Origin of the sequence: Streptomyces sp. NPDC001822 (genome assembly GCF_042892135.1) — a bacterium.
Taxonomy (GTDB): Bacteria; Actinomycetota; Actinomycetes; order Streptomycetales; family Streptomycetaceae; genus Streptomyces.
The window spans coordinates 1-55,771 of sequence record NZ_JBIATW010000020.1 but is presented as its reverse complement, the minus strand read 5'-3'; the positions used below and the strand labels follow the sequence as shown (position 1 = coordinate 55,771).

Here is a 55,771-nt window from a genome sequence, read left to right as displayed (position 1 = left end):
CGGGCCTTGACGTCAGCGTCGGCGGCATCGGCCGCAGTCCGCTCATAGCGTTGCCGGCCGCCGCCCGGTCCGAACCACTGCGGCCAGATCCGCGCCAGCGTGCGACGGGAAGGTACCTTCTCCGCGGGGAAGTCCTCGAACTTCTCGCTGATGTACTGGTGCATCAGCCGGTGTCTGCTGGTCATGGTGATCCGGGCCCGGTCCCGGCATTCCTCCCTCACCGCGAAGATCGCCTCGCGGATCTCCTCGGTGACGCTCGGATGCCCCCCGCTGCGGCGGGTCCACCGCCCGTCCGCGCAGGCCATCAGCAGGCTCTCGCCACTGTTCGCCGACAAGCGCTCCAGCGTGCGGAAACTCATGAAACGCAGACCCAGCATCTCGGCCTCGTGCCGGGGCATCACCGCCAGTTCGGCGGCCTTCGCGACCCGCCGCTCTGTCACCGTCGTCGTCTCCGGGTCGTAGGCGGGGCGCGGTTCCCCGGGCCTGGCCCGGGACCAGTGGCCCTCCCGGAACCCAGTGGTCGCCTCGAGTACGTGCTCGGCCCGGACCCGGGCTTGCCTGAGCTGTTCCGGGGTCAAGTCGGCCAGGGAGGCCGACTGGCAGGCCCGGTCGCCGCCGGGTGCCGTGGTGATCCGCTTCGAGAGCCGGGCATCGGGATGGTTGATCAACCACCGGATCGAACGGGACTCCACCCGGCCCTGGGAGTCCGCCAGCCGGAACCGTCCGAACTGCGGCTCGACCGAATCGACGCTCCACTCGACTCCGTTCAGGAGAACCTGGGCGCCCGGCACCAGCGCGAGCAGCCCTCGACCCACCGCCATCAACCGCGCCGATCGGGAGCGGAGCCGGTCCAGATCCTCGACCCGTCTCCCAGCGGCCTCGCGAGATCGAGGGCGAGCCGCCGGTGCCAGAGCAGGTGCGTCGCCTGCGCGCGGGCCACCGCCGGCAAGCTCGTCACCGCCACCAGGTCCCCGAAACACACCGGGCCGTCTCGGACGGCCCCCAGCAGCTGCGGCTGGAGTCCGAGCTGATCCTTGAGCGGCCGGCGCTGGGAAGACAGGTGGTCCAGCACGCTGTAGACGTGCGGCCGCCAGCCGGTCACCACCGAGTAGTGCCAGCCGCAGGCCGCTGCCGCCTCCGTCGTCGCTGCGAACTTCAAGGCGTCCGCCGGCTTGATCAAGTGCCCCGGCCGCACGTCGAACAGCCACAGCCCACCATCAGGCAGCACCGCAAGGAAGTCAGGAACGTGCCGGGAGCGGCCTCCGACGTGCTCGAAATCCAACTGGAACGGCTGCGGCAGCACCTCCGACACCCGCAGGAAATCCAGCACGAGAAGGAGCCGCTGTTCCTCCAACGACTCGAAGCCGTGGTGGCGGCCCGTGGACACCATGAACTGCAGGCCCGGCCGGTGGCCCTGCCTCGCCCGCCAGGTGAACCCGCGCAGCGGGACCGACGACCGTACCGGCACCGAGGCCATGTCCCGGACCGGCCAGGCCACCTCGCCCCCGCCGATGGACCACGTCCCGCTCCACCTCCGCGGCCAGTCACCGCTCAAGTCGAGTCGGCCCCGCCCTGTACCGCCGTCCTCGTACGGAGCGACAAGCTGAAGCAACCCGCACGAATCAGACCGAATCACCGCTGCCGCAGAAGCCCTCACACATCCAGAACATCTCACCAGCCCGCCCTACGAGCCAGATCACCGTAACTGATCACAACTCAGCGCTACCTGATCGCTTTGACCTCCGACCCGCCATCCACGGTGTCCATCCGCCAACAAGCGTGTCCAGTCACAACCTCCACTCGAACAACGTGCGCTTCACGGCGCACCGGACTCTGTCCACAGGGCCGAAATTGGAGGCTCCTCTTGAGGCCGCCGCGATCAGCGAGGCGACCCGTACATGAGGAGCCGTCCATGTTCCAGAACCCCATCGTGCCGCTCGCCCCGATGACGCCGGACGCGGTGCTCAGTGCCTTCCGCTACTTGCGGGCTGTGGAGGCCGGCGACACCGAAGCGGCTGCCGGGTTCGCCGACGCCGATCCGCGGATGCCCGAACTGCTCGCGGATGTCGCGGAGCGGATTGTCATCCCGGTCACCGCGCTGTGCGTCATCGACCCGGACCCGTGTGACGACTCCTTCGCCCTGGCGGCCGTCGGGCGGGTCCTCACGGCCACCCTGCGCACCTGGGCACAGGCCGGGCCGGACACGGTGGAGGGCGTTGCCCACGCGGTCATCGCCTTCGTCCGGGAGGTCCTCACCCAGGGAGAGATCGGTGAGACCGTCGCCGCCGTCCTGCGCCAGATGGAGGCCGTCGGCTTCGGCCAGGCCCTCGATGCTCACCCGGTGCGCCCGACCACCGCGTAGCGCGCACCAGGAAGGCGGTGGTGCGCATCGCGCGCGCACCACCGCCGGACGGTGCGCCGCACCACCATTCCACCGTGCGGCGCGTCCGGGGGCGCGCCGCCGCCCACACCGGGCGCGCGCCGCGCCGCGCGGCGCGGCGCGGCGCGGCGGCGGGCCCTGACCGGCTCTGGCTAGGGGAAACGCTCCGCTATCCAACGTGGTCAAGACATCTCAGGGGGAAACGTGCGCCCGTCCGAACCTGGACAAGGGGTCGCTGCCCTCCCGCCCGGAGGCGGACAAGGGGTCGGGCCGCCGATGCGTACGACCCGGGCGGTGCGCACCGGGTGCGGTGCGGAGCATCGGATGCCGAACATCGTGGTGCGCGCGAGAGTGCCGGGCATCGTCGCGAGGCGCACCGGGTGCGGTGGCGGACATCGTGGTGCGCACCGGAGTGGCGTCCATCGTTATCCGGTGCGCACCACGGTGGAGTCCACTCGGTGGCGTCCATCGGGTGGAGCCCACTGAGTGGAGCCCGCTCGATGTCGTGCATCGCCACTCGATGCTGAACATCGTTGGCTCCACCCGGTGGACGATGCCGGCATCGTCACCACAGCCAGGCGTTGGAGTGCCGCACCCGGGACAGGGCACGGCTCCCCTACACACCCGACCCCGGCGAGGATGCTGCTCATCTAGAGGAACACCAGCGGTACCTCGCCCTCCGCGAGGTACGGCACACAATCCTCCGCCTCATCGGCGAGCATTACCAACGCCCTCAGGGCACCCAGCGCTCCTGGCAGGGCTCCTACCTCGACCTCACAGGCGTCACCTTCGACGTCGACCTGATGTCCTTCAAGGGTGCGGTGTTCGCCGGCAGCACGGTGTCCTTCAGGGGAGCGACGTTCTCCGATGGCATGGTCTCCTTCAACGGAGCGGTGTTCTCCGCCGGCAAAGTGAACTTTGCCAGCGCCACGTTCTCTGGCGGCATGGTGTTCTTCAGTAGAGCTGTGCTCTCGGACGGCGTGAACTTCTACCAAGCAGTTTTCTCCGACGGCACGGTGAACTTTGGCGGGGCGACGTTCTCCGGCGGTGTGCAGTTCGCCGACGCAAGGTTCTCCGACTGCACGGTGCGCTTCGACAACGCAACAGGTCCGGCTCCGCAAGGGCTTCTGGCTGCTGTCGGCACACCAGCCCCCGCAGAGGTCGTCCTTCCCACGTCTTGGTTGCACAGCCCGTAGGGGCGTAACGGCACGGTCGTACAGTCGCCCGATGGAGCGGAGAGGCGGAAACGGCGGCTTGGTCCGGTCTCCGCGTCCACTTGACGGCGGTTGGGGGGTGGCACGCTGCAGCAAGTGAAGGCGCATCGCCCATTGCCGTGCGCCCGACACGTGATCCCATCTCCCTGCTTGCCCCGGACGTGCGACCTGCCGCCACTCGGCTCCGACGGATACGTTCATGATCGGCGATCTTCGGGCGTCTGCTCAGGGCAGGCCGATGGAAGGGGAACTCATGGCACGGGTACTCAAGAGGATGCAGCTTGGGCTCGGAGTCACCGCGGCGCTCGTCGCAAGCGCGTGGCTCATGCCGACATCCGCGAACGCAACCACCACCGCCTGGAACTGCAACACGGGTTCCTTCTGCGTCTACACCGGTGACAACGGGACCGGCTCCGTCTGCGCGTGGAGCGGAGATGACCCGGACTGGAACAATGGCACCAGCGTCTGCAGCTGGTCCCCCGGCACTCGGGTGCAGTCCGCGTTCAACAACGGCACCTCCGGAGCATCCGTGTCCGCCTACACCGCAATCAACTACGGCGGCACCAGGGCGCTCTGTCTCGCCAGGGGAGGGAAGGTCAACTTGGCGGGCGTGGGCACCTACCTGCGCTCTCACACCTGGTCCTGCTGAATCCACCAGCGACAGGACATCGCAGCGCAACAGCTGACAGGGGTCCCGGACGGAGAGCGGCCCGGGACCCCTGCGTTATCTCAACGGGCCGTCGCTTCTGGCCGATCAACTGTCGGGGGCGGAAACGGTTGTCTGCGCCCTGTTGCGGAAGCGGTAGTGCCTAGATCGGCCTGCTATCACCGCTTTCGCCGCCGCCATGCATCGGCCACGTCCGCGGCGACGGTGCCCTGCGACCGCAGCGGGGCAACTACCGCTGTCAGACCCAGGTGGAAGCATCACCGAAGTGAACGCCCTGAGGCGTCCTCAACTCACCTCCGTAGCGAACGAAGAGGAGCATTTCCCTTGCGACTGCATCGCGTGACGCCCGGCATCGTCGCGGGCATCCTTGCCCCGGCCCTCCTGCTCGCCACCCCGTCCTTCGCCGCCACGGCGGCACCGACCGCGGCGACGGTGCCCGCAGTGTCCTCGTCCGCGAACGAGCCGGACGCCGACGACCTGAGGGGGGCCATAGTCCGGATCCTCGCCGACCCGGACAGCGGCCGGCGTGTGACACGAGAAGCCAACGCCCTCCTGGACGCCAATGACCCCGAGGCGATGCGCGCCTGGCTGGAGACCGGCTACCGCATCGCCCAGGCCGAGGACGACCGCGTCGCCCTTTCGCGCCTGCTCGCCGACCCCGACAGCGGTCGGCGCGTCACCGCCGAGGTCAACGCCCTCCTGGACGCCAATGACCCCGAGGCGATGCGCGCCTGGCTGGAGACCGGCTACCGCATCGCCCAGGCCGAGGACGACCGCGTCGCCATCGCCCGCATCCTCGCTGATTCGTCCATCAGCCCGGCCCTGCGTGCGGCAGCCAACGCCGCCCTCGACGACAACACACCCGAAGCGCTGCGCTACTTCCTGGAAGTCGGCAGGTACCAGGTCGCCTGACCGGCACAGCGCCGCACCACAGCGCGTCGCCCGGGTGGCACCCCCTGCCGCACGCCCGGTCGCCGGAACGCCGAGAATCCGGGCGGGTCCGCCTGCACCTCTGTGTGCCGGCCGCCCCGCCCGGCAGGGCCCTGTGTCGGCTTGGCGCCCTCGCAGAGTTCTGTGGGCTCGCCGCCCGGTGCGGCTCCGATCGAACCTGGGGGGCGGAATTGGTCCATAGGACCGGACCGCCCTCAGTCACTTCGTGGGCCGCTCCCGGCGGACGGTATGGCTGCGCCAGTCTCCGAGGGCCTCCATGGCCTCCTTCGGCCAGAACTGCTCGCCGCAATCACAGAACCACACCGTTCCACCCCCACCCGGCCAGATGTACTCGTCAGACCAGCCTTTGTGCTTGGTGCGCGAGGCATGCCATGTCGCTCGAACCGCAGGATCCACTGACGTTCCCCTCCTTGTGTGCGAGGCCCCAGTCTCCTGTGCGTCGTGACCACCCACCACGTACCTCCGTCCAATGACCCAGGGGGCGGAAACGGTCCACAGCGCCTGCCCCACGCCGATCCACGGGGAGAGAGATCCGGGCCGCGTGCCAGTCCAATCAGTCCATTCCGCAGTTTCGCCTCTCGGTTCCGCCCCTCCTGCGGTGGAGTCCGGTCACGTCGGTGGCCCCCGGCCTGCGAGGGACAGGAGACCTCGTTGGTCAAGATCAGGTGGCAGAGAACTACCGGTCGTCGGAGAGTCCGTTCCTGACCGCCGTGGAACGGTTGCTGACGGGCGCGGCGCGGATTCGCGAACGTTTGGCGGACGGATGTTGCGGTGTGGTGGGCTGCAGGATGGAGGAGGGCCGGCAAGCAGCGCAAGCCCCGACGGTTCCTCGCCCCCTGGTAAGGGAGTCAGAGACCTCGTGGTGGTTGGCCGGCGCGGTAAGCCGACTACGGCTCAGCGCCGACGGCGACGGCCCGGGACCTCTCTCACCTCTCCACGGCTATCGCGTGAAAGAGGTGTCGGTGTGCGAGATCGGCTTGCCCAGGGGGTCTGACCTGGGGAAACGATGCGATCTTGAGAAGGGGGGTTCACACCTCCGGTAGTACCTGCGGTGCAACCCTGAATCCCCCTGTGGGGACAACGATGGGAGCAACCGTGGGTGCAACCCCCTGCGGGCCGGTGAGACGCCTCGGGGCCGGACCGGTCCGGGGCTTGCCCGCCCTGCTGGCGGTGCTCGCTCTTGCGGGTGCGAGGTTGCGGAATCGAGCCCTGGCGGCGGCCTGGGTCGTCATCCTTGGCTCATGGAGGACTTCGAGTTCGACTGCTGGAGTTGCTGGGAGACCAACGTGCTCCAGGGCCGCCCCAAGGGCTTCTGGACGACGACGCACTACGAAGTGCCCAGCGAGTGGGACTGCTGGTCATGCGGTGCCAGCAACACCACACCCGACGACTACTGACCAGGCAGATGCCCTGTCCGGTACTCGGGCGCACCCTGGGGATAGGGGCGTGCCGATCGTGATCCACCGCCCCTCCGCGACCGGGGGCCGACGGGTCACCATCCAAGGTCAGATCGTCGGCCTCGCCCACGACGACCACGACGTGGTCGAGTTTCTACGCCGGGCTGGGCTGCCCGACTCCGAGCAGCTGCTCGATGACCCGGTGTGGGTGCAGTGGCGGGGCGGTCGGGCTCACCGGTATGAGGCGGCGTAGTACGCGTGGGGCGTGCTGGTCAGCCGAGGCGGCCGACGTGGATGACGACGATGGTGACGCTCTCGTCGGTGATCTCGTAGAGGACCCGGTAGCGGCCTACGTGGACGCGTCGCAGGTCCGGGGATCCGTATTCGGCGCTGCCGGCGGGGCGTGGCTCATTAGCGAGGAGGTCAATGGCGTCCATGAGCTGGGCCAGGCCGGAGGGGTCGTCTTTGAGGAACCGGGCGGCCGCGTTGATAGCGGCTTCGTCCCAGGTGATGGTGTAGGTCAAGCGCGGTCCAGCCCGAGCCGGGTGCGCACCTCGTCATGCGGGGTGCCGGGAGTCGGGTTATCGGCTTGTCGGGCACGGTACTGGGCCAGGGCCAGGGCGTCCTCGAGGTCGGCGAGCTCCTGGGGGTTTATCAGGATGGCCGCGGGCTGTCCGTGGTCGGTGATCGTGATGCGCTCACGGGCGTGGGAGGCGCGGCGGACCAGCGACCCGAACCGGGCGCGCGCTTCCGTGATCGGCAAAGTGTCACTCATGCACAGAACTGTACACTTCGCGCGGGCTGAAGCCGAGTGGCGGCAAGCAGGCGCCGATTTGTGGGTGTACCCCAGGACCAGAGCACAGGCTTTGGCCGGCAGGGCGGCCCGTGGCTTTGTCCATGAGTACGGGCTCTGGCACATATTCCGTGGTGGCGAACCTTCGATCACTGCGTCGGCTCGGCAAGCGCAGGAAACCAGCAGGTCAGAGGGTCGGTCCGACGGGGCACGAGTGGGGGCGGACACAGCCACGCTCGCGAATCCAGCGCAACACCAACATGGCTTGGCGGAACGGGCCCAGCGCGCGGCTACCGCGTGGTGTGCCAATCCGCCGCCGGTGCGCGGCCGGCAGGCGAGACAGGTACTCCACGCCAGGGCGCGGAACGTCGAGCGTGGCAGCGTAGGTGATCACTGTGAAGCCTCAGGTTCGGCAGATGACCGGACGGGAAAGGCCCTGTCCTACCAGCTGGGGGGGGCGTCTTCCCCACAGCCGGGCCCGCAATGGCTGTCGCATGGCTGATCTAGGCTTCCCGGCCATGACGATTACCTTGATGACGTACGCCGGTCCAGTAGATGATCACGCACCGATGCCCCGTACCGGCGGCGTGCCGTTGGTTCCGGCCGGGTTCGACTGGCCGCGGTGCGCCGCGTGCTCCGGGCCGATGCAGTTCCTTGCGCGACTGCTGGTGAGCGACCTCAGCGCCCAAGGATCCGTGCCAGAGGCGTCGGCCGGGGTGCTGTCCGTCTTCATGTGCCAGAACGATCCAGGGCTGTGCGACGAGTGGGACCCAGGCGCAGGTGGCAACCGGGCGCTGCTGTTTCCCGGCGTCGGACTCACCGTGGCCCCGGTGCCGGCGGAAGGCAAGACCCTACTGCCGGAGACCTGCGGCATTGACTGCACGGTGATCGACGCGGCCGTCTACTCCGAGGCGCGCAGCCTCTGGGCCCAGGCTCATGGAAGTCCCGTGCGGAACGTCCTGGGTCAGCTGGGCGGCGTTCCGTCGTGGCTGCAGCATGACGAGACTCCGACGTGCCCGGCGTGCGCGCAGCCGATGAACTTCGTGGCACAGCTCGAAGAGGGACGAGAGCACCAGACGGCGATGAACTTCGGCGGAGGCGGCTGCGGATACGCCTTCGCATGCTCGCCATGCGGCGAGGGCTCATTCCTGTGGCAGTGCTGATCACGAGGCTATCCATTGAGCGCTTGAGATACCCCGGGTCCCGCCACCGATCAATGAGCGTCTTCAGCGTTGCCTCTCCAGGGTGAGGACGGCTTTGGCGATGACGCTCATGCGGTTGGGGCTGATACGGGATCTCCGGAAGATCTGCCATGACTTCAGTCGTGCCATGCCTCGTTCGACGGGTGCACGGGCTGCGGACAGGGCCCGGTTCACGATCTGCTCGGTGGTTGTGAGTTCGCCGCCTGGTGGGCGGCGCTTGGCGGTGGTCACCCAGTCGCCGGCGCCGATGTAGGCCATGTCGGCGAGGATCGGGACGCCCTGCCGCGCACAGATCCGAAGGATCTTGTGGGTGCGGGCGGCTGTCAGATCGTGGTTCCGGCCCGGCAATGCCGGCGACAGCCAGAGGATCTCCCCGCCGGGGTCTGTGACGACCTGCACGTTCACCCCGTGCCGCTTGTGCTTCGAGGAGTAGTCGGCCCTGCCGTCACCGACGCGGTCGCACTCCGCGAGCGTGCCGTCCAGGGACACGAAGTCCGGATCGTGTGCGCGCAGCGTCTTCAGCGGGCCCGGTGCCTGCTCGGCGAGCAGCCCGGTGACCGCGGTGACATAGGCATGGGCGGTGCCGACCGATATCCCGAAGGCAGAGGCGATGCGGGCCAGGTGTCGTGGCGGCGCAGGTACACGAGTGCGATCAGCGCATGCCAGTGCGGCGGGAGTTTGCACCGACGGTCACCCTCACGGGTGACGATGAGCATCGTGACCCACTCGATCAGAGCGTGAGGCAGGTCAAGTGCGGCAGGATACGGAACCAACAGGGCTCCTGCGTTGTTGAGTTGAGGCGTCGAACACCTCCCTCGACGGCACGGGAGCCCTGTCCGTTGCGTACTCCGATCCCACACCGCCCTGTCACCCGATCAATGGCAACGCTGAGAACGCTCAGTGAGCACACGCCGCGTTTCCGCTGCCGTATCCCCTTCAGCAACGACCAGCCGTCCGAGACGCGCAGTCTCGGGCCACGTCCGTCCGTCAGGTCGAGACCGGAGCGTCCTGAGTGGGCAGCTGATCGGGCTCGTTGGCTGCTTGCCAGCGCAGCAGGTCCCCCGGCTGGCAGTCGAGAACTTCGCAGAGTGCGGCGAGCGTCGAGAAGCGCACTGCCTTGGCCCGCCCGTTCTTGAGAACCGCCAGGTTGGCTGGGGTGATCCCGACGCGTTCGGCGAGCTCACCCACGGTCATCTTCCGTCTGGCCAGCATCACGTCGATGTCGACAGCAATCGGCATCAGATCACCTCGTTCAACTCGGCCTGCATCTGAGCCGCTTCCGCGTCGCGTGCGACGGCCTGGGCAAGGAGGGTGCGCAGCACGAGGACCACGAGTGCGACTCCGAGTACGGCAAGGCCGGCACCGCCGATCAGGAGGACGACGCCTGGTGCGACGGCCTCCCCCGGAGCCAGGACGACACCGAGCGCCCACAACAGGAGCGCGGCTGCCGCGAAGGCGCCGGTCACGATGTCCACCTGCCGAAAGGCGGAGGTGGAGAACACCGTCCCGCGACGAACCTTCGTCACGAGCTGCCACACGCAGGCGAGGACAACCTCGGCGCACAGAATGCCCAGCACGACGATGAGCAAGATCGGAATACGAGGCAGGTCCGCAACATCCTTGTCCAGGTCATGGGCGAGCAGCGGCACCAGTACCGCCTGCACGAATACGGAACCGGTGAGCAACACCACGATCACTGCGCGCAGTGCGAGCACGGTCAGCTTCCCCATGACATCTCCTTCTATCGATATTCGATAGTAACCCATCGCGTAACGATAGACGAGTGGCCTGAGGGGGTGTCCATGGCGGGCGGATCTCGCCGTCGATGAGAACGAGCGCCAGGCGCTCCTCGGGGTCGCGGAGGACTGTGGCGACACCACCGTCAGCCATGGGCCTGGCATCCCTGCACGGTCCAGACCTACGGGCCCTGGACTTGCCGACCGAGGTCAGTAGAGCCAGCGGTCCAGGAGCCCTGGCCAGAGAAACCCCTCGTAGCCACTGAAGGCCGCAGGGTCGATCTCCTTCAACTCCTCGGCCGCCGGTTCAGCTCGGCGGAAGCGTTTTCCACCGCACCAGGCCGCTCCTGCGAGGGGCCCTGGAATCAGGAGAGGCCGAACGCCGCGGCCTGGACCGGGCCTTCATCGCCTCCATGCCCGCTCCCGGGCGGATGATCAGCCGGGCTCGGCCGCTGTTCGCCGACGAGGCCGCCCGGGCACTCGCCGAGGAGAGCAATTTGAGCAGGCTCGCGGAGACCTACGACCCCTTCGACCGCGGACTGAGGGACGCCTGGGAGACGATCATCGTCACCGGACGCCGCTGCAGCGAGGTCCTGAAACTCCGCCTGGACTGCCTTGGCCGTTACAGCGGGCTCCCCATGCTCTGGCACGATCAGACAAAGGTCTGCAACTACGACCAGGCCCTGCGGATCCCCGAACGGATCCACCAGCTCCTGCAGGACCGCCAGCGCAAGACCTTGACCCTGTTCGAGACCCGGAACAACCGGCCGCCCAGCGTCGAGGAGCGGGCCCAGATGGCGTTGTTCCCGACCAATCAGCGCAACCGAAACGGACGCACTCCGCTGTCCTACAAGTGGTTCCACAAGGGCTTCAAACTCTGGATCGATGAGCCTGAGATCGGCCGGTGGGTCCCCCATCAGGCCCGGCACAGTCTGGCCACCAGCCTGCTGCGGACCGCCTTCGGCGGGGGTGCTGCGGCAGGACAGGTCAATCGCGAGGGACTGGGCGTGCTCGCGGGTAAGTGGGGTCGACGAGCGAGTCAAAGCCGCCCGCTCCAACCTGCGCTTCCAGGACCGCCGCGTCGCCGACCTCGAAGCCCGAATCACCGGCCTCGGACCGGCAACGTGATCCTGCCTCGTTGAACATGGCTTCGGCAAAGCGGCTACTACTCCCCCGAGGCCAGCTCACGCTGAAGAACCTCGACGGCTTCGCGAAGTTCCGCCGAGTACCACGAGAGTCGACGCTCGAATTGTTCACGAATAGGTGGACTCGACTGGTACATGGATCGCACAAGCGACTCCCATGCAGCGCGGTTCACGTGACTCACGTTGTGCGACTGCTCCACGATCTCCTGGAAGTAGATGCAGTAGAGCTCCGCAAGGGAGGCAATCCTGCCAGCGTCTGGGTGATCGGGTGGGGTTGGGGTGTTGTCGAAGAAGAAAGGCCGAAGATGGGGGTGCTCGATGAGGATCAACTTGATCTGGACCCCGATGCCGTAGGTGGCGCCACGCGCGGACGACCGTAGTCCCTCTGCGAGGTGCCGCAGTTGCATGATCACTGCGGCGAGACCAACCAGCGCGGCTGTGCTTCCGACCGCTGCAGCGAGTGCTTCTATCTGGTCCGTCCATTGCACAGTGCATCGCCCCCGTGCACCTCGATGGCTCTCCTACAGTCACCTCACGGCCCGTCCACCATCCCGGTGGACGGGCCGTCCCGCAAGACCGCCCGGACGAGCTACAGCAACGGCCCCACTCTCCGTCGCGAACATGTAGTCTATGAATCGTCGCAGTTCAGAGCCGGTTCACGAGCTCCTGCGGTCGGTAAAAGGCGACTACCCGCAACTCGGAGAATCGAGCCGACGGTCATCGAACAGACGTCGGTGTCAACGAAAGTCTCCGCTGGCATATCCGTTAGGGGGGGCTGTAGCTGTGGGTTCGAGAATGCGGCGGCGAAGACTGCTGACCGTGAGTACGGCGGTGGGCGTCTGCGTGGCGCTGCTGGGCGGATGCGGACGACACGATGAGGCGGCCGCGCGCGACAGTTCGGAGGGGCAGTCATCCATGCCCGGCAAGCGCTCGAAGCTGTTGTCGTTCGAGTACGTGGCCGACTCCGGCGAGGACGAGACGATGAATCAGCTCTTGGAGATCCACAATGCCTCGTGGGCGTCGTTGGCACCGGTCCTGACCTTCGAGGCTCTCGATGAGAACGGCCGTGCTCTGCCCGGCGTCGAGGTGAGAACGGTCTTCGGCAGCGATCGGGGCTCTCTCGTGGTCCCGCAAGGGCGGTTCTATGACGTCCTGAGGTTCTCGGGCAAGGGCCGGGAAGACATCGAGGATGTTCGCGTAACCGTCGTGAGCGAGGACATGACCCGCCTCCCCTCCGGGCAGGGGAGCTCCGCAATACCGACTCAGGCAGTGGACGACCACGGACGAGACGTGAGCAGGTTCGAACGCTTCACGGGGGTCAAGCTGACCAACGACGAGAAGTTCCCTGTAACCGTGCAGGTCGTCTACATCGTGTGGGACCAGCCGAAGAGCGGCGAGACCCAGCAGGCTGTGGAGGTGACACCGGTCGGTGGCCTGTCCGTCGTGCCGGCCAGCGGCACCGAGACGGTCAAGGTGACGGGCGCGGCGAAGGCCGCGGTAGCACGCAGCGCCGGCGGGCCAGCCGTCAGCATCAGGGGTTCTACTCGCAGTAGGCGCACCCTTCGTCCGCAGACTCGCCGGATGAGGCCGGGCCCGGCTTTCTTGCCGGGTCATCGGCAGAACTTGAGGGATTGCGCCGCGGCGATCTGACAAACGACGAGTGGGCGCGAATCGCGCCGCATCTGCCGAGTTCTGGGAACCGGGATGGACGTTGGAAAAAGCATCGGAAGGTGATCGACGGCATTCTGTTCCGGATCCGCACGGGTGTTCAGTGGCGGGATCTGCCGGAGCGGTTCGGGAACTGGAAGGCCGTGTACGAGCGCCACCGCCGCAGGTCAGCGGACGGGACTTGGGACGGGATCCTCCAAGCTGTCCAGGCTGATGCCGGCGTCCGTGGGGCGAGCCGACTGGAGCAGGGTGAGCGTGGACTCCACCTCGTGCCGGGCTCACCAATACGCTGCCGCGGCCGCGCAGAGTGCCACGGATCGCGAACGGACGATCAACCGGCTCAAGAACTTCCGGGCCGTGGCCACGAGATACGACAAACGTGCCTACATCTTCCCGCGTCATTGTGAAGACGACGACCCAGCCGCAGGACGCCATGCAGCTGGCCAGACCACGTCTCGGGCAACGGCCCCTGACACACCGAGGCTCGCCCGAGCGTGTTCAATCCAGCGACTCCGCGCATCCCGGAACTCCAGATAGGCCTGATCCCAGTTCTGTTCGACTTCTGTGGCGATGCCCCGCGCCAGGCACTCCAACCGCCACAAGCAGTGATCCAGGGTCTTGGACGCGGTGTTCGCCTCTGTGTCACCAAGCAGCCCGAGCGTTTCCGACAGCGCAGAACGGCGAGACTCCAACTGGCCCAGATCCGAAAGCACTTCGGGTGTCGGTTCCAATGGCATGGGCCCTGACACCAACCCGCGGGCGGCAGCAATCATCTGACAGCGAGCCGCTAGCTCTTTGACGGCGTGAGCGTACTCGGCATAGGCCGTCAAGCGGTGCTCGTCCCATCGTACGGCTTGTTGCCTGCGCCACCTCGTACGCTCGTTCGCGCTGCTCACCAGGAACGACGTGACAGCCCCCAGGGCGACACCCACGAGCGGAAGTATCTGGCCGGTCAGACTCACAATGGACTCCCGATCAACTAGTACAGCAACTACCCAATCCTTTCCACGGCAGCCGGGCAGCACAACACTCATCAGGGCAGCCGACGAGATCCCGCACCCAGGGCACAACCAGCCCCCCGCTCCCCCACCGACCGCGCCCCCTTGCGTAACTCCGCCCATCGAAGCAGCCACCACTGACAATACGTCACCATATGATCACTTCCAGTCACACGACCTGAGACGCCCACCGGAGGCCCGCCGGGCTGCAGGCGCAGCACGGGCGAAGGCCCCGGCTGGTCAGGGCAGGCCAGCCGGGGCCGTGCGCGGGGTCGAAATGCAGAGGGCGGAAAGCCTCACGGCGGAGGGCTCCACGGGTAACAGCAGAACACCACCACAGATGGTCCGCTATGCGGGCGGGACCCGCGTGGGGGGTACTGGGGTGTCAGCGGTGGTGATTACGGCCCCAGGAGTCGGTGTCGACGGTGCGGCCGCGGGCGTCGCGCAGGGTCGCGGTGTCCCGGTTGTTGTCCCAGACGTAGGCGCGGCGGTCCTGGAAGAGGTCGGTGCGGGTATCGCGGCCGATGCCGGTGTGGATGCGGACGGTGGCGCGGCCGGCGAGGCGGACGTTGTCGAAGCGGTAGCGGTGTCCGTCCGCGTCGCGCAGGGTCCAGCCGTCGAGGTTGACGGCGCGGCGGGTCTGGTTGGTGATCTCGACCCATTCCGCGTTCAGGGACCGGTTGCTGCGGTCGTCACGCCCGGGGCTGTCGGCCTGCACGTCGCTGATCACCACGCGAGGGGCGGGGCGGTGGCGGTCGCTGTCGTGCGCGGAAGCCGGCAGGGCGATCGCCGAGACGATCGCGCCGGCCGTAAGGACGGTGGCGGCTGTGCGGCGGGCGGTCGAAGAAGCAGACATAGGTGATGTCCCCTCAATCACAGTGCCCAGAGCCTGGTTCGAGGCTGCAGGGCTGTATGGGTTCCCGGCCCGTCGTGGGCCGAGAACACACACTGTGCGGGCTCGATCGGGGTGGCGGGAGCCTGATCTGAGGCCGGTAACAGGGTGCGGACATTTCAGTAACAGTCGCCTTCATCGACCAATCACCCCTGATAGGCATGGACCCCACATTCGATGCTAGTTGCACCCATGCCCAGCTGATCGACAGCAACCGCTGACTCTCCCCGGCGCACAACCGGGCCACCCATCGGCGCGTCACCCTCCACAGGCACGGGCACCGGGTAACAAGCGCCTGCCATCGCTTCTCGAACACACGATGCCGGTGTCGCACAGGGGAACGGCCTGAAGCGGCGCGGTGTCATCCGCCCGCCCCACTGACCCTGCCACGGCGGGCGATGGTGCTACTCGAGCAGTTCTCTCACCCCGCGGGCCACCGACCGATCGAAGAAGGGCTTCGCGAAGGACTCTGCGCGGTTGTCGATGATCACGTCCGCGAACCGAACCGTCCACTCCCCCGCAGGATGCCCCTCGAGGGCTTCACGGACAGCAGCCCGCAACAGCTGCTGATCCCAATCGGGCATGCCCGGGCCGCGCGTGTGTCCAGCCACCAGCCGTCAACAAGCCCACAACCGAACCCCCGCATCGTATCCACGACCCGCAGTACCAGGAGGACGCCGAGCATGCAGACCGTCGACGGTCGCCCGTTCGCCACCCGCGAGGACATCATGGCCACCAGCGGATACAGCCGAAGAAGCCTCGCCACCCTGTGGCAGGAACGCGACAGCAACGGCCACCCCCGGCCCGGTCGCTGGGCGGGGCCATTGCACTGGGATCTGGAGCTGTGGTCACGGTGGTTCACAGAGAACCGGCAGCAGCCGCGTGCGCCGAAGGAGATCGACCGGAGCGGACACCCGGACGAGTAGCTCCCCCGGCGGAGCAAGCCCGCGTCCTGGGCGTCGAACTGAGCCGGATCACCCAGTACGGGAAGAACACGCCTCCCGGCTGGCCCGAACCCGTCCGGATCGATGCCCTGCCGACACGGATGCGGGAGTACCGCACCCGGGCGCAGCTCTGGGAGTTCGCCGACCGCAGCGCCCGTCTTGGAACCCCCGGCGGTCGGCCGCCCGGTCCCGGCCCCCGCAGCGCGGCGAATAGGGAAGGCCCCGATTCCCGGGTGGAGGCGGCCGTAGAGGCCCTGGCGGCAGAACCCGACCGAAAGCCTGGAGTGGTCGCGGCTGAACTCGCCGAACTCCACGGCGGGTCGGTCGGAAGATCCTGGTAGATAAAGAACAAGCTCAGTCCCCGAGAAACCACAGGTACAGGCCCTGTCCGTCGAGAACTACCTGCCCCAGCTCGACCAACTCGCACGCGAACTCATCAGTCAGCACTCCTGCAGGCAGCCGCGGAATCTCCTCCAAAAGGGTCGACACCTGCCGGTGGTTGAAGACGGTGTCCGCGTACGGCAGCAGGTGTCCCAGCATGGGAAACACCGACTGATCAAGACCGGCCAGCTCAGGACCCCAAACCACACCGCGCTTCGCACGGGCCTCGATCGTGCCGTTCTTGCCTCGAACCTGAAGGTTAATCACGGTCAGACCCTACGGCCTCGTGATCCGCCGGACCCCCTAGGGCAGAGACCTGTCTGGCCGGTCAGATGCCTACACGCATGGGCACCGCGTCCGCACGCCCGTATCCGAGCACCTGAGCGAGGACTTGCCGGAACTGGCCAATGTCTTCGGACGGCGCTTCGATGACGGCCTCGATCTCGCGGTCGGTCAGCCGCAGGTCTTGCAGTGCTTCGGGGTCCAGCGAGATGCGAAGAACGTTGCCCGTCAGGGCAGCTTCCCGCACGCAGCCGTATGCGGTGCCCTGCCCGGCCGTGACCAGGCAGTGTGTGTCCATCCCAAGAGCGGCCTCCTGGTCATCGGGCTCCTCTTCGCCCGCCATGAACATCAGGATGAAACCGCTTCCATCCTCACCCTCGGCAAGAGCGGCCTCGGTGAAGTAGCCGTCAGGGTCGATCTCGGTCCTCACGGCGCGGGCGGTGAATCGGTATGTCATGACGGGGTTCCATCAGTATGCCCAGCCGTGCCGTGAGGTAGGGGCAAGCGCGACGTTCCACAATCAGGCCGAGGCGGAATAACGCGGCTCTGCCCGCAGCAGTTCCGTGTGCCCGTCCAGAAAATTCTGTTACTACCTGTTTGGCCACCGGGAAGGAGAACTGCGTGCGCAACACCCCCGCGGCTGAAACGCAGGGGCGAGGACGGGCGGCATTCAGACAGGCAACTTCTTCAGCACCACCGCGTACACCGGTGAATCGGCGAAGGGCTGCTGCTCCCCCGCCTTCGTGTAACCCCACGTCTCGCTGAGCTCTTGAACCTTCGGGTGGGTCACGTCGACCAGGAGTACGGCGAGATCCTCGCTCCGCTGCGTCAGCAGCGCCTCGTGCAGACGGTCCGAGATGCCCTGCTTCCGCCACCGCGGGCGCACCATGACGGGCCGAACCAACTCTGGCTGACGGACATCACCGGGCACGCCACCGGCGAGGGCAAGCTCTACCTGTGCGCGGTCAAGGACGTCTACTCCGGCCGCATCGTGGGCTACTCCATCGACGCCCGGATGCAGTCCAGCCTCGCGGTGGCAGCCCTGGAATCCGCCCTCGCCCGCCGCGGCCAAGTCGCCGGATTTACCGTGCATTCCGACCGCGGGTCGCAATTCCGTAGCCGAAAATACGTTGCCGTTCTCACACGTCACCGCATGATCGGACCGATGGGCCGGGTCGGTGCGGCCGGCGACAACGCCGCAACGGAGAGCTTCTTCGCGCTGCTGCAGAAGAACGTCCTCGACCATCGCACCTGGACCACCCGCCAGGAACTGCAAATCGCGATCGTGACCTGGATCGAGCGGACCTACCACCGACGCCGACGCCAGAAATGCCTGGCCCGATTTACCCCTATCGAGTACGAAGCCATCATGGCCCCAACCGCAGCCCTGGCTGCATAACCCCGCTGTCACCTACTAGTGCAGCAGTCCCTTCATTTGTCACATTGGCTGTAGTGTCTGTCCAGTTCCTCATGACCGCCGAAGGCGGTCTCCAGCACATTGCGCAGAGCGAGTCGTTGACCCTCCTTGTAAACATGTGTGTAAGCCGTGTCTCCGAGCGCTTGACGTACCTGGTCCACGGCTCGCCTACGGTGTGCGGCCATATGGGCGAAACCGAAATGCCGGGGAACGCCGGAGGGTTTCCACACGCGGTCCACAGCTCCGAGCACAAGTGCTGCCGAGCGGGCGTCGCCCTGCGAAGCAAGCAACCAAGCAAGGGTGTCGCTAAGTACCGCCTCTCCCATGCACTCCCCAATTTCCTCCACGAGGCGGAGGGCGCACTGTAGAAGCCTGAGGGCCTCAGGAACCTTCCCGGCTTCTCCGTGGATGATGGCGAGGATCCACAGCAGGTAGCACCGGTGCCATGTGTCACCGCGCGTCACGGAGATAGCGAGGGCCTCCTCCAGCAGGGGAAGGGCCCGAGCGTGATCTCCCTGCATCACTGCGGCAAGACTGAGTTGAGCAAGACACTGTGGTTGCGTCAGCAGCGGCGTCGACCACCGGCCGGCAGCCAGTGAGGACAGCGCATACGTGGAAGCCTGCGGGATGTTCTGTTCCATGAGGGCCGCCAGCCCGCGTAGTTGGAGGAAGGCGGCGGCAAGCTCGGTCTGCTCCCCTTCGTCCACCGTCATGGCTGTCCGGCTGGACGAGGCGGACAGGTCTTCCAGCGGCTCATCAGCCATGTCGATCACTCGGCCGGCGTTGTCGTGGTCGCCGTGCATCAGCAGCAGGAAGCCAGCAACCCATGCGGCTCGGCGCCAGGAGAAGACCGCAGCCAGCGGCTCGGAGGGGCACGGGTGACGGTCGATGATCACCTGCATCCATTGAGCGCCTTCGCCCACCCTGCCCGACGTCAGACAGTGCAGCCAGAAGCCCTGGGCCGCGCGCAGGACGGCTTCTGCGGGCTCACCGGCCGGCGGAGTTGCAGTGACAATCTGTCGTAGGTTGGGGTGCTCGGGACGCAACCGTCGCAACCAGTTGGCCTGCTCCGCGGAGCCATAGGCGGCGCCCGCCCGCGCCGCGAGATCGAGGAAGTAGGCACGGTGGCGGCGCACGGCATTCTGCGCGTGGTCGTTCTCCCTGAGACGCTCCAGCCCGTAGGCACGAACCGTCTCAAGCATGTGAAGCCGAGTGTGACCGCCCACGTCCACCCTGCTGGCGAGGGACTTGTCCACGAGTCCGGACAGAGTTGTGAAGGCATCGACAGCATGGTCGCTGACCGGATCCCGCGTTCCGGGCGTCGAGGCGGCCCCGCAGAGCTGCTCGGCATCAGTCAGCAGCACTCCCCCGGCGCACAGCGAAAGCTGTTGCCAGGCGGTCCGCTCGTCATCGGTGCACAGGTCCCAACTCCAGTCGAACAACGCACGTAGTGCGCGGTGTCGCGGATGTGCGGTGCGCTCACCGCCTCCCGGGCCGAGCAGGCGAAATCGATATTCGATCCGCTGCACAAGTTCCTGCAGTGTCAGCGTGCGCAGCCGGCGTGCGGCAATCTCCAGAGCCAGGGGTAGGCCGTCCAATATGCGGCATACCCGAATGACCGCCGCCTGATTAGCGCCGGTCACCCGGAACCCGGGACAAGCGGCCTCGGCTCGGTCTGCGAAGAGGGCGACGGCTGAGGATTTCGGACGCATCCCGCCTGTGGCGTCCTCCTGGCCCCACGTCCCTCCGCCAAAGAGGGGAACGTCCAGGGGCATCACACGAAGCACGTGCTCTTCGCCAATATTGAAGGGCTGACGGCTAGTGGCGATAACGCGGAGGCGCGGCAGCACGGCCAGCAGCGTTCGAACAGTCCGTGCACACCCGTCCAGCAGATGCTCGCAGTTATCAAGAAGCAGGAGCACCTTACGTCCCTGCAACGCAAGAGCAAGCTCTCGCAACGGATCTTGTTCGGCTGAGACTTGCAGTCCGAATGCCGCGGTGACTGTTGCGGCCACGGAATGGTCGTGGTGGAGATCGGCCAACTCCACGCAGTAGACGCCGTGCTCGAAGCGATGTGCCACTTCTCGGGTCAGGCGCTGGGCCAGCCGGGTCTTGCCCACACCACCTACGCCAACGAGGGTGACGAGGCGGCAGCGTTCGATCAGCGCTCTGCCCGCGACGAGCTCGGGTGCCCGGCCGACGAAGCTCGTTGCCTCCTCCAAACTGTGCCCGAAAGGAGCCCAGAGGCCGCGCACATGCGGAACGCCATCCCCCTGCACGTCCCGCCGACCCCGCTCACCGCGCTGTCGCGGCAGCGCGCCCGCCTCACCCCCCTGGACGAAGTCGCTCTCGCCGATCCGGCGGCGCCACCCGCGTCCGGATGTCTCCTGAATCCTGGCTGCCAGATCAGAGATCTCCCTGCCGATGGCAGGCAACCGCCCGGCGCTGCCGGGTGCGTGCGCCTTCAGCGCTCGAGCGACGGCCCCGCTGTCCTCGGCACCCGGGAGCCGGTTGTGTTTGGTGCCGGGAAGCAACTGCCCCCGACCACGGAGCCAGTACGACAGCAGGGGGCCGTCGATGGGGGCGCGCGCTGCCCACCCCGGCGTGTCTCGCTCCTGCTCCAGCACCCTGATCAACGTCTTGCGCGCCGGTCGGCCCTTCGACAGCGCACCGTCCACGCACGCTGCCCATGCGTCGAGCGCCCGCACGAGGCTATGCGCGAGGCTCTCGAACAAGTCTTCGTCCGCCGCCGTCAAGTCCCGCTACCGCCTGTCTCTTGTTGCGGTGCAACCGAAAGACAGCAGGTTACGGAGATACATATTGCACTGCAAATGCGGGAATTCCTTGCACTGGTGTTCTCCTCGCCCGACTACGGAACAGTCGATTCCGACGGCACGGAACGTCCGGCCGACGCCCTGCGGTAGGGGCGTACAACCAAGGAGGAGAACCGCCATGAACCTGACAGGTAAGTTGATCGTGGTGATTGCCGCCACTTCCGTGCTCGCCACCGGAGCGGTCACCGCCACTGCCCAACCGACCACCGATGTACCGTCAGCCTCCCACGCCGCAGCCGCCTCCCCTGTGGCGCTGGTGTTCGTGAAGAACGCGAAGGACCCGTCCAATTCGACCCTTCAGGTCTGGAACGGCAGGACTCGCGTCGCCACCTACCGGGCCGGGTCAGGACTGGGAACTGCGGCCAACAACGGGACAGCGAAGGGCAAACAGTCTCGGAACGAGTGCGTGAAGAACGTCGGATGGCTCCCCAACGGCAAGTACCGACCGTCTTCGTTCGAGACCAGCCGGAACAAGACGATCAAGGGATACGCCATCGGCCTGCCTGCAAAGAACTGCTACCCGCGCAAGACCGAGCGCAACGCGCTTTTCATCCACAGCGAGATGACCAGGGACAGGAAGCAGGGACCTCGCGCGGGAGCCGACAGCCCGCAGCGCTGGGACGGGGTCTCGGACTACAAGTCCAATGGCTGCATCAAGCTCCACCCCAACCACATTGCCCAGCTGTTCAGCTACATGAACAAGCACGGGCGCGCCGCTTTGCTCACGGTGCGTTGATCCACGCGTCGCCCACCGCGCACTCCGCCGAACCCGCCGTCCCCGGAAGTCTCAACATCCGGGGACGGCGCGCCGTACCGAGGTTGAACTCGGATTGAGTGGAGCAGTGCGCCAGCTGGTCCGAGAGCTTGTTGAGCCGCCCTGTCGTCCGGATCGAAGGACCGTTCAAGGATGGGAAGTATGCGACCCACTGGGAGTTCGCCGACACAGGCGAGATCCTTGCGACGCACAGCTCCATCCCCGCCGACGGCTCATCCCCGGCCCACCGCCTCTCGGTCCATCCCTGATCCGCCGGACACTGCCTGGCCTGATGTTCCTGCCAGAGGGGAGCGTCTGTAGGTTACTGTCATGGCTGAGCTTGGACCCGTTGTGTGGCCACCCGCACCCCTGTGGACCGAGCGGCTCGTAGTCCGCGAGTCGTCGGGCCGCGACCGTGAGGCGTTCATTGACCTGTTCGCCTCGTCAGAGGTGCGGACGTACCTCGGTGGCCCCCGACCACGTGCTGAGCTTGAGAATGAACTGCCGGAAGTGCCCGGACGGCGCCCCGGCGTGTTCGTGGTCGAGTACGACGAGTCGATGATCGGCATCGTCACCCTCGACCGGCGGGACGCGGAGCGTCCGGGGCACGTCTGCCCTGTCGCAGGGGAGGCCGAGTTGAGCTACATGTTCCTGCCCCAGGCCTGGGGATGCGGGTATGCCTTTGAGGCATGCTCGGCGGCCCTCGGCTGGTTCGCTGACGCCTTCCCCGGCGAGCCGGTGGTGCTCTGCACTCAGGTGGCCAACGACAGCTCGGTAAGTCTCGCGGAGAAATTGGGATTCACCGAGGTGGAGCGGTTCGAGGAGTTCGGCGCCGAGCAGTGGTTCGGCGTGTGGTCTTCGGTTCCGAAGTCTGGTTGAGCATGCACTCGGCACCCCTGCGACCACCGGTCGGGGCCCGCGTCTTGTTCGTCGAGCACGGCTCCAGGAGACGTCGGGTCCAGACGTGAGGCTGAGGCCGGTGGCGGTGAGGCATCCGTCGATGATGTCGCTGCGGTACTGGATCCGGCGGAGTCCGTGACCAAGCCCGACGCATGAGGTGGGCGGGGTCGGTAAAGGCGGTGTTGGCCTGGACGGTCCGGCGAAGGATCGACCAGATGCCTTCCACGGGGTTGAGGTCCGGTGCGTAAGACGGCAGGTGGTAGGCGGTAGGGCCTTGACCGCGTCAAACAGCCCCTTCAGCCCGTCGCAGACCGGCATGAGGACGTAGTTCACTCCGCGGTTCTTGATCTCCGTGAAGATGTGCATCCAGTGCTTGGCACCCTCGCCGCCATCACGGCCCACAACCCGAGGATGTCCCGCCGGCCCTCGGTCGTGACGGCCAGGGCCATGTAGATGGGCCGGTTCGCCACGGCGCCGTCGCGGATCTTCACATGGATCGCGTCGATGAAGACCACCGGAAAGAAGACCGCGTCCAGAGGCCGGTTCTGGCGCGACACCTCGGCGCCATAGACCTCGGCCAGGTGGGCCTGTACCTCACCAGCCGTCAGGCCCTTCGCGGCGAGCGAGATGACCATCTCGTCGACGCCGGATAGGCGCTTCTTGACGATCGTCGGCTCGAAGGAGCCCTCGCGGTCGCGAACCACGGATATATCCACCGGGCCGACATCGGTCAGCACGATCTTGGCTCGGGTGCCGTGCGTGAGTTGCCGCCGTTCTTCCCCGCCGGATCGTGCTTGTCATAACCGAGGTGGTCAGTGATCTCGCCCTCGAGGGCGGACTCCAGGAGCCGCTTCGTCAGCTGCTGGAGCAGCCCACCCTCACCGGTCAGCTGCCTGCCCTCGGCCTGAGCCCGGGGCGGGCGGTCAGTTGCCTGTTGCCGCTATCGCGGCAGGGCCCCGTTGAGAGCGGGGGGTTTTGTCGCCGACACGGCGGGGCTCGATGGTGCGGGGGTCGACGGCCTCGCCGGGGGCGCCCTCGTGGTAAGGGCCGTTGGGGTTGGCGTCGCGGTCGTGCGGGAGGAGGAAGAAGACGCGGCGAAGCTGGAGGCCGCTGTCGGGGTCCGCTTCTGCGTGGGCGTCGAGTTCTGTGTAGCCGACCATGCGTCCGTCGCGTTCGTAGCGGGGCTTGCCACGGCGACGGGGAGTCTTGTCGAGGGCTTGTCGGACGTAGTCGAGTTCGTCGGGGTTCTCCAGCCAGACCACTGCGTTCTCGTGGCAGAGGTCGCTCTCGTTCAGCAGCGAGCTCATGGCTGCAGCCCCTTTTCGTTGTTTGCGCCCATTTTCTGGGCGGGTGTTGTGTGGTGAGCACGATCCCTGGTGGGGGCACCGTGTCCAGGATAGGTGGCCAGGAGGTGTGTGCGTAGGGCGTGAAGGTCAGGCATGGTCAGCCTGCGGGTCTTCTTCGGCAAGGAGGCCAAGGCCTGGGTAGTACTTCTTACCGCTGGATTTCATCATGTCTGCGGGTGAGGCGAGGGAGAGTTCCTGACGGACCCGGGTGGCGAAGGCGCGTGCGGTCGCCGGGCGGATTCCTTCGCCGGCTTGACACCAGGTGCTGTAGGTCGCGTATAGGAGGCCTTGTTCCACGCGGAGGTCTCCCGTCACTCGGTCCGGGCTCTTGTCAGGGCTGTCCGTTGTGCAGCATTCGGTGAGGAAGCGACCGATGTGGTCTTCGGTGGTGGCGTATGCCTCAGTGGCGGAACGTACGGTAGCGGGGCCTGCGAGGGGGTCGCGCGTGGCGAGGTAAAGCTGGGCGCCTTCGATGAGCCACTGCAGGATGCCGGGGCCTTCGCTCTGGACAAGTTCCTTGGCCAGGTTGTCGATCTTGCGGGCGGCAGGGACGACCCGTTCGAAGGGGATGAGACGAATGCGGCGCCAGAAGGCGTGACCGCCGGTGCCGACCTCGGGGCGGTGGTTGCCGAGCAGCCAAAGTTTGTGGGTGGGGTTGAAGCTGAAGTAGTCCTGGCGCATGCGGCGGGCCATGATGCGATCGCCACCGGTCAGGAGTTTGACCCTGGATTCGTCGAACTTGTCGTTCGGCTTGAGTTCGGAGCAGACCACGATGCGGCGACCGTGGAGTTCGGTCAGTTCGGTGGAGTGCTCGGAGAACTTGCCCTTTTCCATGAGGAATCCGGGCGGGGCGGCCTGGGCGTAGTCGCCGAGGATCTGCGTCATGACGTCGAGGAGGACGGATTTGCCGTTGGCGCCGGTGCCGTAGAGGAAGGGCAGGACCTGAGCGCCGACATCGCCGGTGATTGAGTAGCCGAGGAGCAGGTGCAGGAAGTGGATGGTCTCCTGCCCCTTGGGGTCCTCACCGAAGGTGTCATGGAGAAACCGGTGCCAGCGGGGGGTGGGCATCGTTTCGGGGGCGACGCTGGTGGCCCGGGAGTGCATGTCTGCTTCGGGGTCGGGTTTGTGGAGGTCCCCAGTGTCGAGATTGACCACACCGGCTGGCGTGCACAGAGCGTAGGGGTCGCCGTCCAGGACGTCGGGATCCAGGGCGAGCGCCGGGGATGCCTTGGCCTGGGTGAGAAGCGCCTTGATGCCGGGGGTGGACATGGACCTTCGTCGGTGGGCGTTGATCTCCCGGTCGTTGAAGGTGCCGGTGGGGTCCGTGGCGGGCATTTGCTCGGCGAGGTCACCGGCGGCCCAGACTGCGGCCTTCTCCCCTCCGGTGCGCTTCCATCGGTATTGATCCCAGTGGTACCAGCCCAAGCCTTCGACGTGCCTGAACTGGTCACCGAACATGACAGCGAAGAGCTTGGCGTTTCCGCGGTCGGTGAGCATCGCCGGGAGAAGGCCCTTGGCCGTGCTCGGTTCGTGGACTGTGACGCTTGTGGTGTTCTGCTGTGCGGGGAGGCTGGGCTGTGTGGTCTGGACTTCGAGCTCGAGCATTTGCTGAGCCGCTGCCGCGGCGTCGAAGCGCGGGTTGTCAGCGCTGCTCATGGGCGTCCTTTGAGATGGAGCGGCCGACTGGCGCCGGCGGACAGGGCAGAGGAGATGATGGCGCTGCTGTGCCGGTGGCGGTTGGGGCGCGCGGCTTCTGCGGCCGCGGTGAGCAGGTCTTGGGCTTGGTCGTGTGGGATGTGGCCTGCGGCTACTAGGCCTCCGGCAGTGTAGGCAGCACGGTTGAGCTTCTCCGTGAACGCCATTCCTTCGTTGGCTGCAGCACAGGCTTCGACCTCGGCCAGGAGGGGGTCAAGAAGGCGGTGCACCTGTTCTCTGGCCGGCGCTGCCCTGCTCGGGCGGGGAGCGCGGTTGGGTGCGGGAAGCTTGTTGACCGGGTGGCCTGTGCGGTGGAGCTCGGCGGCCAGCCAATTGGGCAGGGGCGCTGGAGTGCGTGCCGTACCAAGCGCACGGTAGGTCCCTGCGGGTGTCCGTGTGGCGGGGGTGACGATGTATCCGCCCGTGGCTCGGATGTCTACCTGCCAGGCGAGGGCGACCTTGGGGCTGGAACCGACCGATGACTTGTAGCTGGGCCCGTGGCTGGGCACTTGGTACCAGACGTGGAGTCCTCCGGACGGGGTTTGGACTCTGAGCGTGGTGTCGTCGTCTGCTGGGCTCTTTCTGCCGCGTAGCGCTGCGAGGAGTGCGAGTGTGTCGAAGCCGGAGGCCAAGCCGTCGAGGTTGACGCTCTCGTGAATGGCGATGCCGGGCAGGAGCCGGTTGCGGTCGGGGACTTTCACACTGTGTGCATCGATATCGAGGATGACGAGGCGGGCTGGCCCGCAGGACACTCCGACTCCTAGGGATGGATTGGTCCCCCACCAGGCTTCCAGAAGTGCAGGGGCGGTCGTAGCCGCGTGGAAGCCGTGGCACCACCTTCCCGCGGCGTGGCAGGGGCACTGATGCGGCCGGTGTGTTGCCTCTCGGCAGTCTGCACAGTTGGCTGCTGGGGTTTTGCGTCCCGCAGCCAAGGGGTGGACTGGCCAGCCATGTGCGGCGCACCAGCGCGCAACGTCGTAGGGACTGGCGTGTCCCATGGGGCGGGGAACGCTGGTCTCGCTCTGACGCGGCACGCTGATCGTCCTTGCAGGGGGCCAACAGTCCTTCAGTCCCTGGTTGTAAAAGACCTGGTCAGACGGGCACTGGTGGCAAACGAGGGACCGAAGGGACTGAGTTTTCCAATGAGTCCAGAGCCTACCGCAGGGTGTCAGGCTTCCGTGTAGCCGTTTCCAACTTTGAGTCCCTTCGGTCCCTTGCGTCCCTTGGCAGTTGGGCAGTGGAAGCCTTCCTCTCCGGATTCTTGTGCGCCACGAGCCGGGCGTGTCGGTGCTACACCTGCTCCGTGCGCTGAGGGACTGAGCATCTCGAGCTTGTTCAGTCCCTTCTCAGTCCCTCGCGTAAACGTGCAGGTCAGGTGGCCTTCATGCCCACTTTGAGGGACTGAAGGGACTGAAAGTTCTAGTTATGAGCTACACATGATTAGGAGTACTGAGTCCTACGCGCGTGCGCATACACACGCACACGTGATCCGTGGAACTGGAAAGTTCGGTCCCTTCAGTCCCTCCAGTCCCTGATTTCCTCGCTATCACCCCTGCTGACCTGGTCTTATGCAAAGGGACCCAAGACGGTGACTCAAGCTGCCCTTGGGTCCCTAGCCATCCCGAGGCCTCCTACACCCGCCCGATGCCTCCAGCGGGCTGACGACGGCGCGCAGCCCTCAGCTGCGAGATCGTGGAAGCCGGCGTTAGTCCGCCCTGCTCTGAGGCACCCGTTGCTGCTGTGCAACGCTGCGATGAGCTTGGCGGCATAGCCGCCGTCAGCAAGAAGCCGACGGCATCCACATCAGCTGTCAGGCAAGGGATCTGTCGTGCCACGCAAGGTTTCGGACTGCGGGACTTGTGCAGGGCTGCGGCACGCGGTCCGGGGCAGCGAGCACCGTATGGTGCGGGCGAGCTACTTAGACCCTCCCGCTTAATGCAGACGTCGAATGCGTCCAAGCCTTTGGCAGATGTCCACACAGCGGGTAGCAACAACCACCAAACCTGTGGCGAGCGCTGAGACAGCTCGTGGAAGGAGAGAACGAGCGCCAGACTGTGCACGCAAGATGCCCTCTTACCGACGGAGCCCCCGTGACGATGATTCCTCTGCGTTCTCATCAGCGCGAAGCTGTGGACGCCGTCCTGCGTGCCCTGGAGCTGGCACCAGGGGCCCGTCTCCCGTCTCGAGGCTTGCGGACGCAGGTAATCATGGCAACCGGTTCGGGCAAGACCTATGTCGCCGCCCGCAGCGCGGTCGAGCTCCAGGCCGGCCGCGTACTCGTCCTTGTCCCCTCCCTGGATCTGCTCACCCAGACCGAACAAGCCTGGCGGGACAGCGGTCGTACCGGTCCCGTCATCGGTGTCTCTTCCCTGCGGGGTGAGGAGGCGTCCTTCCCGAACACCACGGATGTCACCGAGCTCGTGGAGTGGACCCGGACCTTCGGCCGGGTGACAGTTTTCGCGACCTACGCCTCCCTTGGTCTCGGCACCCTGGAGCGCGCCCACCAGGCGGGCCTCAAGGGCTGGGACCTGATCGTCGTGGATGAAGCCCACAGAGTGTCGGGCCGGATCGGGAAGCCGTGGGCAGTCGTTCACGACAACCAGCGCATCCCCGCTGCCCGGCGCCTCTACATGACCGCGACCCCCCGGGTGTGGCAGCTCGACGAGGACACCCCGGGGAGGCCCGGGGAGCTCGTGGCGAGCATGGAGGACGACCCCGACGGCCCGTTCGGCAGCAGGGCGTACACACTCACCCTGTCGGACGCGGTGAGCTGGGGAATCTGTGCCCGCTACCAGGTCGTCTGTGTCGACGTTACTGACACCGAGTACCAGGACACCCTGCGCCAGGGAAGCACGGCGACCACCGAGGAGGTGCGCGGGGCGCGGATCGCCGCCCTGCAGACCGCTCTGGTGAAGGCCTCGGCCGAGGAGAGCTTCAAGCACACCCTGACCTTCCATCACCTGGTCAAGGAAGCCGAAGCGTTCGCCGTCGGTCTGCCTGATGTCGCCGCCCGGCTCCACAAGGACGATCCGGAGCTCTACCCACACACCATCTGGGCCGACTGGCTGTGCGGGGAGCACAGCCCGCTCCACCGCACCCGGGTCCTGGACGAGTTCGCCACCGGCATCGCCGGCGACGGCACAGTCGTGGAGAAGAGCTACCTCGGCTCGGTGAAGGTCCTCGGGGAAGGCGTCGACACCCGCGACTGCGACAGCGTGTACTTCGCCGACGTCCGCGGCTCCATGCCCGACCTCGTCCAGGCCGTCGGCCGCGCCCTGCGGATGAAGCCCGGCGAGGGCAAGACCGCCTCCCTCGTCGTCCCGATCCTCTTCAAGCCCGGCGAGAGCGCCCACAACATGCTCACCAGCAAGGCATACGGAGACCTGGCCAAACTCCTCGAAGCCCTCCGCGCCCACGACGCCCGCATCATCGAAACCCTGGGCCAGGCCCCCTCCCCCGCGCGCACCGAGCCCGCCGACGAGGTGGACATCGACGACGTCGACACCGAACTCGGGGAAGGCGACGAGCCGCAGGGGCCGAGTGCCGGAGCCCGGGACCTGCTGAAGTTCAGCACCCCCCGCGATCCCGCGGTGCTGGCAGCCTTCATCCAGCTGCGGATCCTGGACCCCGAACACGAGCACTGGCGTCGCGGCATCGAAGCCTGCGCCCTCTACACCGGGCAGCACGGCGGTCTGCGCGTCCCGTTCACCTACCGCGTCCCCGGCACCCCGCAGGACGACGACCTCGACAACGCGGGGGACACTGTCGGTGAGACGTGGTGGCCAGCGTCGCTGGCCGGGTTCCCGCTCGGGCAGTGGATCGCCGACGCCCGACGCCAGTACGCCCGCGGCACCATGTCGGACGACCGGATCGACCAGCTCGAGAACCTCGGCATGATCTGGTCCACCGTCGACATCGCCTGGGAAGAAGGCCTCTCCGCCGCCCGCGCCTGGGCCCAGCTGCACGGCCACCTCCTCGCACCCTTGGACGCCACCTACGAAGGAGCGAAGGTCGGCATCTTCCTCAAGAACGCCCGCGCCGCCGCCCGCCGCGCCCACGACAACACACAGCGCGAGGCCGAAGGGCTGCCCGCTGACACCACCGGCTGGGTTCTGTCGGAGGAACGGCGCGAGCAGCTGGAGGAGATCGACGCCTCGTGGTGCCCGGCCTGGCCCGTCACCTGGCAGCGCACCTTCCACCTCACCCGCCTCCACCTCGAAGCCGGCGAACCCCTCCCCACCCGCCCCGGGCAGACCCTGGCCCAGGGCGAGGACCTCGGCCGCTGGGTCCAGACCGTCCGCACCGGGTGGGACAAGCTCACCGGGGCGCAGCAGTGGATGTGTGATCAGGTTCTGGGCATCGAGCCGGCCGAAGAAGCCGAGAAGCCCAAGGCTTCAATGAGCCAGGCCCAGAAGTGGGCGATCCATCTCGCCGCAGCCCGGCAGTTCTTCGAGCGGGAAGGCCACCTCAAGGTCCCCCGCAAGCACATCGAGACCATCGACGTACCCGGGGCCGGCGAGGGCCAGGAGGAGGAGGAGCGGCCGCTGAAGCTCGGTGCATGGGTCGCGAACCAGCGAACCCGTGCAGCGACGCTGACGCCGGAGCGGGCCGAGCAACTGTCCGCCATCGGGATGCGGTGGACGTGATGAGCCCCGCGGCCACCCGCGCTGTGGCCCTGACGCTCGGCTACCCCCTCGGATGTCTACGTCCTTCTCTGCACCAACGCGGGCGTTAGAACTCCGAAGGAGCGTGACTGCGTCGGATCAGTGACGGAATCGGGCGACCTCCCCTTCGATCCGAATCAGGAACTCCGTGATCGGGGCTCCGCCGCTGTCTGGAACGAGGACGAGGTCCTGGGCGTAGATCGTTTCGTCTGCGGCCAAGGCCGCATCCTCGTCACCACGGCGCCAGGCATCACGAGAAGCGGCGAACAGGGGAGCAAGCCCTTCCCAGGCTGGGCCGGGTTCGAAGCGGCAGTCGGACCAGAACATGTCGCCGCTTTCGAGGGCCAAGGTTCCCACCAGCCGCTCACCCTGTCTGAGCTGCCAACTCCGCTCCGCCATGTTCCCCTCCCGCGGTCGTTACTGATCTTTCGACTCTATGCCGTGGGCGTGGCCGCAGGGTCGCTGCACCTCCAGGACGACTGCCGTCCCGGCCACGGATAGGTCCTCGTGCATGGTGATCACTTGGCCGGGCTCAAGGTGCTGCCACTGCTGAGGGTCAAGGGGCGCGAGTCTCACCGAGGCTCGCCCACCAGGAGGCTGTACTACTTGGCGACCTCGTATTGCACTGTGGTGTCGGGGCAGGCTTCGGCGAGTTCGAGCAGTGCAGCGCGCTCCTTGTCGTCGGCGGTCAGGCTCCAGCGGAGCTTGGTGGCGGTCCAGTCGGCCGCGTAGGTGCAGTGAGCGGCGTCGGCCGGTGGCAGCCACGCGGCGGGGTCCTTGTCGGACTTGGACCGGTTGCTCTTCGCTGTGACCGCCACCAGGGACCGTTCGGCGCCGAGGTCGTTGGCGTAGGCCTGGCGGCGCTCGGCGGTCCAGGCGTAGGCGCCGCTGTCCCAGGCTTCGGCGAGCGGGACCATGTGGTCGATGTCCAGCTTCCGAGCTTCGGTCACCTCGGTCTCGTCGTAGTACGAGAGCCACACCCCGCCAGTGAGCACGCACCTCTTGCCCTGTTCCGGTTTCGTGGTCGCTTCCTCAATGAGGACCTCGGCCCGGGTTTCGCAGTCGTCGTCGTCCTCGTCGATCCAGTGCCTAAAGCTGTCACGCTCGTACCCGTCCCGCTTCTCGACCCCGTCTGGGATCATCGCGATGGCCTTGGTGAGCGTGAGGGCGCCTTCCGTGGGTCCGCCGCCGGCCGCGCCGGACGGTGACCCCGCGGTCGAGGAGCCTGCGGCTCCGGAGGGTTTCGAGTCACTGTCGTCCGCGGCCTGGGGATTGCACCCGGCCAAGGACGCGGCGAGCAGGACAGCGGCGACGGCAGGCAGGACGCGGCGAGCGTTCACAGGCGGACTCCATCGTGGGCGCGGTGATACCCACTTATGTTGGCAGCACCACACGGACACTGACAGATGGTCATCTGTGCTGGTCGTACCTATATCGGGCACGTTCCCTGTGTTGCGCGGCCTGGTCAGGGCCGACAGACGGGTGCGCAGGCCCAGAGTTCGGTGGCTTCGGTCAGGAGTCCGGTGTCGGAGCGGTGGATGCCCAGGGACCGGTCGGCGTGGAGACGTGATCCGCACAGTGCGCAATTCCATCCCTTGACCTGGGCGAAGGTCAGTCGCGTCAGGTTCAGACGCGGATTCTGGGCCGTGTCGGGGCTGGGCAGGAGGGGGTTTAGGTTCCTGCGCAGGGTGGGCGTGTCGGCGAGGGGCTGCTGGTGGGGGGTGAGCCAGTAGGGCCCGGGTGGTCTCTGCTGGTGCCGGGCCGGCAGGAAGACGTGGCTCCCCTCGCCGAGCACCGCGGCGGGTGCCATCGCGGCCCAGGCGCCGGCGGTGCCGGGAGGTACCAGGAAGTGCAGGGTGCGCGCTGCGGGGTTCACGATGACCGGACCGACCTGGGGGCCGAGGCGCTCGATGACCTGGAGGCCCACGAAGCGCGGGACTCGGATGGCGTCCCAGTCCGCACCGGCGTGGCGTCATGGCGCCCTCGAACGTCACTGCTGTCGTCGCCCGTGCCGCGCTGCCCGTGTCCATCCCGCTCCCCTTGGCCCGTGGTTCGAGGGATGACCGTACGACCGGGAACGGGCTGCGACCCGAGCTGAGAGTCCGGGTCGCCTGTGGGCCCCGGGGGCTTCAGAGGAGGGTCGGGCACTCGGCCAGCGTGCTGGCCCGCCTGCGGTAGGCCGGCCTGGCCCGGCCGACGAGCGAGATACGACCAGGCTCCTGCCCAGAGAGCTGCGCTGGAGATCCTGGGGTGGGAGGGCTTCCAACTCCAGAGTGCACGAGCACAGGGGGGTCGTCACGGCGCAGGTCGTAGCAGCGGGCGACTTCCAGTCCGAAGGTGAACTGCTGCTCCCTCGACGGGAGCCGACCGGTGTCGACCCGGTCGGCCAGGCGGAGCGCTTCAGTCGCGTCGCCGTCGGTCATCTCCACCGACACCGCGTGAAGCAGGGCGTTGGTGGGCCCGAACACCATCCGCATGGTGTTGCCCTCCCCCGCTTGCCGGGCCAGGGGAAGTACGTGGGTGGTCAGCCGGGCGCGGGCTTTCCACGCCTGGCGGCTCCGGGCCTCGGCGACGACCGCGACCAGGTGCAGCGCCCCGCAGAGTGCCGCAGCCTGCGGGGCGGGAACGGTCCAGGCCCGGGTGAGGGTGTCAGCCGCCTGCATCGCGACGTCGGCGGCGTTCGTTTCCTGACCGGGCTCGGACAGCAGGGCGTGACCGAGGTTCCACTGCGCGGCCGCGATCCGCAGAGGGTCCTCCGCGTCCTCGGCCGCGCGCAGGGCACGGTCGGTGACCACGAGGGCGAGGTCGCTGCGGCCGGTGCGGCGGCAGTAGGAACGCACGAGTCCGTAGAGGTCTGCGGCCAGGCGCCGGGTCTCGCGCATCTCGGACGGGCGGGTGCGGTGGCTCCGGAGGGCGGCTTCGACATCAATGATGAGAGTCGGCAGGACTGCTTCGGCATCGGTGAAGCGGGTGGGCGAGGTCCGCCAGATGCGCCAGGCATCCTCGACACGGCCGCGCAGCGAAACTGGGCGCAGGTCCGCGTCGGGTGCGGTGGTGTGGCGGCCGAGTAGAGCGCGGACCACGTCGGTCCCGGCAGGGGCAGCCGGCGAGCCGGTGGCGGGTGGGGCGGGCTGGGCGTCGCCGAGGAGATAGCCGGTGGAGACCTGGAGCTCGGCGCCGAGCCTGGCGACCACGTCACGGAGGGTGTCTTGTGCCCGCGCTCGATCTGGGAGAGATAGTCGGTTGTGATCCCGCACAGCCCGGCCACCGCGGCCTGGGTACGGCCCTGGCGGCGGCGCAGTTCTCGTACACGTTCGCCGGTCGGCAGGCTGGGCAGAACCATGCTGGTATCCCCTTGTTCACGGGTGCTGTGCCCCACCGTAGAACCGCGACAGGGCACGGTAGTTGGAGTTGCACCAACGTGTGACACCGAGATCCTCTGCAGGGGGTGGCTTGGCTGGGACTGGGGAGGTTGACGTGAAGCTGGTGCTGTGGGACATCGACCACACCCTCATTGCTACCCGCGGTGTTGGGCGTGAGATCTTCAGCTACTGCTTCGAGCAGGTCACTGGGTGCCCCATGCGAGAGCAAGCTGCAGTCGACGGTATGACGGAGCCCGTCATTTTCCAGGAGACCGCGAAACTCCACGGCATCACCAGTGACCGGACCATGTTCGAGGCCTTCGCCCGCCTCTCTACCGAGCAGCACCAGCTGCGCGCCGGTGAACTCCGCCAGCGCGGCCACGCCCTTCCCGGTGCCGTACGCGCGCTCTCAGTAGTTGCCGCATTGGACGAGGTTGTGCAGACGGTGGTCACCGGCAACATCCGGGGAGCGGCAGAGACCAAGCTGTCGGTGTTCGGGCTCGGTACGCACATCAGGTTTCCGATCGGCGGCTACGGCGAGGACGATGCCGAGCGCGCCGAACTCGTCCGCATCGCGATCCGTAGGGCCAGCCGAAGCTTGGACACGCCACTCGCTTCCCAGGATGTCCTGCTGGTCGGCGACACCCCCGCCGATGTCGCGGCCGCCCAGGACAACCATATTCCTGTGCTCGCCGTCGCCACTGGGCGCTCCACCGTCACCGAACTGCGGCAGGCCGGAGCCGACCTCGTCGCAGTAGACCTCGAAGACCCCTCCCCCATCATCCGGCTGCTCACGGGTAGCTGAGCCCATAAGGGTTCCCCCAGGCAGTCGTGTGCGGGTGCGGCCTCAGTTCTCGGCGCATACGGTCGCCGTGAGCGTCCTGACAGGACAGCGCTCGTTTGGCCCCGCGGCCACTTCGCACGTGCGCGGGGCCAGCCGTCTTTTCGTCATGCCGGCCAGTGCCGTGGCGGCCCCGCACCGAAGGGTGCGGGGCAACACCCAGGTGCCCCATTTTCACCCTTTCTGGGTGATTTGATGGTTTGGCGGTCAGCTGCTGGCAGCCCCGCTGTGCACGTTGAGAAGCCGCGCCAGAAGTACCTGTTGCTGCTGGGGGTCCATCTTCTCCAGCACGAGATCCGCCACGGCGTCACCGTTGTGCCAAGGCATCTTGGTCACGCGACTGAGCGGCGCAAAGCCCGACTCCCCCGGTGCGAGTTCCGTGACATCCGGCTGCTGATTGTTGGCCTCCGTGCGCTGGGTAGGCAACTCTTCGGGGACATTTTCTGCCTGTGCCGCGACTGCGGAGTTATCACGGCGTGATAGCTCTGGCTGCTCCAGCGGCGTGACCGGGGCAGGAGGCGATGCCACTGGCTCCGCCGGGACAACCTCCTGAACCGCTCCCCCACTGGGTGAGTTCGAGGGCCTCGGTTCGGCTGATGCAGCTGCTCGGGCGTCTGCCTTATCCCGCTGCTCCTCCGGGGTCAGTTTGGCCAGGTTGCGTACGTGCTCGATCTTTCGGCGTCCGGCGACGAGGTCTGCCTGAAGCTCGGGGTCAAGATCGAGGATTGACAGCTTTGACGAGATGGTCGACTGACCAATACCCAGTCGCTTGGCTGCCTTGTTCTGTGAACCGTAGAACTCGACAAGCTTGCGCAGTGCCTGGGCTTGCTCGAGCGGGTTCATGTCGTCGCGATGGACGTTGGCGACGAAGGCTGCCTCGAGGAGCGACTCGTCCGTGGAGACGAGGGCGTTGTCGACGCTGACTCGGATCTTCGGAGCACCGGCGAGTCGGGCGGCCGCGAGGCGTCGGTGGCCGTCGATGACGATGAATCGGGCGCCTTCGTCGATGTCGTCGGCTCGGTCCGGGCGTTCGGAGAGGTAGGCCTCGACGCTGGCGATCGTGATGGCGTTGATTAGCCCGATTTCTCGGATGCTGTCTGCCAGGCCGTCGAGGTTGCGTAGCTCGTCTCGAGGGTTGTCGGGGTTCTGGCTGATGACCGCGAGAGGGAGTTCGGTGGGGTCGGGGACTCCGTCGGTGGGAGCTCCGGTGGCGGCGCCGATTGCGACGCGTCGCTGGCTGATGGGGCGGGCCTGTGCGAAGGAGGCTCCCGCCCCGAGGTTTTTGGCCTTGCTCACTTGCTGATCTCCCGGGCGAGGGCGCGCAGTGCGACGGACTGGTCGCAGCGGGGCGCGTAGGCGAGGAGGGGCCGCTTGGCGCGAACGGCCTCCTTCTGTTCTTTGAGGTCTCCGATGACGCCGACGACGCGTGGATCCTTTATGTCCATCCAGGACTGGAGGGATGAGGTGGCGATGTATCCGCGGCGGGCGTCGTAGTGGTTGACGACGAGTCCGAGGTAGTCGACGTCGAGTCCGAGGTCGTCGCGCATGTCTTCGATTTGGGATGTGAGGAGTCCGTAGGCGTCGGCGCTGCTGTCCTCGGCCTGGACCACGATGAGGGCGCCGGAGTTTCCGGGGGACTCCTGCGGGCGGCGCCTTCCGTAGTAGGTGGCGGCGTCCATGCTGAGGCCGAGGCTGGGTGGGCAGTCGACGAGAATCACGTCGTAGTCGGCTTCGATGGGCGCGAGCGCGCGTTCCAGGGAGGCTTCACGTGCGCGCACCGCTGCGAGGCGCACGTCGAGGAGGAAGGCGTCGGTGCATGCGGGCAGGAGGTGGAGGCGGTCACCGAATCGGTCGTCCTCGATGGGGACGATGAGTTCGCGCAGGTCGCCCTTGCCGTCGCCGGCCATGTGGTTGGTGAGGGAGTCACCGTCCATGGCGAGGGGTTCTTGGCCTAGCTGTCGGGTGAGGTGGCCTTGGGGGTCGAAGTCGACGAGGAGAACGCGCTGACCGAGCCCGGGGAGGTCCTCGAGGGCGAGGGGGTCCTGTCCCCCGGTCTCGTCCTGGTTCAGGAGGGCGGCGAAGTGCTTGGACACCCTTACTGGTACGAGCTTGGTCGGAGATTCTGCGAGAGCTTCTCCCGTGCCGGCGGTGATGGCGGTCTTCCCGACCCCGCCCTTCTGGTTGCAGACGATGAAGCGACGGACGATCTCCGGCCGCTTAACTGCTGGGGCGGGGTTGATGTCGAGCCACATCTGTACGGACTGCGCGAGGCCCTGGATGAGGGACACGCCTCGGTGTTTGCAGTCCGCGCGGAAGCCCGACCACAGTTCGGCGGGCAGAAACGTGGCAAAGGACTCCGCACCACTCGTGTCCACGGTGCTGAGGTTGGATCCGAGTCCGCGCCACGCTTCGATGCCTGATTCGACAGCGTCCTGCATGTCGACGCTGTGCTGAACTGCGCGGATCTTGAGTTCCTGGCGGAGCCAGGAGGGCAACTTCGAGACGACCTTCTCGCGGTCGCTGCTGGGGTCTGGTGACGTCATAGTTCGTCACTCTACTAACGCGAAAGATCAACTGGGTACGCCACGCGTTAGTTATGCCTACTTTTTTGATGTGACGGGCTATCACGCCGTGATACCGATCCGAGCAAGAGGCGCACGGACCCGTGGCCGCGGTGCCGCACCTATCACGGCGTGATAGCCGAGGGCCGGTGTCCTACTTGACCGGCATGCCCCACGTCCGCTGCCCGCACGTACTTGTGCCAGGTGCGGGGGCAGGCACCATTGCGGCTTCGTTGTCGTCGTGGGCAGGACTGTTCGGCGGTCAGTTGAGAGTCTCCTCTGCCCAGCGGGCAATGCCGCCGAGCCTGGCTGCCGCTACTTCGCTGTCGCCAGTTCGTACTTGCTGCCCGACTTCGTAGTCGTAACCTTCAAGGCCGCGCTCCTGCTCGATCATCCGTCCGATCCGATAGGCCTCAGCGGCAGCGCCTTGTTTCCCGGGTAGCGGTACGGGTTCTCGATGGAGGCCGAGTCCCCGTCGTAGTCCAGCTGCAGATGGCCAGCAGCCCCGTCACGCCACAGAGTCAGGCTGTAGGGGAACTCCGCAGTGGTGACCACGCCGATCCCCCGCGACATCTAGCGCAGGAGCCTGTCCCAATCGGAACGATGTCCACGAGTCAGGTTCATGGGTTGGAGGTCGGCATCCGGGTCGTAGGAGGAGTTGACCTCCTCCAAGGCTTCTTCGAAGGTTCGGCCCGGACGAACCCGCAAGATCATGATGTCGTAGGTCACCATCCGCGGCCTACGTGTGCACGCCAACGTCTCATTGAGGTCGTGGTGGCTGGCACTGGAACGCGTCCGTGAGAGATGACGCCAGGGCAAGTGTCCGGTCTCACTGAACCTTGACTGATCCAATGAAATTTGACCGCTTGCTTGTGGCCGGCCGCTGTGGTCCGGTCTGCGGACAACTGGCCCACCACACACGGTTCCGGGTCCGGCCGGCCGGTCAGCCAGCGTCAGCTGGGGGTGCTGACGAACAGGGGATCGAGCGGATCGCCGTCGTACTCGATGACGAGACAGGCCGCGGCGACCGGTCCTAGGGAGAGCTCCACGAGCCGGGTCAGGGCTGCCGCCTCGGACGGCAGCCCGGCCGGATCGAGGCCGAGCGCCCGGGCCGCGCGGTCGCGTCGCTGGTCGAGGTCGGGCATGTCCTCCCGGTAGTCGTCAGCAACCGCCTGGAGTTCGCCGGCCGGCCGTCCGGGAGCATCCCGCCACCACGGTGCCACCAGACACAGCCGCACCAACTCCTGAAGTCCGAGGGCGAGCAGCCCAGCTTCGCCGTCGAGGCTGACGTACACCACGGGGCGTTCCTCTCCGCCCTCGCCGACGAAGCAGAACGCGTCACCTGAGCCCGCCCGCGCAAACTGCTCCAGCCGGGCTCCAGAGGCGAGCCGGATTCCGTCTTCCAGCTCCTGGTCCGCCGGGTCCGTCGCGTCGAGATCCGCAACCCCGACGAAGAAGTCGATGACCTCCGGGTCGGCACCCAGAAGAGGCAACAACGCGCCGTAGCGGGCGGGTACGTCGGCTGGTGCATTCGATCCGTTCACTTGGCAACCGTAACTGGGGCCTCTGACAGCGGCGGCGTCAGACCGCCAGGGGCCGGGGCGGAGACAAGGTGGCGAAGCCTGCAGGCGTGGGTGCGCGGCCTCATCTACAAGCTGGGTGCTCAAGCTTCTATGAGACGAATTGGGCGGTCGTGAAACTTCGGTGAGACTGGTCAAGGTCCGATGAGACAGATGGCACGGCACCAACCATCACGGTGGGAAGAATGAGCAGCACCTATCACGCCGTGATAGGTGCTGCCCCAGTCTCCGGGCTGGATTCTTCCCGAGGGGGTCAACGGGTCCCTCTGGCTACCACCTCAGAGCGCACTGGACGACGCTTCTCCACTGCCTTAACTGGCGGCGCTGAGTCTCGGAACCGGTCCATTTGAACGCGGCGGGTGCGATTGACGAACTCTGCTGAGAGGAGGAGCTGAGTAGGCCGCCGCTGAGACGAGGCCTTCGTGGCAACGGGCTGGTGACCTTCCGCCTGGTTCAGTGCCCTCGTGCGCCTCAGCTGTGGGCTGGATTGAGAGAGCGATGGATCCTTCGCCCAGAGTTCGGCTGCCGCGGGTACTTGCGTGGGGCAGACGCTCTTCAGCCGCCGTCGAGACCGACACGTGGACGAAGTTGTCGACCTCTCCCCCACTGTGGCGGACTATTGGCCGGCCGCCTTCCTCGGCAAGATCACCGCCGATCTGGGCGGACGGCCCTCGCCCGCACGGTCCTAGAGCCGCGAAAGACGGGCAGAACGTCCTGAGTAGAACTCGTTGATTCCCACGAACACCCGGACCACTGCCGCCAGCTCTCGAGTTGTCGGCCCACACAGACCGCCAGGAGACGATGCCCCGTAGTGGGTCCTGCATTCGGCGCCTTCCCGGGAGGAAGCATCCACCACCTCCCAACCGGTCGCTTCGTCGAGAGAAAATGATCTTGAGGTCTCGGTGGGGCGGCCTCCGCAGTGTTCACCGAACCTAACGATCGCCTGGACGCTTGGCCGGCAAAGCATTGATGGGGGAGACCTTGTCCACTCGGACGGACAACTCGCTTCTGAAGAGCTGGCACTACAGGCATGGCTCGCTGGGCTGGACTTCATCGCGACGACAGAGCACGGCTCTGCTGCCTCACCCGACGTGTGGGCGCATACGGCTGCCGATGGCCTCCCATACACTGTGGTCTTCTCCGAGGAGCTGAGCACCCGGGCGATCCTCGACGGCATCCGCTCGGGCCGGGGCTGGATCGCCGAGTCGGCGGAAGTGGAGGTGTCGCTCACCGCCGGCGTCGACGGTCGCACCGCCGGAGTAGGCGAACAGCTCGCAACTTACGCCGGGCGGGTCGAAGTGCAGACAGAGTCCTTGGTGTGCCAGCGGCGACCGTAAGCTTCCACACCGATAGTGGGAAGGTCCGCCGCGTCTCGCTTCCCGGAGTGTGTGCGGTGCAGTGGCACACAACGGCGGAAGAGTCAGCGTGCGTCCGTTCCGCATTGAGGTCCGTCATCCCAACGGGCAGGCCGCCGCACTCACAAATCGAATCGTCCTGACCTGACCGATCGCCCCGATACGCTGTGCGTACACGACCAGGTCGTAGACGCTCGGCCGCCGCCAGTGGCTATGTACTCGTTCTAGCGGACGCGCTGTGCGACGGCCGCGCTGGATCTCGCTGTCGCTGTAGCGAGGGTGGGTGTTTGGTCAGCCTGGCATCGGCAGCGAACGCCGTGGCACTGTGCCCAAGTCTCCAACAGGGCATCCGACTGGATAGGCAGAGGACACCACCGAGGCCTGGCCCTATCACGGCGTGATAACCATCGGGCAGGACGAAGTGCTCGGGGCATCAGGCTGTCAGACGCTCGCGCGCGCGTGGCGTTCTCAGCGCTCGGTCAACCTGGAAGGCGGTCCAAGTACGGACTGTCCAAGGAGTCCGTGTCTGGTGCTCCGCTACGAGTGAGGGCTGCCTTTGCCAGAATCGCTGAGATCCTTGCGCAGTCCAGACGGGGGAGCATTGAGCTCATCAAGCTGCCGGATTATCACGCCGTGATAGGGGCGATCCGGGAAGAAGGTTCCGGGCAACCCTCCAGGCAACCAGGGAGTGTTCTACAAGGTGGCGGTGTGCTCGGATGCGGCGTCCTGCCTACCGTAGATGGCCTACGAGTACGCGCTCCGTATCAGTCCCTGTCAGTGGGCCCGCATACCGTTCTCCAATGAATCATCAGCTGTCGTCACCTCAGCAAGAGGACGTTTTCAAAGTCTGGGAGAACTGGCAACGCGTTCTGCGAGCCGGCGAGAGAGGCGGGTCCCCTGCAGGCATCTGCGCATCTTGCAGGGGCGGAGAACACACATGAGCGGAGGCTCGGTGCATGAAACAGGGAACGTGCGAGAGGCGTGGGGCCGGGTAACCGCATGGCTTGAACGCAACGACCCTGAAACGTTCGCCATGCTCGGCCGCCCGGGGAACCAAGTGACCATCCGGGAGGCTGAACTGTGCATGGGATTGGACCTGCCGCAGGACATGCGGGAGTGGCTGCTGACGAACGACCTCGACGCCGGCAGACAACCCGACCGTCACGCCTCTTTGGTGGCGCTGGGGTGCGAGATAGACATTCCCGGCGGCCATCTACTACTCGGGCTGATCGATATTCAGCGTGTCTACCTCAGCCGGGTGGGCCTGGAGGAGATGGAGCCGTCCCCAGATTCCGACTACCCGCTATGGCGTCGTGAGTGGGTGCCCATTGCCGCGGAGCGCGACGGTCTCTACGGGACGTTCTTGGACACACGCAGCGGAACTATCGGATCCTGGGACGAGGCGCACGGTCCCGAGGAGGGCACATACACTTCATTGTTCGCCTTCTTCCAAGAAACAGCGGACCGGCTCGAAGGCGTGTCCACGGGCGATGGGAGAGGCCCTGGCCGGACCGCAAGACCCCGTGGGCTCGATCCCCGTCCGGAAGATGAGCCGATACGCCTCTGGGCGCGCACCAACGGACATCTGGTAAACGACCGTGGGCGCATCCCTCCGGAAATCCGTGAGGCTTACGAGGTGTCACAGAGGTGAACGGCAAGTCCGACTGAGCCGATCGACGCGCATAGGCAAGTCACAGCGATTCGTCGATCGCGGCAATGAAGACGGTGGCCTCGAAGCGGACCGCGAGTTTGTCGAAGCGGCAGGCCACGGACCGGTGGCGCTTGATTCGGTTGATCCCGCACTCGACTGCGTGCCGCTGCTTGTAGCCGCGTCTGTCGAACTTCGGCGGCCAGCCACCCCGCGATCCGCGGTTGAGGCGGTTGTGGACCCGGTCCGCAGGCACCGGAATCGTGGCCCTCATCCCGCGTCTGCGCAGGTAGGACCGATTGCTGCGGGAGCCGTACGCCTTGTCCGCCCGGACACGATCAGGGCGGACGCGTGGCCGGCCCGGCCCGAGGCGGGGCACGCGGACCCTTTCCGACATAGGCTCGAACTGCGGCGAGTCCCCGCGCTGCCCCGCCATCACCACGATCGACATGGGCTTCTGCCCCTGCTCGACGGCCAGGTGCAGCTTGGTTGTGAACCCGCCACGCGATTTCCCAGCCCATGATCACGGGGCTCGGTGAAGGTGCCGCCCGGTGGTTCCTTCTGTAGGTCGCCCTGCGTGCGGGCCCGGCGGCCTGCTGATGGGCGCGGCAGACCGTGGAGTCGACACTCAGCTCCCAAACGATCGCATCTTTTGCGTCGGCCAGGGACTGGAGACTGGCGAGGATTCGGCGCTACGTCCTGTTCCGCCGCCATCGGCGGAACAGGACGTAGACCCGGTTCCATGGTTCATGTTCGACGGGGATTTCCCGCCACGGAACTCCGATCCGGACCCGAAACCGTATGCCGTCGATCAACCCCCGACGAGGCCAGGCGGGCGGCCGCCAAGGGCTCCTTCGGTAACAACGGCTCCAGTGCTGCCCACTGCTCATCAGTGAGATCTCCCCGACCCACGAGCCATGATCATCAAAAGTTCAAGATCCACTTTTGACACAGGTCCTAGGCCCGCACTCAAGAGTTGCTTTCCGCACCGGAAGGCCATGCGGTTGAGGGGTCAACGCGTCTTTCAGGGCTGCTATCACGGCGTGATAGGGGAGTGGCAGAGCCTAGTTGTAACAGGAACACACGGACGGCAGACAAGACCGGTGGCGGGTGCTGGCGAGGTCTCGCCCTAATGAGCCAAATGCGCCCAGACTCCGCTGTCCAGTGGCACCAGAATGCCGTCGTCGCTACTGAACTTGATTGGGTGATGTCGGAGCCGTTCGCCCTGACGACGGCCGGTCCGCTCCGGTAGCCCTGGACTGTGAGGTACGCACAGGGCGGCAGGTTGACCGACGCCGGGAGGGCTGTGAGAGAGCGGGTGCGGCTGCGGGCCGTGGAACGTTTCGAGGGCAGGCAGAAGAACAGCGAGATCGCTGCCGTGCTGCGGGTCAGCGAGCGGTCGGTGGAGCGGTGGCGCCGCCAGTGGCGCGAGCGCGGCGAGGCGGGGGTCCTATCAAAGGGTTCCCCGGGGCGGCCGAGGCTCGGTGAAGCGCAGCTCGCGAGGCTGGAGCGGGAACTGGAAAGGGGCCGCTGGTGGCCGCTGGTCCCCGGCTGGACCGACCAGCGGTGGACGCTTGCCCGGATCAAGACGCTGATCGGCCGGCTGTTCCACGTGAGCTACACGGTGCAAGGCACGTGGCTGTTGCTGAAGCGGCACGGCTGGTCCTGGCAGCAGCCCGCCCGGCGGGCGATCGAACGCGACGACGCGGCGGTCGAGGTCTGGAAAAGGGAGACCTGGTCGCGGGTAAGAGCACCGCGGCGGCGTGTGACGGCTGGATCGTCTTCGAGGACGAAGCCGGACAGTCGATGACGCCGCCGCGCGCGAGAAGCTGGGGACGCAAGGGCGAAATACCGGTGGCCCGGGTCCGTGGCCGGGGCTCGGGCCGGGTATCCATGGCCGGGCTGACCTGCTACAAGCCGGGGAAGCGATCGAGGATGTTCTACTCGGTCCGCGAGTACCGGGGCCGCAAAGACGAGCCGAAGGGCATCGGCTGGCGCGACCTGCGCGACCTGCTGGTCAGAGCGCACATCCAGCTCGGCGGCCCGATCGTGCTCGTGTGGGACAACCTGCGCATGCACCTGGCCGAGCCACTGCGCGCGTTCATCGCCGACCACGCGGACTGGCTCACCGTCTTCCAGCCTCCCAGTTACTCACCGGACTTGAATCCGCAGGAGGGCATCTGGTCGCTGGTGAAGCGCGACATCGGAAACCTCGCCGCAGCCGACCTTCGCCAGATCACCCGGGCCGTCAAGCGCAGGCTCAAGCAGATCCAGTACCGCCCGGACCTCGTCAACGGCTGTCTCGCCGGCACCGGCCTGGCCCCTTGGGCCCCTGATTCTCAGGCCGGGTCCTGACGGTGTCGCTCGACCGGCGATAGGAGACGATGTGCCCACACCAGCGCACGAAAGCGAGAAACTTCATGACGGAGCCCGCTCCAATAGACCTTATCCACCTCGCCGATCCAGATGGGAACAGCTGCATCGTGCGCGTCACGCGACGGCTCCAGCCGGGCGTGCTGACCGGCCACGACATCCTGCACGCGGACGTGCTCGCCTCCGCGAGCTTCGTCGACGCCCGGCTCGACCTTTTCCTCCTCCCGCATGACCTGGACTCCTGGGAGCAGCAGCTGTCCAATCTGCGACCCGGCCAGACAGCCAGCATCGGCGGAGACAGCGGCCTGAGCCTCGACATCCAGATGCACGAAGACGGCTGGCTGTCGATCCAGGTCAGCGACCCGGACCGCCTTACGGCGGTCCTGGGAACGCGGCCCGGAGACTGGATCACTGAGCACCGCGGGCGACTGGAACAGGTCCGGCTGGCCTGGCCCCGGGAAGTCATAGAGACGGCCCCGGGAGCCTACGAGTGGAGCCCCAACCGCAAGCGGTAATCACCTGATCCAAGCTGCCGACGTCACGTATTCAAGTTCAGTAGTGCCGTGACCGCTTTGGTTCGCCGGGGTGGGATCCGGCAGGATCTTGTGCATGTTCGAAGAGAAGCTCGAAGCGCTCTCGCAGGTGATGGCCGAGCACATGGCCATGTCGTTTCCGCCAGGCTTCCGCAGCCTGGGCATCGAGGACCAGGACATGGTGATGCTTGATGCGGACGCCTGCGGTTACGCCCTGGGCGTTCTCAAAGGCCCGCTTGACGAACAGCGCGGTGAAGGCTTGATCCGGCTGACGGCGGTGTTCGAGAAAGTTCTCCCTGCGATCGACGACGAGAACGCGGCCAGGTACTACACGCACGTCCGCGATATGGCTGTGCTGGCCGCCGAAGTCGAGAATCTGCGCGAGAAGTAGCCCTCCGACCTGGCAGGTTCGCCCGGCTCGTGGCCGCGGCGGTTGGACGTGTGCGGTGACGTCCAATCCGACCGCTGGAGGCGCGATGGCCGAGCCTGTCGGTGTGCGCAGGTCAACCGAGCAGGAGGGGCGGAAGCTGCAGCAGATCGTGCGTCGAGGCAGCACCAGTTCGGTGCGGTTCCGGCGCGCAATGATGCTGTTGGCCTCGGCCGGCGGGAACCGGGCCCCGGTGATCGCGAAGCTGGTCCAGGCCGCCGAGGACACCGTCCGCGATGTGATCCACCGGTTCAACGAGATCGGTCTGGCCTGCCTGGACCCTCAGTGGGCGGGAGGCCGTCCTCGCCTGCTCAGTCCTGATGACGAGGGCTTCGTCATGCAGACGGCCACCACCCGCCCGACCAAGGTCGGCCAGCCCTTCACTTGTCGACGTACGAGTGGAAGGCCCCAGCTCGGTACGAACGAACGTCCCCAGTTCGGTGGCTCGGATCGTGATCGTGCGAGGATGTGCGGGTGGGGACTCCTGGGGCTTCTTTCCGCTGGCAGCGCATGATCGAAGCGCTTGCGGTACTTGGTGCGGACTCGGCCGATCAACTCGCCTGGGTCGACAAGTACAAGGTCGTGACCGACGAGCTGGCCCTGGAATTCGATGACGCCTTTCGCCTGATGGCCGACTGCCAGCAGGAAGAGTTCCTGGACACGGAAGCCTGGGGCAAGCTGCAGCTGATTGATGCGGTGCTCGAGGAGATGAGCGGCAGAGAGAACGCCGAGCGGTGGTCAAGGGAAGCGCTGGCCACCGACGCAGGGTGGCGTCAGGTTCGGACCCTCGCGCGCGACCTGCTGGTCAGCCTGCAGGGTGATTGGCGCCGGCCACTGCCCGAGATTCTCGTCGTGCGATGACAGGATCGGGCAGTTAGTTCAGGCCACGTCGGTGTCCCGCTCGATAGCTTTGAGGCGGTTCTTGAGCCGGTAGCTGGGGCCGTTGATGGAGATCACGTCGCAGTGATGCAGGAGCCTGTCGAGGATGGCGGTGGCGAGGACTTCATCGCCGAACACCTGTCCCCATTCACTGAAGGTCTTGTTCGAAGTCAGTGTCTTCGGCCCGCCTGACGAGCTCAACCGAGATCTCTGCCGCGCCGCTTCCCGCGACATAGCGGGGACGTTCATCTGCATGCGGCTGGGACTTTGGCTGCATGGCGACACCCGCCAGGCCTCTGGCGGGGGAGTGCCGCCAGGCTTAGCAGGCGAGCTGGAAGGGCAACGTAGCCGGCGAGCCCCGTTCAACGGGGGCTTCCAGGCCTGCGCCGGAGTCACGACCGGCGCGTCTACTTCCGTATCCCGGACTTGCTGCAGCACTGCGTTGGAGAACGTTTCGCGCTATTCACCCGTTCAGGCTCAATTCGCTCACCTGGTGGAGAGTGAAACCGCCTGTACGCCTCGCTGGTGGCCTGCGATCCCATGCTTGGTGTCGTCACACCAGGGATGCGGAGATCGGGCGCCAGAAGGCCCGTTATGAAGCTCAGCTTTCGAGGCCTTCGCTAGATATTCCCCTTTTTTACCTTTTGGGCAGAGGTCTGCTGTGGAGGTCGCGTAGTTGTCCGAGAGCTTGGCGATGCCTGTGCAAGTGGCGGGGGAGTGGCTGGAGGCAGTATTCGCCGGTGTGCCCACTGTGTAGATCCGGGTCAGTGTCATCGCTGGGGGAGCGGAGGGGTTCGTGAGTCATAGCGCCCTGCAAATGCGCCTCTTGCTGTCGTCTCTCCTGACGTCACTCGCATCCCCTGAGACTTGTCCTGCCGCTCCTCCTTCTCAACCCGGTGAACCATGGCGGTCAAAGCGCTGATTTGAGAGGGTTCGGTCCGAGGAGCGGGGAAAAGGGCGGCTCATACCTTGTGTGAACGGAAGACCGTCCGTGACCTGTGGTGTACGGGTTCGTCGTCCGAGGCGTTGTCCTTTTGCCCGGCTATCTACTCCGACCCCGGCAAGACTGAGGGCGCAGTCGGTTCCCGCGACGTCGTCTGCGCGGTGGGTGAGACCGGGATATGTGTGGCAGGGCTGGAGAGCATGGCCGCCGTCTGAGTTGGATGGCTGACGCCGCCAACGACGAACGGCATAGGCCGACAGTTGATGCGATGGGCTGCCAGCTCAAGCGTGCAGCCGGGGCCTGTTGTTGCCTCGACCGTCTCCGGGTTCGACTCGCCTTCTCGCAACAAGCAGGCACATCAGGAGACGAGTGCCATATCCGAGTAACGGCGGGACGAGGGCGATGTGACGGCAGGTGCGACCCCTGCTGAGGCTTCGGCGCCTGCCGCGAGGGGGCATCCGGAGGCGCCACAGAGCACATAAGGCAGCTTCACGCCTCCACTGTGCTGGTGCTCCGGGCAGAGTGGAGCCCACGTCTGCTCGTTGCTTCCGGGAAGACTGCCGTGACAGCATTCGACATATGTTCGATAGCGGGGGTAACAAAGCAGACCCGTCGGCTCGGCGTTCCAGGCTCGCTGACCTTGCAGAGTGTCCTGTTGCCGAAACGCCACTACGTGCTGCATCGGCACCTGGCCCAGCGGAGCCGGTTGGGACGGGTGAGGGCCAGCTACGCGCGGCTCGGCGCGCATTTGCTGTGTTGCTAGGGGAGTTCCGGCGAACCGCGGTGCTAGTCCCGCACGATGAGGCAGGGGATCTTTGGTCGGCGGAGCTGGGTGGTGTGCGCTGGATCTGTGCGTTCTCGGATGAGGGGGCGTTGGCCCGGTTTGCGTCGGCTCGTGGTGAGGCCGGACGGGAGTGGGCGTACCAGAGCGTGCTGGGCGCGCGGTTGCTGGATGTGATGGTGCCGTTGTTGCCGGGGCCGGCCGGGGTGGCGCTGGATGCGGGCAGTGTGGAGGGCGGGATGTTGTTCCCGCCGGTGGCGGGCATCGTGCCGGACGCGGTTGCGGTGGATCTCGGGGGGATGCGGTGAGCGGGGAGAACGCGGATCTTCAGGTGCCGCCGGAGGCGTTGGCTGAGATCGCGAAGGGCATCGATCTGGCGCATGCGGAGCTGAAGGATCTCGGCATGATCGGCCAGGCGTCGACGGGCCGGGGGTTCTCGGATCTGGCGCTGTCGGGGCTGGAGTTGGGGCATGGCGGGCTGGCGTCGGAGTTCGAGACGTTCTGCAACCGCTGGGAGTGGGGTGTGCGGGCCCTGACGCAGAAGGGGAACGGCTTCGCCCTCGGTGTCGGCCTGTCGGCGGGTTCGTATGCGGAGCAGGAGCAGTACATCAAGGACTCGTTCAAGATCGGTGTGAACTCCCTGAACGGGAATCCTCATGCGTCCGAGGACGAGGTCAAGGCCTTGAGCTGGGACACGATCAAGGGCCAGTCCGCGTACGACAACCCGGACTACAGCCGCGAGTCATGGGACGCCGCCCAGGCCGAGGTGAACCAGACCTGGAAGAACACCGCCTACGACGTGGAGGACGCGGCGCTTGACTCGATGGAGCGCAACGGGCTGGTCGATCCGGCGTTGCGGGCAGCGGTGGATGAGCGGTTGAAGGAGCAGCTGGATCCATCGCAGGAGACCATTCGTCAGGCTGAGCAGCCGCGGTGGGGGGAGAACCGCTGATGGTGGACGTCTGGGGGTGGGGCGACAAGATCGTTGACGGCGTTGACCGAGGCATTGATAAGGGCAAGGAGATCGTTGGCGAGGGTGTCGACTATGTGACCGACAAGGCCGGGGAGGGCTTGGACAAGGTCGGTGCGCATGACTGGGCCGATGCGGTCGAGGACTGGGGTGATGAGACTGCTTCAGCTCTTGGCGCGGAGGTGGGGGAGCAGCAACTCGGGCAGAGCGAGGAAGCGAATGAGCTGATCCACGGCAAGCCGGAGAAAATTGCCGAGGCAGTGAAGAATCTGCGGGATTTCTGGAAGGCGTTCGACCTGGTCGGCGGCGGCATGAAGCGACTGGATTCCCGCCATTGGAAGGGTGAGGCGGCCAATTCCTTCCGGGAGAAGTTCCAGACGCTGCCGACCGATTGGCTGCAGGCGGCGGACGCGATGCAGGATGCGGCCGCGGCGCTGGAGACGTACTCGAAGGCGGTCGTGAGCGCGCAAGGTAAGGCGCGTGAGGCGATTGCGCTGTACAAGGAGGGTGAGAAGGACACCAGGGCGGCGGTCGACGCGTTCAACGAGAAGGTCGACGCCTATAACGCGGCGCGCACCGGGGACAGCCCGTTGCCGCACCCGGGGAAGTTTTCTGATCCGGGCAAGGCCAAACGCCTACGCGCGCGGGAGATCTTGAACGATGCGCGAGGCGCACGGAATGAGGCCGGCGAGTCGGCGAAATTCGCGATGCATGCCGCTCTTGCCCACGCGCCCAAGGAGCCGACGGGGGTTGAGAAGGCCAAGCTCGAGCTGATGGACTATGGGGTGGGCCAGGGCTTCGAGTTGGCCCACTTTGGTGGGGGAGTCACTAAGGGTACGGCAGGTTTGATCAACTTTGTCCGTTCGGTGAACCCGACGGACCCGTACAACCTGACCCACCCGGCGGAGTACTACAAGGGCGTCAATATGACGCTTGCCGGTCTGGTGTCCACGGCCGCGAACCCGGACAGGGCGCTGAAAGATGCCTGGGATGCGGCGAAAGGTGACCCGTCGGAGTTCCTCGGCCGACTGGTGCCCGAAGTGCTCGGAGAGAAGGGAGCGGGCCTGCTCAAGGGAGGTCTGCGCGTCGGACTGAATGGTTCCAAGCACCTGCCCGATGGGAGAAAGCCCGGGGGGAGTCGGGGAGACTATGAGAAGGATCCGAATCACAGCAGCAACAAGTGTCGCGACAACGTCTGTGAAGGCGACCCGGTGGACATGGCGACCGGTCGCATGCTGCTGCCGCAGACAGACATCGCCCTTCCTGGATCACTTCCCCTGGTGTTTCGGCGTACTTTCGATTCCTCGAGGCGTTCGGGTCGTTGGTTTGGTCCGGCATGGTCGAGCACGGTGGACCAAAGGTTGGACATCGATGCGGAAGGGGTGGTCTTTAGCTGCGACGAGGGCAGCCTGTTGGCGTATCCGCATCCGGCGCCCGGAGTCCCGGTCATGCCCACGCACGGTCGAAGGTGGCCGCTGGACCGGGTCGCGGACGGCTACACCCTCACCGATCCTGACACCGGCAACGTCCGGCACTTTGTCGACCACAGTGACCACGTCGCGCTCCTGGCCCAGATCGACGACCGCAACGGCCGCTTGATCAGCTTCGAATACGACGAAGCGGGCGCCCCGACTTCGATCATTCATCACGGCGGCTACCACCTGAAGTTGTCCACGAGCGGCGCCCGAGTGACGGCTCTCCACCTCGCCGGAGCAGTTGCGGACGGATCCGACCAGGAGATCCTGCGTTACGGCTATACCGACGGCCACCTGACGGAGGTAACCAATTCCTCCGGCCGCCCCCTACGATTTGACTGCGACGAACGTGGGCGCATCACCTCGTGGACCGATACCAACGGCAGCCATTACGACTATGTCTACGACGATCTGGATCGCTGCGTCTACCAGTGCGGTACCAACGGCCACGTCGAGTACCGATTCACCTGGGGTGACACGGACGCGACAACCGGCCTGCGCGAGACGACCCTCACAGATGGCCTCGGCTACACGAAGCGGTTCATAGTCAACGAGCTGTCCCAGGTTGTAGCCGAGATCAACGCACTGGGGGCGGTCACCCACTTTGCATACGACCGTCACAACCGGCTGCTGTCACGGACGGACCCGCTGGGCCACGTCACCCGCCTCGCCTATGACGAACACGGCCGCACCACGCTTGTGGAGCGTCCGGACGGACGACGGGCGCGGGCCGAGTACGACGGCAACGGGATGCCGATACGCCTTGTCGGCACGGACGGCAACATCACGCGCCAGACCTTCGACGAGCGAGGCAACCGTACGTCGGTAACTGACCCCTCTGGCGCGACGACCAAGTTCACTTACGACGTGGGGGGCCGGCTTACCGCGGTGACGGATCCGCTCGACGCCACGACTTTGCTGACGCTGGACCACCGGGGACTCCCCAGCGAGGTCACCGATCCGCTGGGCGCCACGACTCGTTACGAACACGATGCCTTCGGCCGCAGGATCCGGGTCACTGACCCCCTCGGCGCCGAGACCTGCATGGAGTGGACGGTCGAGGGCCGGCCGTCCCGGCGCACCGCACCCGACGGCACAGTCGAATCCTGGACCTACGACGGCGAGGGCAACTGCCTCAGCCACACCGACGCCATGGGCGGAACGACTCGCTTTGCGTACACCGATTTCGACCTGCTGACCGCGCGCACCGGCCCGGACGGGGTCCGCCACGAGTTCTCCCACGACACCAATCTGCGGCTTACGCGGGTCACCAACCCGTTGGGCCAAACCTGGGACTACGCATACGACGAGGCAGGCCGCCTCAACACGGAAACGGACTTCGACGGGCGGGCGCTGAGCTACACCTACGACGCCGCAGGCCGCATGGTGTCCCGAGCGAATGGCCTGGGACAGAGCATCGACTTCGCTCACAATGCCTTGGGCCAAGTGATCCGCAAAGAGGTCGAAGGCAATGCGGTCACGACCTTCGAATACGACATCTTCGACGAAATCGGGGTGGCTACCGGTCCGGATGCCAGGCTGGAGCGCCTGCGAGATCGCTTCGGCCGCCTGAGATCCGAGAAGGTCAACGGCCGCACGCTGACGTACACATACGACGGACTGGGCAGGCGAGTAGGGAGAACGACTCCCGGCGGCGCAGTCAGTGAATGGTCGTACGACGCGGCCGGCCGGAGGATCAAACTCATCGCCTCCGGGCGCCAGATCGACTTCTCCTTCGACGCCGCGGGTCGCGAAGTGGAACGCTCAGTCTCGGACGTCGTGGCGCTGACGTCATCGTTCGATGTCATGAGCCGCTTGACCGCTCAGGAGACCACCTCCCAGGGCCGCACCCTCCAGCACCGCACGTACACCTACGGGGCGGGCGGGGGCCTCGTCGGCACCAGCGACGTCTTCTCCGGCGCCCGAGGCTTCGACGTGGACCCGGCCGGGCGCGTCATAGGCGTCCATGCGCAGGGCTGGACGGAGCGGTACGCCTACGACGAGGCCGGCAACCAGACGCAGGCCTCTTGGCCGGCGACTCACCCATCCCATTCAGCGACGGGCGCGCGCGCGTACGAGGGCACTCACATCATCAGGGCTGGTGACGTCCGATACGAACACGATGGCCAAGGCCGGATCACCCGGCGCCGGAAGATCCGGCTCTCCCGCAAACCCGACACCTGGCGCTATGAGTGGGACGCGGAGGACCGCCTCACCTCGGTGACCACACCGGACGGCACCGTCTGGCGCTACGCCTATGATCCCCTGGGCCGCCGAATATCCAAGCAGTCCCCATCCGAGACGGTGCACTTCACGTGGGACGGCACCACCCTCTGCGAGCAAATGACGGCGAACGTCGTCCTGACCTGGAACCATGCGGGCCAACGCCCCCTGTCGCAGACTGAACGCCGCACGGACACGGACGACGAACGCTTCTTTGCCATCGTCACCGATTTGATCGGCACTCCGACGGAGCTCGTCGACGAACGCGGCGGTCTGGCCTGGAGGACCCGCGCCACCCTCTGGGGCACGACAACATGGAACCGGGATGCCACGGCCTACACCCCGCTCCGCTTCCCGGGCCAGTACTTCGATGTCGAATCCGGTCTCCACTACAACTACTTCCGCTACTACGATCCGGAATCGGCCCGCTACCTCAGCCAGGATCCCCTCGGACTGGCCCCGGCCCCGAACCCAGCGGTCTACGTCAACAACCCATTGCTGTGGGCCGATCCTCTCGGGCTTTTTGCCTGCAGGAAGAACGAGCCGGATGACCCTACCTGGGACGGCAGGGTCACCTACGGCGACCTGGACGACCTCGGACGGCCGACGGGAATGCACGCCACGCTGGGAGAAGACATGATGGGCAAGAACCCCACGGACCCGCACGGTGATCCCCCCGGCTGGCAGAAGGACAAGGGGTACAACCGAGCTCACCTCCTTGGTGCACAGCTCGGCGGATCCAACTACGATCCGGCGAACTTCGTCACGATGCACTCCTACGCAAATTCCCCTGTCATGCGGCACATCGAAAACCAGGTCAGGGCGGCAGTCGAGTCCGGGGAGACGATTCAGTACAGCGTCACCCCCCGATACAATGGCAGCGACAAAATTCCCACGGGCGTTTACATCGAAGCCTATGGATCGGACGGGTTCGAGTTCACTCAGCACAGAAGTACCGGCATAACCGAGTCGGGGAACACAGCATTCATACCCAACAAGAAAAGGGGCGGCTGACACAGGCGATCAAATAGCATCCATTGGCATTACATCCAAAATTCAGCCCAAGGTAGAGGACCCCCATGACCAGTGCCCTTACGCGACTTCTCGACATCGTCCCGGCGCCGGGTAAGCCCCGTCAAAAGGATTGGAGCGAGGCCGAGCGCAACCTTGGGATCGCGCTGCCCGCCGACTACAAGGAACTGATCCGCGTCTACGGAGGAAGCAACTGGGACGACTACCTGTACGTCCTAGAGCCTGGCTGCCCGAATGACAATTACGACCTCATCGACTGGGCAGCCAACCAAGCTGAAGACCTCGAAGACCTCTGGGAATTCGAGAAGAAGCCGGCAGAACTGGAGACCGAAGGATCCCGGGTCATCCCCTGGGCGACAACAGACAACGGCGAGTGCCTCTACTGGCTGGTTCTGCCAGGCCGTGAAGCAGACCAGTGGACCGTCATGGTGAACGAGGCGCGAGGCGACCGCTGGGAGCACTTCTCCGTATCCTGCACCGAATTCCTCGCCTCCTCCCTCGATGGAGAACTCAGGTCAAACATTCTTTCGTCCCTCTTCCCCCGAAGTGCGCATGAATTCCGTCAACTCGGTCCGGTGTGACGCCGCGGCATCCCGTCGGCGCAGTGCGGGAACAGGGCGGCCGTGGAGGTCCAAATAGCCGAAGGTCCAGTGGCGCAGAGCAGCTGTACGCTCCCGGATGATAGAGATTCGGCGCGCGATAAAGCGCAACCGGGGAAGTCGTGACGGCCGCTGCAGGGCGCGGAATGACTGATCGTTCTCTCGCGGTGCCAGGGGGAGTGCAAGGGATGCTACCACCCTGCTACCATTAACTATGAGTAGCGACAGGAAGCAGACCCAACTCCGCCTCGCCCCCGACCTCCTTGCCGCAGGGAAAGACGCCGCGGCCGCAAGAGGACTGGACTTCAACAAGTACGTAGAGCGCCTCATCTCCGAAGACACGACCGGGGCCCGCGCGGCAGGCATGGCCGCTGCCCAACACATGATCGACACGCACGGGGGCTTCCTCGAGGACCTGGAGGCCGCCCTCGACGCCCAGCACACCCCCGCCTCCCGAAACCCGGGCGCCGCCGCGTGAGCATGTCCCTGCACGTCGACCTGTCCTGGATCCTCGAAGTCGCCGAACGCGCCGGCAAGCGGGACCCCGCACCCGATGACCTCGGCGTCCCCCTGGCCGCAGTGGCACGCCACCGCGCGGAACTCCTCGAGCAGCCGGTCTACGGCGGCCCCCACGCCCGGGCCGCCGCCCTCGTCCATACGCTGGGCCGCTGCCGGTGGCTGGAGCGCTCCAACCTCACCGTCGCCTGCGCGGTTGCGGTCATGTACCTCAACGCCAGCGGCATCGCGGTCGACCCGGACCGCGACCAGCTCGCTGCCCTGGCCGCAGATCTGTACAACCCCCGCTCGACTGCGGCGAGTATCGCCGAACGGCTGCGCACCTGGCAGGACTGACGTCGCCCGCCGCCGCCGGGGCACTTGGCGCGTCCAGGAACCATCGAGGTCCAGCAACTTTCCTTTGCTGGGGCCGCGCAGGTGGCACATTGTGTGGCGTCAGGGGTCTGTCAGCGGCCGAAAGCTGGCACGCGCGCCACGCCCGAGAGCGCCGCCTTCTGCTGCAGCGAAGTCGGGCGAAAAGCTGGTTGTGAACGCCCGAGGCCACAGCCTCAAGCGCTCACAATGTGGCGCGACGACAGGCCAGGGCGCTGTCCAGCGCTCCCTCCGGCGCTAGGGTGAACGCCTCCCTTTGCCCCGCCGTGGAGGTCTGTAGCCGGTGCCTGATTCCTTCGTTCACCTGCACAATCACACCGAATACTCCATGCTCGACGGGGCTCAGCGGCTCAGGCCGATGTTCGCCGAGGTCGACCGCCAAGGCATGCCGGCCATCGCCATGTCCGACCACGGAAACATGTTCGGGGCCTACGAGTTCCAGCAGGTGGCCAAGGGCTTCGAGGGTGTGAAGCCGATCATCGGGATCGAGGCTTACGTAGCTCCGTCCAGCCGCCGGAACCGGAAGCAGGAGTTCTGGGGGCCCGGCGGCGTGCGAGCGCTGTCGGATGACGGCGAGGGATCCAAGGACGTCTCGGGCGGGGGCCGTTTTACCCACATGACAATGTGGGCGCAGAACGTGCAGGGCCTGCGGAACCTGTTCTACCTCTCGACCGAGGCCAGCTACACGGGACAGTTCCCAGCCGGCAAGCCCCGTATGGACATGGAGCTGATCTCTGAGCACTCCGAGGGGATCATCGGCACGACCGGATGCCCCTCGGGTGCCATCCAGACCCGGCTGAGGCTGAACCAGTACGACGAAGCCCGAGAGGTAGCGGCCGCCTACCAGGACATCCTGGGCAAGGAAACCTACTACCTCGAACTGATGGATCATGGCCTGGATCTGGAGCGCAATGTCCGCGGGGACCTGCTGCGGCTGGCAAAGGACCTAAGACCGTGTCCTATGTGGTGAGGCGGGCGAGGCGCTTGTAGCAACAAAGGGCGGCGGCGAGCCCGAGGAAGGCCAGGTAGTTGCGGGGATGG

General features: G+C 66.3%; 52 protein-coding genes and 9 pseudogenes (1 of these 61 cut by a window edge). 30 read left to right on the top strand and 31 right to left on the bottom strand.

The genetic code is table 11. From position 1 onward, the window contains the following. Both ACFYY2_RS31910 and ACFYY2_RS31905 read right to left on the bottom strand, forming a co-directional pair. Window positions 1-821, bottom strand: partial view of a transposase gene (locus ACFYY2_RS31910; RefSeq protein ID WP_388749487.1) — the 5' end (the start) only. The gene continues 1,435 nt to the left of window position 1, outside the view; 821 of the gene's 2,256 nt are visible here — the first part of the coding sequence; it begins with the start codon at window positions 819-821; its stop codon lies off the left edge, out of view. Then, window positions 821-1,555, bottom strand: a complete 735-nt coding sequence (locus tag ACFYY2_RS31905) for a TnsA-like heteromeric transposase endonuclease subunit (protein WP_388749485.1) — start codon at window positions 1,553-1,555, stop codon at window positions 821-823. Before ACFYY2_RS31905 ends, ACFYY2_RS31910 begins: the two co-directional genes overlap by 1 nt. A 357-nt stretch (window positions 1,556-1,912) precedes the next feature. Here ACFYY2_RS31905 and ACFYY2_RS31900 point away from each other — a divergent pair, with 357 nt between their 5' ends. The 6 genes from ACFYY2_RS31900 to ACFYY2_RS31875 all read left to right on the top strand — a co-directional run bounded on the left by ACFYY2_RS31900 (window position 1,913) and on the right by ACFYY2_RS31875 (window position 6,862). Beyond that, window positions 1,913-2,362 carry a hypothetical protein gene (locus ACFYY2_RS31900; RefSeq protein WP_388749483.1) on the top strand — a complete coding sequence of 150 codons (450 nt, stop codon included), beginning with the start codon at window positions 1,913-1,915 and terminating at the stop codon, window positions 2,360-2,362. Window positions 2,363-2,961: 599 nt separating this feature from the next. Continuing rightward, entirely contained in the window at window positions 2,962-3,576 is a 615-nt protein-coding gene (locus ACFYY2_RS31895) for a pentapeptide repeat-containing protein (RefSeq protein WP_388749481.1), read from the top strand. A 271-nt stretch (window positions 3,577-3,847) separates the two neighbouring features. Next, on the top strand, window positions 3,848-4,243 hold the full coding sequence (locus ACFYY2_RS31890; RefSeq protein WP_388749479.1) for a peptidase inhibitor family I36 protein: 396 nt from the start codon (window positions 3,848-3,850) through the stop codon (window positions 4,241-4,243). A gap of 342 nt (window positions 4,244-4,585) precedes the next feature. Then, entirely contained in the window at window positions 4,586-5,173 is a 588-nt protein-coding gene (locus tag ACFYY2_RS31885; RefSeq protein ID WP_388749477.1) for a hypothetical protein, read from the top strand. 1,280 nt (window positions 5,174-6,453) lie between these two features. Further along, window positions 6,454-6,609 (top strand): hypothetical protein, encoded by a 156-nt coding sequence (locus ACFYY2_RS31880; protein WP_388749475.1) that lies wholly within the window; start codon window positions 6,454-6,456, stop codon window positions 6,607-6,609. A 49-nt stretch (window positions 6,610-6,658) separates the two neighbouring features. Then, the gene (locus tag ACFYY2_RS31875) at window positions 6,659-6,862 is read left to right on the top strand and encodes a hypothetical protein (RefSeq protein ID WP_388749474.1); all 204 of its coding nucleotides are present in this window, start codon (window positions 6,659-6,661) and stop codon (window positions 6,860-6,862) included. A gap of 19 nt (window positions 6,863-6,881) precedes the next feature. Here ACFYY2_RS31875 and ACFYY2_RS31870 read toward each other — a convergent pair whose 3' ends face one another. Together ACFYY2_RS31870 and ACFYY2_RS31865 are read right to left on the bottom strand one after the other, a co-directional pair. After that, window positions 6,882-7,133 (bottom strand): type II toxin-antitoxin system RelE/ParE family toxin, encoded by a 252-nt coding sequence (locus ACFYY2_RS31870; protein ID WP_388749472.1) that lies wholly within the window; start codon window positions 7,131-7,133, stop codon window positions 6,882-6,884. Beyond that, window positions 7,130-7,384, bottom strand: coding sequence for a type II toxin-antitoxin system Phd/YefM family antitoxin (locus ACFYY2_RS31865; protein ID WP_388749470.1), 255 nt, complete (start codon window positions 7,382-7,384; stop codon window positions 7,130-7,132). Before ACFYY2_RS31865 ends, ACFYY2_RS31870 begins: the two co-directional genes overlap by 4 nt. 512 nt (window positions 7,385-7,896) lie before the next feature. Here ACFYY2_RS31865 and ACFYY2_RS31860 point away from each other — a divergent pair. Then, the gene (locus ACFYY2_RS31860) at window positions 7,897-8,565 is read left to right on the top strand and encodes a DUF1963 domain-containing protein (RefSeq protein WP_388749468.1); all 669 of its coding nucleotides are present in this window, start codon (window positions 7,897-7,899) and stop codon (window positions 8,563-8,565) included. A 63-nt stretch (window positions 8,566-8,628) separates the two neighbouring features. Here the strand turns inward: ACFYY2_RS31860 and ACFYY2_RS31855 are convergent. The 3 genes and pseudogenes from ACFYY2_RS31855 to ACFYY2_RS31845 all read right to left on the bottom strand — a co-directional run bounded on the left by ACFYY2_RS31855 (window position 8,629) and on the right by ACFYY2_RS31845 (window position 10,334). Beyond that, window positions 8,629-9,377 (bottom strand): annotated as a pseudogene (locus tag ACFYY2_RS31855) (transposase family protein). A 214-nt stretch (window positions 9,378-9,591) separates the two neighbouring features. Next, on the bottom strand, window positions 9,592-9,843 hold the full coding sequence (locus tag ACFYY2_RS31850; protein ID WP_388749466.1) for a helix-turn-helix domain-containing protein: 252 nt from the start codon (window positions 9,841-9,843) through the stop codon (window positions 9,592-9,594). Then, entirely contained in the window at window positions 9,843-10,334 is a 492-nt protein-coding gene (locus ACFYY2_RS31845; protein WP_388749464.1) for a DUF2975 domain-containing protein, read from the bottom strand. Before ACFYY2_RS31845 ends, ACFYY2_RS31850 begins: the two co-directional genes overlap by 1 nt. A 419-nt stretch (window positions 10,335-10,753) precedes the next feature. On the opposite strand from ACFYY2_RS31845, the gene ACFYY2_RS31840 reads away from it, so the two are divergent. Next, window positions 10,754-11,482, top strand: a complete 729-nt coding sequence (locus ACFYY2_RS31840) for a hypothetical protein (protein ID WP_388749463.1) — start codon at window positions 10,754-10,756, stop codon at window positions 11,480-11,482. Window positions 11,483-11,505: 23 nt separating this feature from the next. On the opposite strand, the gene ACFYY2_RS31835 is transcribed toward ACFYY2_RS31840, so the two are convergent. Beyond that, complete coding sequence (locus ACFYY2_RS31835; protein ID WP_388749461.1) at window positions 11,506-11,973, bottom strand: hypothetical protein; 468 nt, start codon at window positions 11,971-11,973, stop codon at window positions 11,506-11,508. A gap of 331 nt (window positions 11,974-12,304) precedes the next feature. On the opposite strand from ACFYY2_RS31835, the gene ACFYY2_RS31830 reads away from it, so the two are divergent. Both ACFYY2_RS31830 and ACFYY2_RS31825 read left to right on the top strand, forming a co-directional pair. Next, complete coding sequence (locus ACFYY2_RS31830) at window positions 12,305-13,135, top strand: hypothetical protein (protein ID WP_388749459.1); 831 nt, start codon at window positions 12,305-12,307, stop codon at window positions 13,133-13,135. Further along, window positions 13,117-13,462 (top strand): annotated as a pseudogene (locus ACFYY2_RS31825) (IS5 family transposase); the annotation flags it as partial. The gene ACFYY2_RS31830 and the pseudogene ACFYY2_RS31825, both read left to right, overlap by 19 nt. 1,074 nt (window positions 13,463-14,536) lie before the next feature. Here the strand turns inward: ACFYY2_RS31825 and ACFYY2_RS31820 are convergent. Continuing rightward, complete coding sequence (locus ACFYY2_RS31820) at window positions 14,537-15,007, bottom strand: lamin tail domain-containing protein (protein WP_388749457.1); 471 nt, start codon at window positions 15,005-15,007, stop codon at window positions 14,537-14,539. Between the two features lie 719 nt (window positions 15,008-15,726). Here ACFYY2_RS31820 and ACFYY2_RS31815 point away from each other — a divergent pair. Beyond that, complete coding sequence (locus ACFYY2_RS31815; RefSeq protein ID WP_388749455.1) at window positions 15,727-15,969, top strand: hypothetical protein; 243 nt, start codon at window positions 15,727-15,729, stop codon at window positions 15,967-15,969. 372 nt (window positions 15,970-16,341) lie between these two features. Here ACFYY2_RS31815 and ACFYY2_RS31810 read toward each other — a convergent pair whose 3' ends face one another. The 3 genes from ACFYY2_RS31810 to ACFYY2_RS31800 form a co-directional block, all read right to left on the bottom strand. Next, on the bottom strand, window positions 16,342-16,635 hold the full coding sequence (locus ACFYY2_RS31810) for a hypothetical protein (protein WP_388749453.1): 294 nt from the start codon (window positions 16,633-16,635) through the stop codon (window positions 16,342-16,344). A gap of 61 nt (window positions 16,636-16,696) precedes the next feature. Continuing rightward, the gene (locus tag ACFYY2_RS31805) at window positions 16,697-17,107 is read right to left on the bottom strand and encodes an Imm10 family immunity protein (protein WP_388749451.1); all 411 of its coding nucleotides are present in this window, start codon (window positions 17,105-17,107) and stop codon (window positions 16,697-16,699) included. Window positions 17,108-17,320: 213 nt separating this feature from the next. After that, complete coding sequence (locus ACFYY2_RS31800) at window positions 17,321-17,440, bottom strand: acetyltransferase (RefSeq protein WP_388749449.1); 120 nt, start codon at window positions 17,438-17,440, stop codon at window positions 17,321-17,323. Window positions 17,441-17,518: 78 nt separating this feature from the next. Here ACFYY2_RS31800 and ACFYY2_RS31795 point away from each other — a divergent pair. Continuing rightward, a pseudogene (locus ACFYY2_RS31795) lies at window positions 17,519-18,049 on the top strand (IS3 family transposase); the annotation flags it as partial. Between the two features lie 32 nt (window positions 18,050-18,081). Here ACFYY2_RS31795 and ACFYY2_RS31790 read toward each other — a convergent pair. After that, window positions 18,082-20,802, bottom strand: coding sequence for an ATP-binding protein (locus tag ACFYY2_RS31790; protein ID WP_388749447.1), 2,721 nt, complete (start codon window positions 20,800-20,802; stop codon window positions 18,082-18,084). Between the two features lie 217 nt (window positions 20,803-21,019). On the opposite strand from ACFYY2_RS31790, the gene ACFYY2_RS31785 reads away from it, so the two are divergent. Together ACFYY2_RS31785 and ACFYY2_RS31780 are read left to right on the top strand one after the other, a co-directional pair. Then, window positions 21,020-21,637: a L,D-transpeptidase family protein gene (locus tag ACFYY2_RS31785; RefSeq protein ID WP_388749443.1), complete on the top strand. Its 618-nt coding sequence runs from the start codon at window positions 21,020-21,022 to the stop codon at window positions 21,635-21,637. Between the two features lie 348 nt (window positions 21,638-21,985). Further along, window positions 21,986-22,534, top strand: coding sequence for a GNAT family N-acetyltransferase (locus tag ACFYY2_RS31780; protein ID WP_388749439.1), 549 nt, complete (start codon window positions 21,986-21,988; stop codon window positions 22,532-22,534). A gap of 81 nt (window positions 22,535-22,615) precedes the next feature. Here the strand turns inward: ACFYY2_RS31780 and ACFYY2_RS31775 are convergent. From ACFYY2_RS31775 to ACFYY2_RS31755, 5 genes and pseudogenes are all read right to left on the bottom strand, one after another. Continuing rightward, window positions 22,616-22,823, bottom strand: a pseudogene (locus ACFYY2_RS31775) (transposase); the annotation flags it as partial. Beyond that, a pseudogene (locus ACFYY2_RS31770) lies at window positions 22,811-23,468 on the bottom strand (transposase); the annotation flags it as partial. The pseudogenes ACFYY2_RS31775 and ACFYY2_RS31770, both read right to left, overlap by 13 nt. Window positions 23,469-23,478: 10 nt before the next feature. After that, entirely contained in the window at window positions 23,479-23,862 is a 384-nt protein-coding gene (locus ACFYY2_RS31765) for a DUF6009 family protein (RefSeq protein WP_388749437.1), read from the bottom strand. Window positions 23,863-23,988: 126 nt separating this feature from the next. After that, a complete protein-coding gene (locus tag ACFYY2_RS31760; protein WP_388749435.1) occupies window positions 23,989-25,557 on the bottom strand; it encodes a phage/plasmid primase, P4 family in 1,569 nt (522 codons plus the stop codon). Further along, window positions 25,554-26,594, bottom strand: coding sequence for a bifunctional DNA primase/polymerase (locus tag ACFYY2_RS31755; protein ID WP_388749433.1), 1,041 nt, complete (start codon window positions 26,592-26,594; stop codon window positions 25,554-25,556). The genes ACFYY2_RS31760 and ACFYY2_RS31755 overlap by 4 nt, the downstream gene beginning before the upstream one ends. A gap of 1,098 nt (window positions 26,595-27,692) precedes the next feature. Here ACFYY2_RS31755 and ACFYY2_RS31750 point away from each other — a divergent pair. After that, window positions 27,693-30,242, top strand: coding sequence for a Helicase associated domain protein (locus ACFYY2_RS31750; protein ID WP_388749571.1), 2,550 nt, complete (start codon window positions 27,693-27,695; stop codon window positions 30,240-30,242). A 117-nt stretch (window positions 30,243-30,359) separates the two neighbouring features. Here ACFYY2_RS31750 and ACFYY2_RS31745 read toward each other — a convergent pair whose 3' ends face one another. From ACFYY2_RS31745 to ACFYY2_RS31725, 5 genes and pseudogenes are all read right to left on the bottom strand, one after another. Beyond that, the gene (locus ACFYY2_RS31745; protein WP_388749431.1) at window positions 30,360-30,659 is read right to left on the bottom strand and encodes a hypothetical protein; all 300 of its coding nucleotides are present in this window, start codon (window positions 30,657-30,659) and stop codon (window positions 30,360-30,362) included. A 203-nt stretch (window positions 30,660-30,862) separates the two neighbouring features. Continuing rightward, window positions 30,863-31,600, bottom strand: coding sequence for an HNH endonuclease family protein (locus tag ACFYY2_RS31740; protein WP_388749429.1), 738 nt, complete (start codon window positions 31,598-31,600; stop codon window positions 30,863-30,865). A gap of 125 nt (window positions 31,601-31,725) precedes the next feature. Further along, the gene (locus tag ACFYY2_RS31735) at window positions 31,726-32,187 is read right to left on the bottom strand and encodes a hypothetical protein (RefSeq protein WP_388749427.1); all 462 of its coding nucleotides are present in this window, start codon (window positions 32,185-32,187) and stop codon (window positions 31,726-31,728) included. A gap of 202 nt (window positions 32,188-32,389) precedes the next feature. Further along, window positions 32,390-33,454 carry a transcriptional regulator gene (locus ACFYY2_RS31730; RefSeq protein WP_388749425.1) on the bottom strand — a complete coding sequence of 355 codons (1,065 nt, stop codon included), beginning with the start codon at window positions 33,452-33,454 and terminating at the stop codon, window positions 32,390-32,392. A gap of 56 nt (window positions 33,455-33,510) precedes the next feature. Next, a pseudogene (locus tag ACFYY2_RS31725) lies at window positions 33,511-33,603 on the bottom strand (hypothetical protein); the annotation flags it as partial. Window positions 33,604-33,737: 134 nt separating this feature from the next. Here ACFYY2_RS31725 and ACFYY2_RS31720 point away from each other — a divergent pair. Further along, window positions 33,738-34,427 carry an HAD family hydrolase gene (locus ACFYY2_RS31720; protein WP_388749423.1) on the top strand — a complete coding sequence of 230 codons (690 nt, stop codon included), beginning with the start codon at window positions 33,738-33,740 and terminating at the stop codon, window positions 34,425-34,427. 243 nt (window positions 34,428-34,670) lie between these two features. Here ACFYY2_RS31720 and ACFYY2_RS31715 read toward each other — a convergent pair whose 3' ends face one another. The 5 genes from ACFYY2_RS31715 to ACFYY2_RS31695 form a co-directional block, all read right to left on the bottom strand. Next, a complete protein-coding gene (locus ACFYY2_RS31715; protein WP_388749421.1) occupies window positions 34,671-35,759 on the bottom strand; it encodes a ParB/RepB/Spo0J family partition protein in 1,089 nt (362 codons plus the stop codon). Continuing rightward, entirely contained in the window at window positions 35,756-37,006 is a 1,251-nt protein-coding gene (locus tag ACFYY2_RS31710) for a ParA family protein (protein WP_388749419.1), read from the bottom strand. The genes ACFYY2_RS31715 and ACFYY2_RS31710 overlap by 4 nt, the downstream gene beginning before the upstream one ends. A 280-nt stretch (window positions 37,007-37,286) precedes the next feature. After that, the gene (locus tag ACFYY2_RS31705) at window positions 37,287-37,418 is read right to left on the bottom strand and encodes a hypothetical protein (protein WP_388749417.1); all 132 of its coding nucleotides are present in this window, start codon (window positions 37,416-37,418) and stop codon (window positions 37,287-37,289) included. Then, complete coding sequence (locus ACFYY2_RS31700; protein WP_388749415.1) at window positions 37,415-37,597, bottom strand: hypothetical protein; 183 nt, start codon at window positions 37,595-37,597, stop codon at window positions 37,415-37,417. Before ACFYY2_RS31700 ends, ACFYY2_RS31705 begins: the two co-directional genes overlap by 4 nt. A 380-nt stretch (window positions 37,598-37,977) precedes the next feature. Then, window positions 37,978-38,568, bottom strand: coding sequence for a hypothetical protein (locus tag ACFYY2_RS31695; protein ID WP_388749413.1), 591 nt, complete (start codon window positions 38,566-38,568; stop codon window positions 37,978-37,980). Window positions 38,569-40,896: 2,328 nt separating this feature from the next. Here ACFYY2_RS31695 and ACFYY2_RS31690 point away from each other — a divergent pair. Continuing rightward, window positions 40,897-41,610 (top strand): histone-like nucleoid-structuring protein Lsr2, encoded by a 714-nt coding sequence (locus ACFYY2_RS31690; protein WP_388749411.1) that lies wholly within the window; start codon window positions 40,897-40,899, stop codon window positions 41,608-41,610. Between the two features lie 40 nt (window positions 41,611-41,650). Here the strand turns inward: ACFYY2_RS31690 and ACFYY2_RS31685 are convergent, their stop codons facing one another. Beyond that, a complete protein-coding gene (locus ACFYY2_RS31685; protein WP_388749569.1) occupies window positions 41,651-42,085 on the bottom strand; it encodes a transposase in 435 nt (144 codons plus the stop codon). A gap of 214 nt (window positions 42,086-42,299) precedes the next feature. After that, a complete protein-coding gene (locus tag ACFYY2_RS31680) occupies window positions 42,300-42,497 on the bottom strand; it encodes a transposase (protein WP_388749409.1) in 198 nt (65 codons plus the stop codon). Between the two features lie 371 nt (window positions 42,498-42,868). Between ACFYY2_RS31680 and ACFYY2_RS31675 the strand changes: the two genes are divergently transcribed. The 6 genes and pseudogenes from ACFYY2_RS31675 to ACFYY2_RS31650 all read left to right on the top strand — a co-directional run bounded on the left by ACFYY2_RS31675 (window position 42,869) and on the right by ACFYY2_RS31650 (window position 45,801). Further along, entirely contained in the window at window positions 42,869-43,417 is a 549-nt protein-coding gene (locus ACFYY2_RS31675; RefSeq protein ID WP_388749407.1) for a winged helix-turn-helix domain-containing protein, read from the top strand. Further along, a complete protein-coding gene (locus ACFYY2_RS31670) occupies window positions 43,414-43,962 on the top strand; it encodes a transposase (protein ID WP_388749405.1) in 549 nt (182 codons plus the stop codon). The genes ACFYY2_RS31675 and ACFYY2_RS31670 overlap by 4 nt, the downstream gene beginning before the upstream one ends. 29 nt (window positions 43,963-43,991) lie before the next feature. Continuing rightward, window positions 43,992-44,495 carry a DUF5959 family protein gene (locus tag ACFYY2_RS31665; protein ID WP_388749403.1) on the top strand — a complete coding sequence of 168 codons (504 nt, stop codon included), beginning with the start codon at window positions 43,992-43,994 and terminating at the stop codon, window positions 44,493-44,495. Between the two features lie 94 nt (window positions 44,496-44,589). After that, a complete protein-coding gene (locus ACFYY2_RS31660; protein WP_388749401.1) occupies window positions 44,590-44,904 on the top strand; it encodes a hypothetical protein in 315 nt (104 codons plus the stop codon). Between the two features lie 85 nt (window positions 44,905-44,989). After that, window positions 44,990-45,325, top strand: a pseudogene (locus ACFYY2_RS31655) (transposase); the annotation flags it as partial. Between the two features lie 125 nt (window positions 45,326-45,450). Then, window positions 45,451-45,801: a hypothetical protein gene (locus ACFYY2_RS31650; protein ID WP_388749399.1), complete on the top strand. Its 351-nt coding sequence runs from the start codon at window positions 45,451-45,453 to the stop codon at window positions 45,799-45,801. 18 nt (window positions 45,802-45,819) lie between these two features. Here ACFYY2_RS31650 and ACFYY2_RS31645 read toward each other — a convergent pair. Next, window positions 45,820-46,005 (bottom strand): annotated as a pseudogene (locus tag ACFYY2_RS31645) (ATP-binding protein); the annotation flags it as partial. 1,336 nt (window positions 46,006-47,341) lie between these two features. Here ACFYY2_RS31645 and ACFYY2_RS31640 point away from each other — a divergent pair. The 7 genes and pseudogenes from ACFYY2_RS31640 to ACFYY2_RS31610 form a co-directional block, all read left to right on the top strand. Further along, the gene (locus ACFYY2_RS31640) at window positions 47,342-47,851 is read left to right on the top strand and encodes an SseB family protein (RefSeq protein WP_388749397.1); all 510 of its coding nucleotides are present in this window, start codon (window positions 47,342-47,344) and stop codon (window positions 47,849-47,851) included. Next, on the top strand, window positions 47,848-48,495 hold the full coding sequence (locus tag ACFYY2_RS31635) for a hypothetical protein (protein WP_388749395.1): 648 nt from the start codon (window positions 47,848-47,850) through the stop codon (window positions 48,493-48,495). The genes ACFYY2_RS31640 and ACFYY2_RS31635 overlap by 4 nt, the downstream gene beginning before the upstream one ends. Further along, window positions 48,495-53,225 (top strand): putative T7SS-secreted protein, encoded by a 4,731-nt coding sequence (locus ACFYY2_RS31630; RefSeq protein WP_388749393.1) that lies wholly within the window; start codon window positions 48,495-48,497, stop codon window positions 53,223-53,225. Before ACFYY2_RS31635 ends, ACFYY2_RS31630 begins: the two co-directional genes overlap by 1 nt. A gap of 65 nt (window positions 53,226-53,290) precedes the next feature. Further along, complete coding sequence (locus ACFYY2_RS31625; protein ID WP_388749391.1) at window positions 53,291-53,824, top strand: SMI1/KNR4 family protein; 534 nt, start codon at window positions 53,291-53,293, stop codon at window positions 53,822-53,824. A gap of 232 nt (window positions 53,825-54,056) precedes the next feature. Next, a complete protein-coding gene (locus ACFYY2_RS31620) occupies window positions 54,057-54,320 on the top strand; it encodes a hypothetical protein (RefSeq protein WP_388749389.1) in 264 nt (87 codons plus the stop codon). A gap of 2 nt (window positions 54,321-54,322) precedes the next feature. Next, window positions 54,323-54,694 (top strand): fic family toxin-antitoxin system, toxin component, encoded by a 372-nt coding sequence (locus tag ACFYY2_RS31615; RefSeq protein ID WP_388749567.1) that lies wholly within the window; start codon window positions 54,323-54,325, stop codon window positions 54,692-54,694. A gap of 319 nt (window positions 54,695-55,013) precedes the next feature. Next, window positions 55,014-55,679: pseudogene (locus ACFYY2_RS31610) on the top strand (PHP domain-containing protein); the annotation flags it as partial. Window positions 55,680-55,771: the final 92 nt, after the last annotated feature.

Coding starts and splice junctions, on each gene's coding strand:
- ACFYY2_RS31900 (WP_388749483.1), top strand. CDS start 1,913: ATGTTCCAGAACCCCATCGTGCCGCTCGCCCCGATGACGCCGGACGCG.
- ACFYY2_RS31890 (WP_388749479.1), top strand. CDS start 3,848: ATGGCACGGGTACTCAAGAGGATGCAGCTTGGGCTCGGAGTCACCGCG.
- ACFYY2_RS31880 (WP_388749475.1), top strand. CDS start 6,454: ATGGAGGACTTCGAGTTCGACTGCTGGAGTTGCTGGGAGACCAACGTG.
- ACFYY2_RS31865 (WP_388749470.1), bottom strand. CDS start 7,384: ATGAGTGACACTTTGCCGATCACGGAAGCGCGCGCCCGGTTCGGGTCG.
- ACFYY2_RS31860 (WP_388749468.1), top strand. CDS start 7,897: ATGGCTGATCTAGGCTTCCCGGCCATGACGATTACCTTGATGACGTAC.
- ACFYY2_RS31850 (WP_388749466.1), bottom strand. CDS start 9,843: ATGCCGATTGCTGTCGACATCGACGTGATGCTGGCCAGACGGAAGATG.
- ACFYY2_RS31845 (WP_388749464.1), bottom strand. CDS start 10,334: ATGGGGAAGCTGACCGTGCTCGCACTGCGCGCAGTGATCGTGGTGTTG.
- ACFYY2_RS31840 (WP_388749463.1), top strand. CDS start 10,754: ATGCCCGCTCCCGGGCGGATGATCAGCCGGGCTCGGCCGCTGTTCGCC.
- ACFYY2_RS31820 (WP_388749457.1), bottom strand. CDS start 15,007: ATGTCTGCTTCTTCGACCGCCCGCCGCACAGCCGCCACCGTCCTTACG.
- ACFYY2_RS31815 (WP_388749455.1), top strand. CDS start 15,727: ATGCAGACCGTCGACGGTCGCCCGTTCGCCACCCGCGAGGACATCATG.
- ACFYY2_RS31805 (WP_388749451.1), bottom strand. CDS start 17,107: ATGACATACCGATTCACCGCCCGCGCCGTGAGGACCGAGATCGACCCT.
- ACFYY2_RS31785 (WP_388749443.1), top strand. CDS start 21,020: ATGAACCTGACAGGTAAGTTGATCGTGGTGATTGCCGCCACTTCCGTG.
- ACFYY2_RS31780 (WP_388749439.1), top strand. CDS start 21,986: ATGGCTGAGCTTGGACCCGTTGTGTGGCCACCCGCACCCCTGTGGACC.
- ACFYY2_RS31765 (WP_388749437.1), bottom strand. CDS start 23,862: ATGAGCTCGCTGCTGAACGAGAGCGACCTCTGCCACGAGAACGCAGTG.
- ACFYY2_RS31760 (WP_388749435.1), bottom strand. CDS start 25,557: ATGAGCAGCGCTGACAACCCGCGCTTCGACGCCGCGGCAGCGGCTCAG.
- ACFYY2_RS31755 (WP_388749433.1), bottom strand. CDS start 26,594: ATGGGACACGCCAGTCCCTACGACGTTGCGCGCTGGTGCGCCGCACAT.
- ACFYY2_RS31750 (WP_388749571.1), top strand. CDS start 27,693: ATGATTCCTCTGCGTTCTCATCAGCGCGAAGCTGTGGACGCCGTCCTG.
- ACFYY2_RS31745 (WP_388749431.1), bottom strand. CDS start 30,659: ATGGCGGAGCGGAGTTGGCAGCTCAGACAGGGTGAGCGGCTGGTGGGA.
- ACFYY2_RS31710 (WP_388749419.1), bottom strand. CDS start 37,006: ATGACGTCACCAGACCCCAGCAGCGACCGCGAGAAGGTCGTCTCGAAG.
- ACFYY2_RS31705 (WP_388749417.1), bottom strand. CDS start 37,418: ATGATCGAGCAGGAGCGCGGCCTTGAAGGTTACGACTACGAAGTCGGG.
- ACFYY2_RS31700 (WP_388749415.1), bottom strand. CDS start 37,597: ATGTCGCGGGGGATCGGCGTGGTCACCACTGCGGAGTTCCCCTACAGC.
- ACFYY2_RS31690 (WP_388749411.1), top strand. CDS start 40,897: ATGAGCGGAGGCTCGGTGCATGAAACAGGGAACGTGCGAGAGGCGTGG.
- ACFYY2_RS31680 (WP_388749409.1), bottom strand. CDS start 42,497: ATGAGCAGTGGGCAGCACTGGAGCCGTTGTTACCGAAGGAGCCCTTGG.
- ACFYY2_RS31670 (WP_388749405.1), top strand. CDS start 43,414: ATGACGCCGCCGCGCGCGAGAAGCTGGGGACGCAAGGGCGAAATACCG.
- ACFYY2_RS31665 (WP_388749403.1), top strand. CDS start 43,992: ATGTGCCCACACCAGCGCACGAAAGCGAGAAACTTCATGACGGAGCCC.
- ACFYY2_RS31660 (WP_388749401.1), top strand. CDS start 44,590: ATGTTCGAAGAGAAGCTCGAAGCGCTCTCGCAGGTGATGGCCGAGCAC.
- ACFYY2_RS31650 (WP_388749399.1), top strand. CDS start 45,451: ATGATCGAAGCGCTTGCGGTACTTGGTGCGGACTCGGCCGATCAACTC.
- ACFYY2_RS31640 (WP_388749397.1), top strand. CDS start 47,342: ATGTTCGATAGCGGGGGTAACAAAGCAGACCCGTCGGCTCGGCGTTCC.
- ACFYY2_RS31630 (WP_388749393.1), top strand. CDS start 48,495: ATGGTGGACGTCTGGGGGTGGGGCGACAAGATCGTTGACGGCGTTGAC.
- ACFYY2_RS31625 (WP_388749391.1), top strand. CDS start 53,291: ATGACCAGTGCCCTTACGCGACTTCTCGACATCGTCCCGGCGCCGGGT.
- ACFYY2_RS31620 (WP_388749389.1), top strand. CDS start 54,057: ATGAGTAGCGACAGGAAGCAGACCCAACTCCGCCTCGCCCCCGACCTC.
- ACFYY2_RS31615 (WP_388749567.1), top strand. CDS start 54,323: ATGTCCCTGCACGTCGACCTGTCCTGGATCCTCGAAGTCGCCGAACGC.